Origin of the sequence: Stackebrandtia soli (assembly GCF_965137155.1) — a bacterium.
Classification (GTDB): domain Bacteria; phylum Actinomycetota; class Actinomycetes; order Mycobacteriales; family Micromonosporaceae; genus Stackebrandtia; species Stackebrandtia soli.
In genome coordinates, this window is record NZ_CBCRZX010000001.1 from 113574 (window position 1) to 171244 (window position 57671).

The following is a 57671-nucleotide window of genomic DNA, read 5'->3' on the forward strand; positions in this document are numbered from 1 at the left end:
TGGCTGCGACGCTCACGTCCTTCGTTCCGCCGTCGGGATCCTTGTCCCCGTGCATCCCACGGTGGAAAACCGTCTCTGCGACGATGGGGCTGTCGTCGTCATCGCCGACGATGGTTCGTACCGACTCGTACCCGCGCCACTGCGACCAGGTGCGGAGCTTCTTCTTGATGAGGCCGTTGCCGTCCTCGTAATGCCAGGCACCGCCGCCGGAATACTCGTAACGAGTGACGGTCCGAGGAGAATCCGAACCGCCGGTGTGGTCGTGCATCGTCACGGCGTCGACGACGTACTTGTGAAACCAGTCCATGTCGGGGTCCCCGTAGTCGGCGGGGGTCCACCAGACCGGGAAGCATCGCGCGGTGTTCGTCCCCGGCTCGTCGGGGACCGTGTCCGGGGTGCACTCGGCGTCGGCGTAATGAACACCGATCTCGCCGCCGGATTCGGTGCGGATCGAACCGATCCGGAACCAGTTCATCGGCGGTGCGTTGTCGATCCCGTCCACCCGGTTCGGCAGCTGGATTCCGGTGAACGTCACCTCCGGGAGCGTGATCGCCGGAGTCGCGGTGTGGCCCGTGCGGGTGATTCCCTCCAGGAAAAGACCCGCGCGGGTCCCGTCGCCGGGATTCCGGAACGAGTGCCGCAGGGTGATCGTGTCGACGGGCCGGTAGGTCGTCCCCGCGAGCGCCTGGGTGGCGATCGTGGACAGTCGACGGGTCGACCAGAACGTCGGAGAGTAGTTGTCGGTGCAGGGACCGTCGACGCATTCCTGGTCCCACGGGGTGTCGGGCCAGTTCGCCTCCTTCTTCTCGGCACAGTTCTCGATGCATCGATCCGCAGTGGTGAACAGAACTTGATACGCCGCCTTGCCATAGGCGGTGGTGCTCGTGGTTCCGTAGTCGATGCGCTTCAAGTACCCGTCGCGGTCATACGACACGGCGTCGGCCTGGTCCGCGTTGCGCGCATATCGGTTCGTGTCCTTGCCGTACCAATAGCTGGACGTGTTCCCCCAGGCGTCCTCGACGTAATCGAGCTGCCAACGCCATGCTTGACGGCAGTCTGACCCGGCAAAAGTCGACGCGTTGCACGGCTCCCCACTGTGATTCCCGAAGACCGGCGCGGTCAGAACGGAGTTCGTCACGGCGGCGCCGTCGGTCCAGCCGGGAAGCTGATTCCGGCCGAACCAGAGCTTGGTCCCATCCAATGTGGTGACGACCCAGTGCTCGCCATCGTCGTCGCCGTTGGGGCCCCCGGTCTTGAGCTCGATGTGGGATCCGTCTTCGGACTTCGGTCGCCATTCGCCCGTGTCGGCGTCCTTGATCAGTTCGGTCGACGTGCCGGCGACGGACATGAACGCGTTGTCGTCGAACCAGCAGAGATCACCGGTCTTCTGGACGTTGTTCGCCCCGTCTCCCATGTCCTCGGCGCACGGAATGTACTTTCGCTCGATGAATCCGGGTTGGTAGTCGAAACCTTCACCGATCCAGGACGGCTGGTTGTTCGATGCCGCAGTGCGACCGTCGACGGACTGGGACGAGTACGACAGCAGGACGGTCGGCTCCGGGCCTCCGATTCCCGGGGGGACCGGAACGGGATACGACCAACTGAAGTCGCCTGCCGCACCACCCGCAGACCATGCCTGGGACGCGGACAGCGACGACGCTCCATAATCGCCCGATGGGCCGGACGCCGCGGCGATGACGGCGAATCGGCCATCGCCGTTCACATCGGCAGTCACAGTGGACTCGGTGACGTCATTGGCGGACGCCACCGGCTCGAAGTCGCAGACTCCTTCACGGTCGCAGTCGTTCAGTTCGACGATGCGAAGCCGTGTCGACCAGTCGGCGCCGAAGGCCGTCGCGAACGACGAGTAGTCCACGGTCATCGACGCGACATCACCGTCGAGATCGACGACGACGCCGTCGATTCCGAAGTTGTCACTGAACTCTTGATCGTGGACGACGACGTCGACGGAATCCATCGCCGTGACCGCGATCGGCAGTCCGCCGACCTCGACGGTCGCTTCACTGGTCACTGTCCGTCGGGCCGTGATCGGCCACTCCGGTTCCGGGGGGGCCTCGCCCATAGTCGTGTCGGCGGTCGGGTCCTTCCCCGGTTCGGTCACCGTCGCTGAATGCGATTCGACCGCTTCGACCGGCGCCGGATCATCGTGGTTCCACGGCATCTCGGGAAGGCTCGGGATGTAAGACAGGAGACTCAGCACCATCGCAAGGCTGATTCCCATCATGGCCGTGTCTCGGAATCGGCGCATGGCCGATGCGTGGGGGTCCAGTTCCAGAACCGGGGCGGACATCGAGTTCTCCTGTGCCGAGGTTGTCGAGCTGAATGGACGAGATTTCGGCGAACTGATCACGATGACTCCCATGCCAGTTGTTCCGGCCCGAAATCACCGTTGTCGTTGCTGTAGAGCCAGATCGAGGTGGTGTCGCTGCGGTAGACGACTACGAGGTCGGCGTCGCCGTCCCCGTCGACGTCCATGAGATGCGCGTCCGCCCTTTCGGCGTCGACGGGAACCGTCGGGGTTACCGCCGAGACCGGATTTTCGGCACCAGTTGAGTAGGGAACCGTGATGAACACGTCGAAACGCCAGGACCCGGTCGAGTTGACTCGACGCATGACACCGCGATCGATGAATCCCGGTCCGACGACCCCCGTGTCGGGGTGCGCGCGGTCATCGTCGACAGAAGCGTTGACGTGGCCGGTCGTCACGTCGACGAGGCCAGAATTCCACTCATGGGATGTCGAACTCCAGGTCACGGAGGGAGCCGAGAGACCATCTGCACCGTCGGCGCGATACGTCGCGACGCGCGCTCCGATGCCGCTCGCCGCCGTCCCGTAGACGGTCAGATCCGCTGCACCGTCCCCGTTGACGTCGGAGAGGCTCGGTTCGGGATTCGTCGCCAGGCACCAATCGATCGAGTCGGTCACGTCGATGCCGACCGGACTCGCCAGCGAACCGTCGGTCGCGGTGAAGAGCCGGGGCGAACCCGTGCAGGAGCGGCCGTCCGGGGTCGCCACGAGATCGTCGTCGCCGTCGCCGTCGATGTCGCCCGCCGTGATGTAGGTGGCGGCGGGCATCCACGGGCCGGGCGGCGCGGGCGTACCGTCAGACGGCGCCATGGTGCTGTCGAGCTGGGCCGGAGGTTGCTCCCACAGGCCGTACTCGTCCCGTATGAGCACCTCAACGGTGACGTACCGCGCGGAGATGACGGAGTTCGTCGAGGTCGGAGACTTGTAGTACTCGTGGCGTTCATGAATCAACGCCACGTCGTCGAGGCCGTCCCCGTTGACGTCGAGCTGTGTCATCGTCGTGTAAAAGTCGAAGTAGTCCGAGGTGGACGACTGCCACACGATCTGGTCGGACCAGGAGCCGGCCTTCGCCGTCAACGCGGACAACGTCGCGTATCCGGCGTCGAAATCCAATGTATAGATGTCGGACGGTGTCCGGTCCACGTCGGGAATGTCGCCGCTAAGTCGATCGGCGCCGGCCATCACGTCGGTGACGGTCTCCGAGTCAGTCAATGTCGTCGTCTCACCAATGGTGCCGCCGAAGACATGAACGTCGTCGATTCCGCCGAGCCACTGCGATCGCGGCTCGCCGCCCGGATCGGCGCACCCCACGGTGATCCCTCGGGGCGCGTCCCATCCAGGACCGATGTCGGCGGTGCCGGTGAGACTGCCGTTGACGTACATCTGGACGGTTCCGTCGCTCGCGTCGTACGCCGCGACCAGATGCGTCCACTGTCGAATCAGTGCACCATGACCGAACGCTGCGGCTTCGGGCGAGCCGGACGAGTCGGACGCCGACGCGGTGAACGCCCAGTCATCAAGGTCTGCGTCATATCCGATGGTGAACGCGGACGCGACAGTTCCGGACTGGGCGACAGCGACGCGATCGGTTCGCTTGTCCTCCAAGAAGACCCAAGCCGACACCGAGAACGACGAGGCGGTCGGCACGATCACGTCCGACACAGCACAGCCACTGCCATCGAATGACGCCGAAGTACCATCGGCTCCCGAGCCGACACCGTTCGTCCATGTAAGACTATTGCCGTACACAGTGTCGTCGTCGGTGCTGGTGCCCGAAATGCCGTTCAGTTTCCATCGAGCAGCCTTCGCTGCTTGTTTCCCATAGACTCCCGCCTCCGAAGGAACGACGACCCGGTCCCAGATTCGAAGGTCGTCGAGACGTCCGAGCCAGCCTTGACGGTTGTCGTTGGCGTATGCGGCGGTTCCGACCCACAGCTCGCCGGGGACGTCGACGGTGTGAATCGCCGTCGTACGGCCTTGGAGTGCACCGTCGACGTACAGGAACAACTCACCCGTCGCCGCGTCGTATCCCGCGAGCAGATGCGTCCAGACTCCGATCCCGGGGGCCCCTGTGGACCATACGTCGGCCCAGGTGGGAGTCCCGTCGATGGTTGACGGGACCGTGAACAGCCAGCGATCGGACGAGGCGCGGTACTTGAGGTACATCGCGCTCACATCGTTGCCCTTGACGCTCATCACGGTCCGGTCGACCGAGCGCGACTCCAGACGAACCCATGCCGAAACCGAGAAACTCTGTGTCATGTCGACGACGGCGGCGTTCGTGTGGAGCGCCGTTCCACCGTCGAAGGCGGCGCTCTTGTCGACGCCCAGCCGGCCGGGCGCCGACTGGGGCACGGGAGCGCCGGTGAGGTCGTGACCGTTGCCGGAGTCGTCGACGGCGAGCCCGCCGTCGAGTGATTCGAGCGACCAGCGCGCCACCGGATCCGTGAAGTTCTTGTCGACGATGAATCGGTACACGGTCGGAGTGCTGAGGTTGCCGGCCATATCCGTCGACCAGACCCGCAGAACGTTCGCGTCGGCGCGAGTCGGGGTCACCGACATGGACGTCTGTTGGCCCGCCAGCGGAACACGGTCTCCTCGTGTCGGGTCCTCTTCGTTCAACGTGACGAGGTAGCCATCGATGTCCTCAGTAGAGGGTGGTCCGACGATCGTGAACGATCCGGTCTGGCCGATGCCTCCGGCGCCGTCCTTGCTCGTCGTCTCGTCGGGATAGTCGGTGGACTGCACCGTCGGGGCCGACGGCGCGACAGTGTCGACTGTGAATTCACAGTTGAGGTAGGGGCCGCTGGCCCCCTTCGCGTCGGTCGTCCGGAATCTCGCTGAGTACGTTCCGTCCGAGATCGGATCGGAGGGGGACGTCGACAGGTACGTGTTGGTCTTGAGGCGATCCTGCGTAACGCCGACAGCTGAGGTCCAGTCCTCCGACACGGGCTTCCACCACGCACCGGCTGTCAAGGTGTCCTCGTCGGTGTCGGTGACCCGGGCCTTGAAGGTGGGAGTCGAGTCGCTCGTGACCGGACGCTGGTCCCCTGAGACGCAGGCGTCGCCGTCGATCGTCGCGCTGGACGGAGTACCTGGAGGGGTGTTGTATGCGATGCGGAGTTCCGCATCCAATCGGTACTTCTTCCAGGCGTTGTGGTTCGACTCGTTCTCCGCTTTGAGTCCGAGATAGATGTATTTGTCGTTGCTCGCCACGGCGTCCCTGACGGCGCTCGTCGCGGTCCACTCGACGGGACGCGGGGCGCACGTGTCGCCGTTGCGCCGGACTTCGCTGTTGGTGTCGAGTCGATCGCTCCATCCGCTTCCGGATGAGTTCCAACTGGTCGACCACGTGGTGCCAGCGCTGAATGTCGGAATCGCGTACAGGCCGGTCGCCGCAGACTGGCCGCACCCCAATGCGGACCATCCCTGGGTCGTCGAGAACGTCGCGCTTTCGATGATCTTGCCGTTGACGTTCGACAGGGGCATCCGGAGCAGCGAGCGGGCTCGGAAGACCTTGTCGAAGTCGGTGAAACCGACCTTGAGCTTGCCTTCGTCGGCATTGACCGGGGGATGCGGCTGGTTGTACACCGACCCTTCGTTGTCGGTGAGCGTCGCGTACGCGCTCTCCTTCGAAGTCCACGTCGGATCGATATAAACCGGATACACGGTGGACGGATCGTCGAGCATGTCCGCAGAGGGCGTCAAAGTGATCGCCTCGTCGGTGACCGAGACCGTCATCGGTTCCACGCGCGGCGCCTGATTCGACGAGGTTCGCGTAACGTCATCACCTGCGGAGTCCCACATCATTGCCGATCCGCTCGTCAGAACGACCGAACCGGTTTCGGGGTCGGTGACCTCGACCGTCTCACCGTCGCCTTCGGTGACATCGAGTCCCGTGGTGGTCGTCTCGAACACGGCGTCGCGAATGACGGGACTCGTCGCCGCTTCGGGGGTCTTGACGATCAGAGTGTGCGAGAACCCGGAGACATCGGCCGTGAGCACGAGGTCGACGCCGGGAACGACATCGATGTATGTCGCGGTGTCCCCGGATATGACGGGTTCCGGAAGAACGGTCGCTGATCCGGTGTCGAGCGTCAGAGCGAGTTCATCGTCACCGAACCGCGTGACGACGGTCGGCTCCGTACCAGCGGATGGGAACCACAGGTCGATCGTCGATGCCGTCGGCCCCATGGAGCCGTCCGGACGGGTGATGAGCGTCGGATCGACGCTGACCCATTCACCGTCGGGACGGCGAACGAACACGCTCGGGCTCCATCGATTCGACGCGGATGAACGAACCGTCGGGCTGCGCGAAGACCTCGGCGGTCTCACTTCTCAACGATTCGACTTCGACTTCACCGCCGCAGGCGACGGCGTTCTCGGCGGCCTCGGCCTCGCTCCATGTGGACGGGAGGCATTCGAGATCGGCATGAGCTGCCGTTGCGGTCGCCGTGATCAACGTTGTCGTCAGCACCAATGCCAAGAGGCCGCCGGACGTTGAGTTCTTCACTGAAGTCATGTCGATCACACCATCGCCGTTCCGAAGGAGACGGCTCCCGCGCTTGGAACACCGTCATAACCTGGCCGAATCACGCGCACCGGATCGGTGCCGTTGAGGAGGAGGTTCGTCCACGAGACCAGGTACACGGCGCCGGTTCCGTCCGGATCGCCCACGTACAGGTGCGTGGACGACGCCGCGATGTGTTCGCCCATCCGAGCTGCCGACGTGGCAGTCCATTCGGGTCCGAGCACTGTCGCGTCGACCCATACGTCGTGATCACCAGGCGCGCCGATCAGCGAGAACAACTGCACCGCACCCGTGTCCGTAAGCGGCTCGCCTTCCTCCCCGGGAATTCCGACCGCGAGCATGAGGTCGCTCCACTCCGGAACCTCCTCGGGCGATCGGTTCACGATCTCGACCGTCCATCCGAACTCGTCTCCGGGTTCGGAGGCGCCGAAGACGCCATCGACCGCTTGATGAATGGACGCCTGTTCAAGTACGGCTCCAGTGGCCGTAACGACCACCGCAGACACGACGCGCCCCGCTTCCTGATGCTCGCCGATCGCCTCCCCTGGTGCGCCGACGGCGAGGATCGTTGAGCGACCGATACTGACGTCGTCGAAGGACTCCATCGACAACGACCAGCCGTATCGGTCGTCTTCCTCGATGGCGCCACTCTGATCGTCGTCACGCTGGTTGAGGACGGCGATCTCTAGAACGGCGGATGGATCAACGTCGTGTCCGAAGAGGTGGGCCATTCCCGCGTCGGCGAATCCGTCGATGTCCTCCCCGGGGACCCCGATCGCCACGTGTCGTTCGCCTGCGGCGACGGCGTGACCGAACCGGTCACCAGCCTCGGCTTCTCCCGCGATGCCGATGATGTCTTGATGCAGCCAGGTAGAGGCACCAGCGGCCAACAACAGGACACCGCCTGCGTTCGATAGTGGACCTATCGCTTCCCCAGGAGCACCGACGACGAGGTACGGGAGCCCATCGAACCGATGCGCTGCATCGATTGAGAAACCGAACTGGTCACCCTGCTCGGCGACCAGGCCGGAAAAGTCCTGCTGCGTGTATCGGGTCGTGGGTTGGGTTCCGAAGCCGGCCGGTGAACCCGGAAGGACGTACACGGCTCCCGCTTCATTCGCGCCATCGACCGACTCGTATGGCGCTCCGACGACGAGGTCGTCGCAACCATCGAGATTCACATCGAAGGTATCGAGCACCGTGCCGAATCGGCCGCCCCCGATGGGATCTCCGGGAACGAACGGATCCGCCAATGACAGCGTGACCGTGCCGACAGTCCCACCGAACAACACATGGACCCGGCCAGCGGCGACCATACCGTCAACATCGGCCTGATCATCTGCGACGGCGACGTCCTCGAACCCGTCACCGTTGAAGTCGACGACATCGTTGAACTGGCATCCCGCGAGCTCCTCCGCAACAGCCGACGGCGCGAACAGAACGGACGCCAACACGACGGCTGACATCAATGTGGGCACTCGTTCACGAGCGCACCGATAACTCACTCCGGACACAGGGCGACCACCATGATTAGGCGCACGCGAGCGCCGAGGGGCAGGGCAGGCGAGGACATTCTGGACGGGCAAGCCCTCGTGCGCGAACACTGTGCCGGAGTGATCGAACGTTGAGAACCTAAGCGATCACTGTAAATACGTCAATTCATTCCGAGGTAATGTGATTCGTGACACGTTTGCCGCGACCATCGAATGTCCATGTCGATCACCGTGAGATCTGACCCGTACGCTTGACATTCGTTGGAACATAAGGAATCTGGCTGTCCTCCGTCGATTTGACTGCACAATGGACCTCCAGGGCACACTGCGTCCATGCTGGATCGATATTGTCAAAGATCCTCATCCGACGGTTACCTGGGGATCGGTACTTCGATCATGTGGACCATCGCTCGACACCCTCGCACGAATGCTCATCGCCGAAAGGAATCTGCTCAGCCGAGCAGACGGTGACCCTGCCCCTCGGCATCGACGAGTCGTGTGGAGGTCGAACATGAGTGAAGGTGCCGGCCGAGTGGTCCATGCCCCGGGAATCCTGATAGATCGCTTGATAACGAGTTTTCCCATTGGCGCTTGATCGCTTGCGGATGTATCCCATGTGGCCGCTCCCTGTCGGTCAAATGTCGGTGAAACTCAGCACCAGCCGTTGACATGGGTCGATATTGACCATCATCGAATAGCGTGCTTGAGCTGGACATTAACCCGGTTCAGAGCACCTTCCAAGGTGCTTGTTGAATCAACAGGCCGGGCCTGACACGGAAGAGGTCACTGGTTCAATCCCAGTATCGTCCACCAGTATTACCGCAGGTGAAAGCCCCGATCTCGGAATGAGACCGGGGCTTTTGTTATGCCGGGTGGCCTAAAAGGTGGCCTATGGGTTGCCGAAGGCGTCGTCCATCGGCTCGACTCCCCCGGTGAGACCATCGTTTCTTGTTGATCTCCAGACCATCACTGATCAAGTGCGCTGGCGGGCAGCAGTCATGAAACGCTCGGCTTTGGGTTCGTTGACACGGCGGCAATCGCGCCTACGATGAGCAATCCGGCCATCGCCAGGAAGAGGGCTTCGTTGCCTCCGAGCCTTTCGGTGAGGAGCGCTCCAGCGAACGGCGTGACGGCCATGGCTACGGTCGCAGGAGCACTGTAGATCCCGTAAAGGGTTCCGAACGCGTTGGTCCCCCAGCGATCGGAGACTGCCGTGGCTTCCAGGAGTGTGAGGATGCCGCGCGTCGCTCCAAATGCGACTGCGGCGGCGATGACCGCGATCGGTTGACCGATGGTCGCCACCATGACGACGACGGCGAGCGCCGCTGTGGCGAGGACCGCTATGGTGCGGAATCTGGGCGTGGTGTGTGTGGACAGTCGGTGGTATCCGACGCGGCCCAACAGTTGTCCGGCTCCGCACAGCCCGAGTGCCCACGCCGCGAGGCTGGTGGACATCCCGTGTTCGGTGAGCAGGGGTACGAGATTGAGGGTGACGGCGAACATGGCGAATGTGGCGACCATGACGACGAGGGTGAGGGTGATGAACGGCGCCGACCGGATCACGGCCTTGGTGCTTGTGGCGACGGTGTCGTGGCTTGCGCCGGAGTGTTGGTGGGGTTCCCACGGGACTCGAAGGTAGATGGCGTGTGCGGGAATCGTGATGACCGCCAGGATGACGCCCAGGATCAGGTAGGTCGTGCGCCATGACGTGTGGTCGACGAGTGTGGCGGTCAATGGCGCGAAGATGGTGCTCGAGAGGCCGGCGACAAGGGTGAGCGCGGTGAGGGCCTTGACTCGGGTGGGGCCGTACCACCCGGTGATAGCGGCGAAAGCGGGTTTGTAGAAGACGCATGCCTGCGCGATTCCGGAGATCGTCCACGCCAATCCGAACCACCAGATGTCGGGGGCCATGGCGATACCGATGACGGCGGCGACGCCGAGGATTGACCCGAAGGTCATGACGGGTCTCGGGCCGTGTTTGTCGATCAGGCGGCCGACGGGGATCCCCGCGATCGCGGATGCCGCGAGTCCAAGGGAGAACCCTGCCATGACACCGACCGTCGACCATCCTTCGGTGACGGTGATGCTGCCGACGAGGACCGGGAACGCGTAGTAGAGGACGCCCCAGCTCGTGATCTCGGTGACGCATAGGGCGGCCAGGCCCTTTCGACGTGTCCGGTCAGGCGGGTTCGGTGTGGCCTGACCGGACACGTCGAGCGTGTGAGGCGCAGTCGTCACGATTCGCCGTTGGCGTCCGAGCTACCACAACAGCTTGTCCTCGGTCGTGCTTCGGAGAGCTCGAGAACCGTGGTCGGTTCACCCGAGTATCCGTGGAGCACACCGGTGGACAGACCCTTGGGCGCGGGCGCCGTTCCGCAGCCGCCCTCGTCGGTCCCGCATGAGCCCGTCGTGTCTGCGAAGGTGACGGAGCCGTCGGCGTTCTCGACCGTGGGGCTGGATGAACAGACACCGGTCTCGGGCAGTTCCAGCTGGACGCGGTCGGCGGCGACCCGGTCCCCGGCGAGCGCGGCGGCGACGGAACGCACTTGTTCGTAGCCTGTCGCCATGAGGAAGGTGGGTGCGCGTCCGTAGCTCTTCATGCCAACGAGATAGATGCCTTCGTCGGGGTGTGCGAGGTCCTTTTCGCCGTGAGGCGGAACGGTGCCGCAGGAATGGAAGTTCGGGTCGATCAGAGGCGCGAGCTTGCTGGGGGCTTCGACTCCGGGGTCGATGTCGAGCCGAGTCTCGCGCAGCATTTCCAGGTTGGGGCGGAAGCCGGTCGCCGCGACGATGTGGTCGACTTCCAGCTCCATCGGTTGGTCCGCTGAGCGTCCGTGCACCGTGATCGCGGATTCGGCTGGAGTGAATCGGTCGATGGTGAACTTGTTGACCAGGGTGAGTTTCCCGTCAGCGACGAGTTTCTTGAGGCGGGTACCGAGTTTCCCTCGCGCGGGGAGTGCGTCGGCGTCCCCGCCGCCGTACAGCCGGGCGGCCGAGCCTCCGCGGATCGCCCAGACGATGCTCGTGGAGTCTTCTTCCTCGGCGAGGTCCGCGAGCGCCAGGAGGGTGTTGGCGGCGGAGTGTCCCATGCCGACGACGAGGGTGCGCTTCCCTGCGAAGCGGGCGCGGTCTTTCCCGAGAACATCGGGGAGCGGGCCCGTGAGGAATGAGTCCGACGCGTTCTCACCGGGGGCGGCGAGGCCATGTGCGCCGAGCGGGTTGGAGTGGCCCCAGGTGCCGGACGCGTCGATGACGGCGTCGGCGATGGTGTCGGTGTAGGAACCGTCGGCCGAGCGCGAGCGCACGAGGTACGGGCGGTGTTCTCGTCCGATGGTCCGGGTGAGGTCGACGCCTTGGCGAGACACGGCGACGACGTGGGTGCGGTACTGGATGTGCGGCGCGAGTTCGGGTGTGGCGGCGAGGGGTGCAAGGTATTGATCCACCAACTCAGTACCCGTCGGCAGGTGGGCGGGGTCGGGCTCTTGCCAGCCGTGCGAGACGAGGATGCGTCGCGACGCCGTGTCGATGTTGAATTGCCATGGGGAGAACAGGCGAACGTGTCCCCACTGTCGGATCGCGGCACCCGCTTCGTCACCAGATTCCATCACGACGGGTGTGATGCCCCGTTCGACCAGGTGAGCGGCGGCTGCCAATCCGGTGGGCCCGGCGCCGATGACGACGACGGTCTCAGCGGGGTTCTTTCGTGTCTGCACCGTGAGCTCCTTGAATCCAGACTCTCTTCTACAACCTTCTAACAACTGCAACTATTACCAGTAATTCTTGGTGATAGCAAGTTGGGTGTTTAATGGAGTCATGGTCCAGACATCAGATGAGCTCACCGAGGCCACCATCTCCGAGAAAGCGCAGAAGCTGGCGCCGCAGCTGAAGGCATTGGGCGATGAGACCCGCTTGACCTTGGTGTTGCTTCTGGCCGAACGCCCACGAAGCGTCCGCGAACTCACCGAGGCCACCGGTCTGTCGCAGACTCTCGTGTCCCATCACCTGACGCCGTTGCGTGAGCAGAATCTCATCACCGCGACGCCTCGTGGTCGGGCCAACATCTATTCGATCTGCTGCGACGCGATCGCGGTACCCGTCCAGATGTTGGCGGGAATCGCCGAACCGCCTACTCGTTGCGACTCGTAACTCGTAACTCGAACCTCGCCCCTACTCATGCCCACGAGGCACGGACAGCGCGCGGCCGATTCCCCTATACGCCGGAACCCTCGACGTGTTGTGAACGCTAAGGGCGCGCCGAACTCATGTCGACGCGCCCTACGGGTCATTCGGACTCGCGAACGAGTTCCGAGAGAAGTTCCCTGACCCGTCGGTCTATGTCGTCGCGGATGCGCCTGACCTCCTCGACGGATTGTCCGGCCGGATCATCCAGTTCCCAGTTCAGGTAACGCTTGCCCGGGTAGAACGGGCATGCGTCGCCACACCCCATCGTGATGACGACGTCCGAGGCGCGAACGGCCTCATCGGTGAGCGGTTTCGGGAACTCCTTGCTGATGTCCAACCCGACCTCGGCTAGAGCTGTCACCACCGCAGGATTTATCGAGTCGGCGGGAGCAGAGCCCGCCGACCGAACGACAACGTGGCCCTGGGCGTGGTGATCCAGCAAAGCCGCGGCCATTTGGGAACGACCCGCGTTGTGCACGCACACGAACAACACTTCGGGTTTGTCGGTCATGGGACCTCCTTGAGATGTTTCGTTGTTGACAGGCGGAACCGGGGCACGCCGTGGCAGTCCCTGACCCGACTCGTGAATCGATGAGATGCCGTGGTCGTCATTGCCCCGTCCGCTCCGCCTGCTCGGCACGCGTCGGGAAACGATCGCGCAACCGCAGACTCAGGTAGACGAGCGCGACCAGGACCGGCACTTCGATGAGCGGGCCGACGACTCCGGCGAGAGCCTGGCCCGAGGTGACGCCGAAGGTGGCGATGGCGACGGCGATCGCCAGTTCGAAGTTGTTTCCGGCAGCTGTGAACGCCAACGCTGTCGTGCGTGGATACGACAGTCCGATCGTCTTGCCCAGCGCGAAGGATCCACCCCACATCACGGCGAAGTACATCAGGAGGGGCAGAGCGATACGGGCGACGTCTCCCGGTTGCTGCGTGATCCGATCACCTTGCAGCGCAAACAGAATCACGATGGTGAAGAGGAGCCCGTACAGCGCGAACGGACCGATTCGAGGCAGGAACCGCCCTTCGTACCAGGACCGGCCCTTCGCTTTTTCCCCGAGCCTGCGTGTCGCGTATCCGGCGACCAGCGGAATTCCGAGGAAGACGGCGACATTCGCGACGATCACCCAAACCGGCACGTCCAAGCCCGTCGACGACAATCCAAGCCACGTGGGCAGGACGTCAAGGTAGAACCAACCGAGAGCCCCGAACGCAACGACCTGAAACACCGAGTTCACGGCGACGAGCACTGCGGTCGCCTCTCGATCGCCGCACGCCAGGTCATTCCAGATGATCACCATCGCGATACATCTCGCCAGACCGACGATGATCAACCCCGTGCGGTACTCCGGCAGATCCGCCAAGAAGATCCAGGCCAGTGCGAACATGAGCGCCGGACCGACGATCCAGTTCAACGCCAACGACGCGATCATCAACGGCTTGTCCCTGGTCACCCTGTCCAGGCGGTCATACCGCACCTTCGCCAGCACGGGGTACATCATGAGCAGCAAGCCCAACGCGATAGGAACGGAAATACCGCCGATCGCGACAGCGTCCAGCACCTCGCCCAAGCCCGGAACCGTTCTACCGAGCGCCAAACCGGCCAACATGGCGACACCGATCCACACCGGCAAGAATCTATCCAGAGTAGACAGCTTGCGATCGGTGACGGCCCCGGAAGCGGTCGACTTCGTCGTGGCCATCAGCATTCCCTCAACTGGTTCGCGTTGGTTCGCGCCTGCTCGGCCAGTGCCGCCAAGGCAGCCGCCGATCTTTCCAGAGGATCCGGAAGCAATCGGTAGTAAGTGAAACGACCGCGAGGTTCGGCGACGACCAACCCCGCGTCTTTCAACGCCTTCAAATGGTGAGACACCGTCGGCTGCTTCGCCCCGGTGTCAGTCACGAGATGACACGTACAAGCGGGCCCATTGGCCAGCAACTCGACCAACTGCGCTCGCAGAGGATCGGCCAGTACGCGAATCACATCAACTTCAGCTGATATCAACACAGGTTGATTAAAGCTCACGAACAGAGGCTCGACCACAGCAGGCGACGGATGTTGCGAGCCTCACACGATGCGTCATGCACTCACCATGGCGGCTGCGGCACCGCGTTCACTTCCCGCTGGCATGCGACGGCGACGCCACTCGACCTTCAGTCGGCGGGCAGCACCGCGAGAGAAAGCCCTCAAGCTCCGACAGTCGGGCGCGGATGGTATCCGGATCGGCCTTGTAGTGAACCTGCTTGCCATCGCGGGAAGCAACCAATAGGCCGCCTCGCCTCAGGATGCCGAGCTGTTCAGACGCGGTGGACTGCCCGATTCCGCACCGCTCGGCCACCTCACCGACGGTGAACGTCGAACCCGAGACGAACGCGTACAGGATTTGTTGGCGAGTCTCGCTCGCCAACGCCTTCAAGAACATCCCCGTCTCCGGAGGGAACAGCGATTCTGCGTCCATGCCTTCAGTGTAGATCATTTCGTTAAATCGGGAAATGACGATATGATGGGCGGATGCGCACATCGAAGGCCCTGGTGATCGGGGCAGGCCAGGCGGGCCTCGCCACGGCACACCACCTGCTCCATACCGGTTTCACTCCCACATTGCTGGACGCGTCCGAGCGTCCAGGTGGAGCCTGGCCTCGTTACTACGACTCACTCACCCTCTTCTCCCCCGCACGGTTCTCGGCGCTGCCCGGCCGACCCTTTCCGGGAGACCCGGACGCGTATCCGACACGTGACGAGGTCGTGGCATACCTGACCGCTTACGCCAACGCCATCGACACTGATATCCGCTACGGCCACCGCGTTCAGTCACTGACTCAAACCAGGAGCGGATTCGCCGCCATTGGTGACGGCTTCTCCCTCGAGGCTCCCCTGGTCGTCGTGGCCAGCGGCAGCTTCGGACGCCCGATCCTGCCTGACGTTCCCGGCCTCGCCAGCTTCGCGGGGCGAACTCTTCACGCGGCCGAGTACACCTCCGCCAACGGGTTCGCGGGCCAACGTATCGCGATCGTCGGCGCCGGCAACTCCGCGATACAGATCGCGCACGAGCTGGCCGCCGCCTCTGACGTCACCGTGTTCACACGTCGCGCGATTCGATGGCAGCGGCAACGCCTCTTCGGTCGCGACCTCCATTGGTGGCTAGTCCACACTGGTCTTGATTCGGCGTCGAAACTGCGAACCCTTCTGCCGCAATCGCTTCCCGTGGTCGATGACGGTCGCTACCGCGATGCGTTCCGCAAAGGCCACATCCACCACGAGCCAATGTTCCGTGCGATGGAGGGCCACCAACTCGTCCTCGCCGATGGTAGTGAACAGGCATTCGACGCCGTCATCTTCGCGACCGGATACGGCCCCGATGTTCCGTTCCTCAAAGGAACATCCGCACTCGACGCGGCCGACACCCCCTTGCATCGAAACGGCGTATCGACCACCATGCGTGGCCTCGGCTACGTCGGGCTCGAACACCAACGAAGCCTCGCCTCGGCCACACTTCGCGGTGCTGGGAGCGACGCGCTGATGGTGATCGAGGCCCTCATGGCAGACCTGAGCAAAACGAACCGACACTCGGGCCGACAGTGAGGCCTCAAAAACCGACGGATACGACGGCCGGCAACCGCACGGAGCGAGAACTGACGTCGGCTCCCGCAATGGCTCCACGGATGTGCGGCCAAGGGAACGTCGGTCCGACACATCTATCACTGCGGCGCAACAGATTCCGGTGCGACCGTCAGGAGTATCGGACCATCGACACAGCAGGCGTGATCGTGCGGCACAATCTCACGCGACGTTAAGGTTCGGCTGTTTCGTTTTGTTCAGCCGAGGAGAGCTCGGAGATGCGGTCGGCCATGTCCGCAGCGAACTCCTCGGCTCCCACCAACTGATCACGCAACGACTCGCATCGAGCACGAGCGATCGATTGAAAAGACGTCAACGTCGATCGAAGAGTGGCCGCATCTTCAGCGGCGACCGCACCGGACTCGACACGGTCAAGCGTAGTCAAGAGGTCCCGGATCTGATCCAGCGAAAGCTCCAAAGGCTTGAGCCGACGAATCAACCACAACCGACGAACATTGGCCTCAGTGTAGAGGCGAAAGCCACCTCGGCTCCTCCCCGACGGAACGACCAGGCCGACCTCTTCGTAATAGCGGATCGTTCGAAGGCTCAGGCAAGTTCGCTCGGCAACCTCCCCGATCTGCATCAGTTCGCCGCTCATCACCGCTCCATCGCTCCCGCCGCTGCCGGTAACACCGTACCGCTGGCCGTGGCGACTCGCATGTCAGCCGACGATCGACAGTGGGAACTCAGCCAACGATGAGTCCTGCCTGACCCCAGATCTCGTTCGGAGCCCCCGATGACCGACGTCATCCGAACGCCTTTCCGGACCTCTGACCGTCGCGGTCGCGCCGACGGTGGCGGTGGCGGTGGCGGTGACGTGTACTCCCGCGCATCCAGGCAGGAGTCCGGCAACTCCACGGTCCTGACAACGACGGCCGGAAGTCCACGACGAAGCGCCGCAACTCACCGATGCGGAGCGAAGTCATCCATACATGCCACTGTATACATTTGTGAGCTTCGCCATGAAGCCGACACAACCTGACGTAACGTCAGTGTTGATTGGGTACGGTCAGACTCATTCCCGCATCACCCAACGCTGTCGTGGTGTGCCTTCGTCTCCCTGCCTGAACGGTTGTGCATGTACTCGTCTGCCTTCAGCACGCTGTCGCGTGCCCGATTCCGCCTGCCCCGTCCGACTCTGCCGTTCCTACGTACGGAACTGCTCGCCGGCCTATTGGTGGCGCTCGCGCTCATCCCTGAGGCCATCGCATTCTCGATCATCGCCGGAGTCGAGCCGCAAGTCGGTCTGTTCGCGTCGTTCACGATGGCGGTGTCGATCGCGTTTCTCGGTGGCAGACCCGCCATGATCTCCGCGGCGACCGGAGCGATGGCTCTCGTCGTCGCACCATTGGTCGCGTCACACGGAATCGGATACCTGTTGGCGGCCACGATCGCGGCAGGAGTCCTTCAGATCATCCTCGGCGTCTGTGGCGTCGCCAAACTGATGCGGTTCATACCACGGAGCGTCCTGACCGGATTCATCAACGCCTTGGCGATCCTGATCTTCCTGGCACAACTGCCACATCTCATCGGAGCGTCCTGGCAGATATGGGCACTCGTCGCCGGCGGGCTCGGAATCATCGTGCTGCTGCCCCGCCTCACCAAGGCCGTTCCGGCGCCCCTGGTAGCGATCGTCGTCCTGAGCGCCATCACGATCCTCGGAGGAATGGCCGTACCCACTGTCGGAGACATGGGCGCGCTGCCGGACAGCATCCCCTTCCTGTCACTACCTGACGTGCCGTTCACCATCGAGACGGCGACCGTCATCCTCCCCTACGCGATCGGTCTCGCGTCCGTTGGACTTCTCGAGTCCCTGCTCACTGCCCAAGTCGTCGACGATGCCACCGACACCCCCTCCGACAAGACCCGTGAAGCCCGCGGTCAAGGCATCGCCAACGTCATCACCGGTTTCTTCGGAGGGATGGCATCGTGCGCGATGATCGGACAGACGATGATCAACGTCAAGTCTGGAGCCCGCAGCCGATTGTCGACCTTCGCAGCTGGGATGTTCCTACTACTACTGGTGGTGACATTGGGCGATGCCGTCGCGATGATCCCGATGGGAGCTCTCGTCGCGGTGATGATCTTCGTATCAGCCGTCACCTTCGACTGGCGCAGCGTCACGCCTCGCACCCTACGACGCATGCCTGTAGGCGAGACGATCACCATGGTCATCACGGTGATCGTCGTCGTCGCGACTCACAATCTCGCGATCGGCGTCGCCGCCGGGGTCATCGTCGCCGCGGTTCTGTTCACACGGAGAGTCGCGCGCGTCGTCGACGTCACCAGCGTGATCGATCCTGCCGGAGGAACAGTCGTCTACGCGGTGACCGGAGAGTTGTTCTTCGCCTCCAGCAACGAACTGGTCACCAGCTTCGATTACGCGAATGACCCCGCCACGGTCATCATCGATCTCACCGACTCCCACGTGTGGGACGCGTCGGCCGTATCGGCGCTCGACATCGTCACTGAGAAGTACGCGACGCGTGGAAAAACGGTCGAAATAGTGGGACTCAACCCACCGAGCGCCGACCTTCACACGACACTGACGGGAGGCCTCACGAACGCCCACTGACGCGTCGGACGAAGGCGGTCGACTCGCCCAGGAACGGCCGCCCCAACCGGATCCCTGAATCACAAGATCGCCTTTGAACGTCGACTGTTCTGCGAGCCCATGATCCTGGACCGGGCTAGCCGAACTTGGGAATCACGTCGTCGGACCATTTGTCCCACAAGTGCTCGCACCACGGAATCGACGTGGCCGCCGGGAACATCCGGGACCACGCGCGGGTCACCGGCGAACGGCGATCCTGCGGATGAGTTGGAATCCGGCATCGGCGGTGCTGATCTGTTGTTCCTGATCGTAGGAACGACCGTGGTGTCAATTCTTCTGCACTCGTCGACGGACGTCGTGGTCGCCGAGGGGTTCGACGACGCGGCGGAGACGCTCGCCTGGCATCGGTACCTCCGGCAGTTGACCGGCAACGAGCGCGTCGGCCCTGACCGAACAGATGAGCCGATCTCGAAATGTTAGCCACTAACATTTATTCGTGGACAAGGCTCAGAGGACGCGCATGCGATTGCAGGAGTGCGCCCTGGAGGCATTCGAACGGGCTGGCTTCGAGCGGACGACCACTGCTCAGATAGCCGCAGCCGCCGGTGTGTCTCAAGTGACCTTCTTCCGGTACTTCCCGAGCAAGGAGGCCGCGGCGTTGTGGGATCCGTTCGACCCGATGATCGCCGAGTCGATACGCCGAGAAACAGATGCCGCGACGGCGCTTCAGGCTGCCTGCCGGGGAATCTGGCGGACCTGGAGCACAGCAGATCTGACGGCGGTCGAACCGGTGGCTCGGCGGCGAGTACGCCTGGTGGCCGGCAGTGCCACCCTTCGGTCCGCAATGTGGGCGGGACACGCTGACACGGAGGCGGCCTTGATCGGCGCCCTCCGCGAGCGCTTCGACGCCTTCGAATCGAGTGCGGCCGCAGGTGCCTGCCTCGGTGCTTTGACCACTGTGCTTCTGACCTGGGCCGAAACCGAACCGTACCCATCGTTGACCAGCGCCATCGCAACGGCCCTGCGCACCTTGGACCCTGAGGGAATCACATGAGCGCCGACTTCACCCATCTCGTAACACTGGACGGTCTGGGCATGGGATATCGCGGCACCTCGGTGGTGCATGACGTCAATCTCACAGTAGAAAAGGGACGGATTCACGCGCTTGTTGGAGTCAACGGGGCTGGTAAGACGACGCTCATGCGCGGCATTCTCGGAATGTTGCGCCCCAGCGCTGGAAGCATCAGTGTCCTCGGACGCCGTCCCAACACCGCGCACCCGAGCATGTGGGCTCGGGTCGGGTACATACTCGACACCGCATTCACCTACCGAGAGCTGACTGGACGAGAGAACATCTATGCGTCCGCGCGAATGCACGGTACTTCCAAGACGGAAGCCAGCGCCGCCACGGAAGCGATCATCGCCGCGTTCGGCTTGGACCGGGAGGCGGGCAAACGGGTGAGAACGCTTTCCCTCGGAAACCGTCAACGAGTGGCACTGGCTGCGGCAATGGCCCACGAACCGGAGCTGTTGATCTTGGATGAACCAACAACGAGCCTCGACCCCCTGGCGGTCGTCAGTCTTCGCCGAGCGCTGAACTCCGCAACGAGCCGGGGCGCCGGAATCCTGGTTTCCAGTCACCATCTCGACGAGGTCGCACGGATCGCCGACACCGTCACCGTTCTGCATCGAGGAAAGGTCATAGCGGACTTGGACCCGGGTGGCGTCGACTTGGAGAAGCGGTTCTTCGATCTGGTGTACGCGGCAGAACTGGGAGCGTCCTCATGAAGGGAATCGTCGCCGCTGTCGCATTCGAATGGCTCAAACTCCGTCGGTCGACGGTGATGTGGGCCGCGACTGCCGTTCTCGCCGTGGCGGTGCCTCTCCTGTCCGCTGGACTGATGGCGGCGGCACGATCCGACTCCGACGGTCAGCTCGCTGTGAAAGCCCGCACCATGGTGATCGGCTCCGGCTGGTCCGCGCATTTCGCGGTGGCCGGGCAGGTCCTCAGCGTCGCCACACTCGTCGTGATCGGAATCGTCTGTTGTTGGATCTTTGGACGCGAGTTCACCGATGACACCATCGGAGCATTGTCCTCGCTCGCGGTGTCCCGAGGGCAGATCGCTACAGCCAAGTTCATCGTCCTCGCGGTCTGGGCGATCGTCGTCTCCGCCGTGGTGGTCTTGGCGACCATCCTGCTCGGGCTGTTCGCGTACGACGGGTGGCCCGCGTCGGACGAGTGGATGGTGCTGACCAAACTGGCCGTTGGAACGCTTCTCACCGCCGCGCTCACCACTCCATTGGCGTTGGTCTCCAGCATCGGACGTGGTTACCTGACCGGAATCGCCGTCCTGTTCGCCATCATCGTCACTACCCAGATCGTCACGATCGCGGGCCTGGGCAGTTGGTTCCCGTACGCCGCGCCAAGCCTGTGGCTCGGGCTCGGGGGTCCTCAAGCAGCCGACCAGATCACTCTCATCCAACTCCTGTCTCCTCTGTTGTTGTCCGCGGTGGCGATGACAGCGACGATCAGCTGGTGGAGATGGTCATCCGCATACCGACGATGAGCGGATGTTCTTGTAAACGTTCGACAATGGATATTCGATGGAAGGAGAGCGCGGTCCGTCACGTGCGACATAGCGCCGCAGCGTGAACCCATGCACCAGAACGGGTTCCGTCACCAGACTCGACATGACGGCCCATGGTTTGCATGCCGAGAGAAGGTCATGGTGAGAACCATGACCTGGGTCATGTCTCAGTTTGATGAGTCGGTGACTTCTTCGTCAGGTGTGACGGGTGGTCGGATCTGCAATTGGATGATGGCGTGCCGGTCGGTCTGGGTGACCTCGAACTGGTGGCCGTGCACTTCGATCCTGTCCCCGACTGCGGCTATGTGGCCCAGGTGATCGAGGAGGAGGCCGGCCACCGTGGTGTAGTCGCTGTGTTCGGGAAGATCGATATCGACGTCGATGTCCGTCAGGTCATGCAGTGGGAAGGATCCGGGAAGGATGAGTGTCCCGTCTGGGTTGCGAATGACGGTCAGGACGTCACGATCGGTCTCGTCATAGATTTCGCCGACGATCTCTTCGACGAGGTCCTCGAGTGTGAGAATCCCGTCGATGGACCCGTACTCGTCAACGATCCCGGCGAAGTGTTCACGGCTGTCGCGCATCTGGCGCAGCGCGTCGGTCACCTTGAGACTGTCCGGAAGAATCAGACAAGGGCGTGCCCGGTCAGTGAGCGAACCGCCCACTCCGATCAAGTCGCGAATGTGGACGATACCGATGATGTCGTCGAGGCCCGCCTTCCCGACGACCGGTGCGCGGGAATGACCGGAGGAGATGAGTGTGTCCAGTGCGTCTTGCGGTGTGAGGGTTGACGACAGGCTCACGACGTCGCGGCGGGGTACCAGGATCTCGCGTGTGAGGCGCTGCGCTATCTCGAACGCTCCGTCGATGATCGTCCGTTGTTCAGCGGTGAACTGTTGTTGACCGGCAACGAGGTCGCGGATCTCTTCGGCGGATACCTCTTCTTTCGCCGCGTTCGGGTCGACGCCGAAGATTCGAACGATGAGGTCGCTCGTCTTACCCAACAACCACACCACGGGCCGGGAGAGTGTGGCCAGCAGGTCGAGAGGACGTGCGGCGATGATCGCCCATCCCTCGGCGCGTTGCATCGCGATTCGTTTCGGAGCCAACTCCCCAACGACGAGTGTGACGAAGGTCAGGATGATCGTGACCAGGACGATCGCTACGGGTCCGGCCGCGCTTCCGAGGAAGGACAGGGGTCCGACCAGTGGTTCGGACAGTGAAACCGCGGCGGTCGCCGAGGCGAGGAAGCCGGCGAGTGTGATTCCGATTTGGATCGTGGCAAGGAAGCGGTTGGGGTCTCGCGCAAGTTTCGCCAGAACGGCTCCCCCGCGGGAGGTTTGCTCGAGACGCTGAATCTGTGCGTCTCGTAGGGTCACGAGCGCCATCTCACTGCCCGCGAAGAGCGCGTTGAGAATCATCAATACCACGACGAGCAGGATCTGCCCGGTATATCCACTCACCTTGCGGTCAACCTCATCTATATGGGGACGATCGCGTAACCGTACCGGTCGCCGGAGTGAGACGACCTGCGGTGTGGTCGATCGCCGATCGGTCAACGAACATCGTGTCGTAGAAACAATTCCGGCCAGCGACGAGAATCTGTCCACAGTCATACCGTCGTCGCAGTTCTATCTCGACTCCGCCGCCCACGACCGTGTCCTAGCCTTGATCCACGCCAAGCACAACACCACGAAAGCCCGGCCTCCCGAGCCCAAAGCGACTCACATGGCAATGGCGCCCGCAGCCTAACGACGAGGAGCACAATGACCACCAACGTCACCTGCAGCCGCTGTCAAACCGTCTATCCGCACGACATCGACGTCACCGATCCGGAGTGGGGTGCCGCACTCCCGGAAACGGGGTGGCTGCACCTGACGGACGAGACACTGTGCGACGTATGCGCCGACGCGGACCCGGATTGGGGATCCTGCACAATCCACGGCCACTCATGGCGCCTCGACGGAGACCGCCTCGCGTGTGGGTGGTGCGGAGGAGCCGCACACCACCGACCGCTCTGAGCCACACTGAGAAAACTCTCCCCCTCCACGCCTCCCACACGTCGCCACACGTGCGCCATGAACGTTTTCAACCTCGGTCGACGTCGAGGTCGTCGAAGCCGCACACGAGAAGCGCCTGGCCAAGACCATCCACACATACGGGCGCTACGACCTGCTCTGCCTGGACGAGTTCGGCTACCTCAACCTGGACAAAGCCGGCGCGAAGTTGCTGTTCCAGATCTTCACCGAACGCGAGAAACGCCGCTCGATCGCGGTCGCCTCCAACGCACCGTTCCGCGAGTGGTCCAAGACCTTCACCGATAAGCGCCTCTGCGTCGTCATCGTCAACCGGCTCACTTTCAAAGACCACGTCGTCGAGACCGGCCACAAGTTTTACCGGATAATGACCACCCTCGCCGAACGAGAGCCGCCGAGGTGTCATGTTCAGGAGCGTTGTTCCGCAGGGAACCTACCCGACCGATTTGACGAATCTGTTGCTGCCCAATCGATTCAGCAGGGGGCGAGTCGCCTCGCAAACGCTCTAGCCAACCCGACGTAGGTCCCGCACCTCGGGTTGCGGCTGGAATCCGGCGGAGCGATAGGTGGCGACAGCTCCTGCGTTGGAGCCTTCGGCGCACACGGTCGCACTGGACGAACCCATGTCACGCAGGGCCGCCGCGGCGGCGCCCGCAATCGCCCTACCGTAACCGTGCCCCTGATGATCGCTGTGCACGCCGAGGGGTTCAAGCAGGCCGGGTTTCCCTGGACCCGCTGACCAGACTGTCGTGGCCGCGACCGCGTCGCCCTGGTCGTTGTAGCCGACAAGACATCGGGCATCGGCGTACGGTGTCCCGGCGGCCATGGCCCGCCATCGCTCCACGCTGAACTTCGACCCTGCGAACGCTCCGCGGTGAACCGCGACTCGATCGTCGACCCGTTCGGGGCCGACCACCTCGACCCGCAGTCCGCTCCCCGCCACGGGTCCGCTCAGATCACGAACCATGGGGATCCACGGTTCATCCAGTTCCCAGCCGTCCTCTTGCAACAACTCCCGGAATCGGCCGCCCCAGAGCGCTTCGACATGGGCCTTACCCGCCGACAGTACGCCGCGTTCGGGTCGCGTCACGTCGTCGGCCATCTGCCGGGCGAGTTCTTCGTCCTTGCTCGCTTCCGGCGCGATGGCCAACCGCACCAGCTCCGGACCGTCGACCAGGCCGACTCCGAGAATCCGGCCCTCACGACTCCACGTTCGCAACGCCGCAGCGGTCACCTCCGGACCGAACTGCCAGTAGAACCCGACGTCCCCCGAATGCAGTTGCATCGAGGCTCCCTCTTGCCGCCACTCCACCAGCGCACGCACGACCTCGTCCAGGTCACCGGCGCCCGGCGTGCCCAACAATATCGACATCTCGCGATCAAACACGGCCATGCGCAACGTGTCCAATGATTTGCGAAACACTCCAACACCTTCGCCAGTTGAAGCCTCCAGTGCGATGAAGCTGTTGCCGCACACCTCAATTCAACCGGAAGCCTCACCAGACCACGTACACTCCCCAGCCCGCGGAACGGGCCCCGTCGCACGCGGGCAGGCTACTGGGACCGGCAGGTCCAAGAAACCGACCGCACACGACTCCCGCGACCGAAAGCGTCCCGAACTTTCCACCCGGGCACCGCGACCCGTCGTGCGGCTATACGTCCCGGCAGCGGGCACAGGCGGTCGGACAACGGTTCAAGGGCTCAGGACGGGTTCCCCTGCCTGGCCGTTGCGGGATGTCGGCAGGCACCGCAGGCACTTCTCGCCCGGACCGAACGCGGCAGAACATGGCGATGAACGACATCAGCAGCCACGAACACGTCTGGATCTTCCACGGCCAAGGCACACAGTTCGCCTCTGCAGTCTTCGCCTCCACGGACGACGGCCTTGCCTGGGCCGCCCGCCACCGAGTGACCGGCATCCTGTCGAGGTACCCGGTCGGAGACGGGTGCTACGACATCGCCGTCCGAGAGGGCCAATTCCGCCCGAGCAAGGACCATCACGGCACACCCGAACACATCGCCCGCTTCGGACCAGGACCCCACCACGTTCACATAACGGACGGCGCAACAGACTGACACAACCGCTGCGCAAGATCCGTTACACCCTAAAGGATCCAGACCAGCATGAAAAAGGAGCGGTCACTGACCGATTCTTTCGGTGCAAAGCAGCTCTCTATTGTCAGAAATCCAGAAGATCCGTGAGGTGTCTGATGTGAAGAGCGGCCGATAAGGGTATCCCATTTCCAGCGCACATCCCGCCATCGCGTTGTGCGCCTTTGAGCCGCCTTCATTTGGGCTGCCTGACCATTTGTAATATGCTTGATCATCGTAAGAGATGCGTGCGGCGATCAAATACTCAGCAGCTCCATCATCACAGGAGACCAGGTAAATGTGGTTGTCGACCAGCCGAAGGCAGTCTCCCACAGCCGCGTCATCGATGGTTGCTGCCTCGTCATTGGAGCTCGGGGAACTCGAGGAAACAGCGTCTTTCAATTCGTCACAACTAGTGATCCCGAAAAAAGCGAGGATCCCGATCACCGAGGCTACGATCCCCAGGATCTTTCCCACGTCTTGTGAGTCGGATTTGTCGGACACTGACCACCCCGCTTTGCGTTGTAGAGCAACGAGTCTAGCAACTTTGGGCCCGTCTCGACCCGCTCAGTGCCACCTGGTGCAACTGAGCGGAGCGCCCCCGGCACCTGGTCGCGGTTGTAGGTATTCTTCGGTTCTGGTTCGTCCCGATCTGCCCATGGTGTGGCCACGACGTGGTCGTTTCGAACCCGATGGAGCCCTTTTCGGCCAGAGCGGCGATGCCAATGGCGCAAAGGTGCTCTCCCTATTCCCACCGACCGCCACAATCCGCACCAGACCACACCACGACGACCCCGGATACAGCGAGGATCCTGGTCTGGTCAACTCATTCCCGTGCACCAGACCGCTCCAATGTGGCCAGCATGAAACGGGCGGTGCCATCCCCATCAAGGTGACGGCACCGCCCGTTTCCGTATCCGAGTTACACCCGACTGTCGGTGGAGACCTTCGCGAGAACCGACTTGTCCGAGCGGAGCGTGATGGTGGCGAGTACGGCTCCCAGTAGAGCGACGACTGCTGCGGCGATGAACGCGACGGAGAACCCGTCGGTCAGGGCCGACACGTTGCCCAACTGGCTCGCTCCGTACGCGGCCGCGATCGCGGTGACGACTGCCAGCCCGAACGCCGAACCGATCTGGTAGCCGGTGTTGACGATGCCCGAGGCCAGGCCGCCCTGCTCGGGCTTGGCCGAGGAGATCGCCATCTGCAGTGACGGGATGAACGCCAGGGACATGCCCAGCGCCGCCAGCAAGGAGGCCGGGAGTACGTCGACCCAGAATGAACCGTCAGGACGGATGAAGGACAGCCAGTAGAGGCCGCCGGCGAGGAGCCCCAGCCCGCTCACGATCATCGCCTTGGCGCCGAGGCGGGTGATCAGGCGTGGTGCGATCACGATCATCCCGATCATGATGAGAGCCGTCATCGGCAACAACGCCGCGCCGGAGGGGAACGCCGAGAAGCCCAGAACCTGTTGCAAGTAGAGGTTCAGGAAGAACCACATGGGGATCCATGACGCGCCGAGCAGAAGCTGCGCCAGATTGGCCGCGCCGAGGCCAGGGGCCCGGAAGATCGCCAGCGGCATCAGCGGCTCGCGCTTCTTTGCCTGCAAGACAAGGAAACCGACTAGCAGCACGGCGGCAGCCGCCGAAACTCCCCAGGTGCCAATGTTGCTCCAGCCGACCTCCGGTGCCCGAACGATCGCGAACACCGCCGCGCCAAGGCCGAGGGTGGCCAGCAACGCACCGAACAGGTCGATCGAGCCACGTGAAGCCAAGGCGCCGCCAGGGAGCAGCGCCGGTGCCGCCACCAGGGCGATCACGGCGATCGGGATGTTGATGTAGAACACCCACGGCCAGGAGGCGTATTCGGTGATCAGTCCACCAAGGAACACACCGGCCGTACCTCCGGCGGGGGCCGCCGCGCCATAGAAGGCGAACGCCGTGGTCAGCTCCTTGGGGTTGGCGCCGAACAGCATCATCAACAGCGTCAGAGCCGATGGTGCGATCAGCGCCGCACCTACTCCCTGGACACCACGGCCAACCAGCTCGGTTGCCGCGTTCCCCGCGATACCCGCGACGAACGAACCTACCGCCAGCATGACCCAGCCGAGGCTGAACATGCGTCTGGCGCCAAATAGGTCCGATAGTCTGCCGCCCAAGAGCAGCAGGCCACCGAATACCACGACATAGGCGTTGAAGACCCAGGAGAGATTCTCCTGCGAGAACCCGAGGGCTTCCTGCATCTTCGGCAATGCGACACCGATGATCGAGGTGTCCATGATGACTATGAACTGGGCCAACGCTATCAACGCCAGGGCGAGCCATCGACGTGAAGCCGACGGCGTTGAGATCCGAGACATGATTCCAACTCCTATACCCCTAGGGGGTATCTAGACGAGACATTACGCCGATGGATTTCGAATCCCGGGGACCGGAACGCTCAAAGCCGCATCAGCTGGGCTATTTATACCCTAGGGGGGTACCGTATGTGCCCAAGTGGGACGGTGAGCTGCGCCATACCCCATCGGGGTATGCGTTCAGTGTCGTCCCCACCCCGTCGAACCGGTCACGCTCGTGTGGACACGGACAGACACGCACCCCGATCAGAGGACTGAGTACCGAGAACTCGTTGACCTTCGCAACGGTGATGATCAGCTGAGCCGATATGAATGGCCCCAACGCATCCCGCGCCATTTAGAGGTCGAGGACGACGGACGCGAGCGCCGCAGGTGTGCCGCGACCCCCAAGGGATCGAGCGCTCGGGTAGTCCCATCTCGAGGGAAGGATGAAGTCCCTACGATGACTGGATGTCGATCGAACGGGCGAGAAACGCGTACGCGCTTCGGGCACAGGAATACATTGACAGATTCGGGCTCATCGACGCCGCCGCGGACGCGGACCGAGAGTTCGTCTTGGCCTGGGCCAATGGCGTTCAGGGGCGGATCATCGACGTGGGATGCGGGCCCGGCCACTGGACGAACTACCTGCACGGGGCGAATGTCGACATCGAGGGCATCGATCCGGTGCCGGAGTTCATCGATCACGCGCGGCGGCAGTATCCCGAGCTCCGGTTTCGAACCGGCAGCGCTGGCGATCTCGAGGTCGACGACGGAACCTTGGGCGGGATTCTCTCCTGGTACTCGCTCATCCACACAGAGCCCGACCAGATCAACGGGATGCTGACCGAGTTCGCGAGGTGCCTCCACCCGACCGGGAGCATCCTGATCGGATTCTTCGAGGGGCCGAAGCTCGAACCCTTCGATCACGCCGTGACGACCGCGTACCGCTGGCCGATCGACGAGTTCTCCAATGCCGTGACGAAGGCCGGGTTCACGATCACCGATACGCGGACTCGCACCGATCCAGGGGTCCGCCCCCAGGCCACGATCGTCGCCCACCGTTCACAGTAGAACCTGCATCGCCTGTTACCGAGGCCGTCAGTCGAAGATCTCGGCGACATGGACTGTGATGCGTTGCTCGTTGCCGTCGACCACGAGATACCAGCGGTCGTCATAGGGCACCTGAAGGACGACCGGACTCATGTCGTAGTAGCCGCCGTAGTAGAGGTGCTCGTCACCGTCGAGGTACGCCTGATAGTGGTCCACGTCCAGGAGGTAGACGTTGGCGGATGAGCCGCGCAGTTCGACCTCGAAGCAAGCACCACCCTCGCAGTCCCCCAGATCCCAGTAGAGATGGTCCACAACGCATTTGTAACACATCGGGTAATCGAGTCGCCACATCCTGATCGAGCCCTGATCCGAAGGGACGCATGGCGACCAGACCCGATGGACTATGAGGACAGTCGAAGAACTCGACCGTGGGCATCACCGCGCCATTGCGTCCGACGCCTTGACATGACCAGCTCGAAGAACCGGAGAACCGCCCTACCGGCCCGCGACTTTTAAAAGCAGAAGACTTCTTCGCGAATAATTCTTCTGCTTTGCTAGGCTCCGGGTCATGACCGACCGCGTCAAGCTAGATGCCGCCGCCCTCCGCGTCCTCGCGCACCCGATGCGGCTGAACCTCCTGGAGCACCTACGGCGGCACGGCCCGGCCACCGCTCGTCAACTCGCCGCGCAGTTCGAACTCGATTCCGGCGCGGCCAGCTATCACCTGCGCCGCTTGGCAGTCGGCGGCCTCATCCATGAGGACACCGGGCGCGGTAACCGCCGTGATCGGTGGTGGCGCGCGACGCACGAGCAATCCGTCCACGATCCGACGTCCCTGCCGGACGAACAGGCGGCCAGCCGTGAATACACCCAAGCCGTGGTGACGTCCTATGCCGAGCGCCTGCGCCAGGTTGCCGGACAGGTCCCCGTGCTGTCCGAGGAGTGGTTCAACGCGTCGGTGTTCAGCGACCACGCGCTCCGGCTGACTGCCGCCGGGTTGGAGGAACTCAAACACGAGTTGCACGAGGTCATCGCCCGTCACGCCGCCGAAACGCAGTCCACCGAAGACGCCGCGACGGTCATCGTGGGGCTGCAGGCCTACCCGTTGTGGACGGACTGATGCCGCAGCAGACCATCCCGAAGTTCCCGACCCGCCCCGTTGGTCGAGATCCCAACGTACTGCGATGGCTGGGCGCCTATACGACCTCCGTGACCGGCGACGTCGTCTTCTACATGTCGCTATCGTGGGCGGTTGTCCACAGTGCCGGACCGGCCGCGTTGGGGGCGATCCTTGCCGTCGGGGCAGTACCGCGTGCGGTGCTGATGCTCGCCGGAGGCGTTCTGGCCGATCGGGTCGGGCCCCGTCGGCTCGTCCTCTTCAGCGACGCGGCGCGGTGTCTGGCGATCCTCGTGGGAGCCGGTTGGTTCCTGATCACCGAAACGCTGTGGCCGTTGCTGGCGATGTCATTGGTGTTCGGATTGGCCGACGCGGTGTTCATGCCCGCCGTCGGCGCCCTGCCACCGCGCATGACCGACACGGAACAACTCACCCGCGTGCAGGCACTGCGATCGTTGTCCGTGCGGATCAGCAACGCCGTCGGCCCCCTTCTCGGCGCGGTCGTCTTGGCCGTGCTCGGCCCGCCGGGGGCATTCGGCCTCGTCGGGCTGCTGTTCATCGTGTCGATTCCGCTGATCGCCTCGCTCCGGCTCCGACCGCTCGTCTCAAGCACCGTGCGGTCCGGAACGCCGGTATGGCGCGACTTCATCGACGGGTTGACGTACCTGCGCGGCGCTCGTCCACTGTTTCGGTTGGTGCTGGTCATCGGTCTCGGCGAGTTGGTTTTCAGCGGCCCTCTCGCCACGGGGTTGGTCCTGTTGACCGACGAGCGGGATTGGGGACCAGCCGTGCTCGGCATGGCCATGGCCGCTTTCAGTGCTGGAGGCATCGCGTCTGGGCTTGTCCTCACCACCATCAAGAGAACCGGACGCCCCGGTCTGACGCTGACCGTGTCATTGGCCGCCAGTGCGGTGTTGGTGATGGCCTTGACTGTCGTCACGACTCCCGCGATGGCCATTGCGGTGCTCGCCGTGCTCGGGGGGACCACCGCGATGTCGATGGTCATCGGCACCGCCGAGCTTCAGGCCCGCACCGAGCCCCGATATCTCGGACGCATCACGTCCGTGACCACTTTGTTCACCATCGGCCTCAGTCCGCTGCTCCTGCCCGCCGCCGGACTGATCACCGCCGCTTGGGGAACCGGCGTGTTCTTCACCGCCTGCGCCGTCGTCTGCCTGACCGCCGCGGTTATCGCCCGCCGAGTCACGTCCGACACCGTACTCACCACAAAGGAATCTTCCTGAGGTCGTTCGCCGACCGGCCGCCGCTCACAACGTCGCCTTTGAGACGAGGCAGCAACCGGTGGGTCGACAAGAGGGTCGGCCCCGCAGTGCGGGTGCCCTTCCGTGGCCACTGGGAGCAGGTCTGCGCCGGTCAGCAAGCTGTAAGGGTCTCCCATACCGGCCACGGCACGCCCTCGCCCTCCGCTGGCAGAGCCACATGACACCCGTCATGACCACGCGGACCGGGGGAAACGTTGACATGTCGTCACTGAATAATGTGAGGCGAGGCTGCGAGCGCATGCCTTTTTCACTCGGGGAACCCGGAGCACTCCGCCATGAAGTACACCGTCTCGATCGAGATCGCCCTGCCGCGGGAGAGGGTGGTGCAGCTGCTCGCCGACCCTGCGCACATGTCGAAGTGGCTGCGGGGTCTGGTACTGCACGAGCCGTTGAGTGGGGTGCACGGGCAGGTCGGTACCAAATCGCGGGTCGTGATGGAGATGGGGAAGCAGAAGATCGAGTGCACCGAGACCATCACGCGCCGGGAACCGACAGACCTGCGCGGGATCCCGGAAGGACACGTCGTTCACTTCGACCGCAAGATCGTCGGTGAGGGCATGTGGAGCGCCGTGCGCGACCGGCTGACCGAAGCCGGCCCGGAGACGACACTCTGGGCGAGCGAGAACGAATACCGGTTCAGTGGTTTGCTGATGCGGCTGGTGGGACTCCTGATGCCCGGCGCCTTCCGCAAGCAGTCGCTACAGCACATGGAGGACTTCAAGGCCTTCGCGGAGCAGGGAAAGGACGTCCGCGAAGCGAAGGACTGATGCTCGTCTCCCGAAGCTTGGGGAGCCGCCGAGCAACGGCAGGCCGACCGCTGCCTCCGGCTTCTCGTGCTCGTCAAGTGACTCACCGGATGCCGCAGCATCGAACATGACCACCGGTTCTAGAACCTCGGTTGGGGGTCCTTCATGCCAACCGAGAGTGCTTTGAATCGCGTCGATCGCAGCCGAAACAGGTTCACTTTCGGAAGGCGAACAATGCCGTTCCAATCCCATCTGGACCGAACGCCATCCACCGCACACACCAGCAATGCCCGCCGAGCGCAATACTCATCAGCTTCATACACCACCATCCCCTTAAGCCAACCAGATCACCTGGGCAGGAACATGGGGCGTCGACGGTTGTGTTCGGCGGAGTGTGGGCACCGCCGGGGCGAGCGAACGCGCTTCTCGTGCGCTTGAACGGCGGGGTGTGTCAGCTTCCGATGAAGGCGCGCCAGGTCTGTGGGCCGACTATGCCGTCGGCGGTGAGGCCCATGTGCCACTGCCAGAATCGAACGGTCGAGGCGGTCATGCCGCCGAAGATCCCGTCGACGGCGAGGCTCGCTCCGAGATTGTTCAGCTGGACCTGAAGCGCTTTCACCGCACTGCCTCGGGCTCCCTCGGAGATGGTGACCGCGAGCGCCGACCAGGTCTGCGCTCCGATGATCCCGTCGGCGGTGAGGCCCTTTCGAGACTGGAACGCTTTGACGGCCGCAGCGGTGCCCGAACCGTAAGCGCCGTCGGCGGTCGTCGTGTGGCCCCACGCCGTCAGCAGATGCTGTGCCGTGCGCACATCGGCTCCCGTGCTGCCGATCCTCAGTACCGGCCATGCCGGAATCGCGGTGATCCCGGACGAGGACGTGCGTGGCGGGTCGATTGAACCGGCCATCGCGGCCGGGGCGGAACCGATGGCGACGATGGTCGCGAGCGTGACGACGATGGCGCGCGCACCGCGTCGGCCGACGTGAAGTGACATCGTGATTTCTCCGATCGTTGATCATGCGGCGGGGCGGATCGACGACCTGCCGTGAGCTGAGCGAGCGGGACCGCTCGAGAGAGGGTTGTCAAGCTTGTGCGACATCGGGCGTGGCCAAAGTGCGGGCCATGACCGGCGCCTTCGTTGAACTGGGAGCCGAGGGGCGATCGGCACGGAGGACAGGATGCCTCATGACATCTACCGCTGTCAATGCTTGGATCTTTAACTGACTCACCCAATCCGGAGCGCCGACTTGCATTGGCAGGCGATCGCTTTCACTCCGGACCCCGAACTAAGGCATCCGGCTTCAGCAGAACCAGCCGTTCTGGACCCAACCACGGCGGTTGATGTGGCCGTACGCGAACCCGTAGACCCAGTTGCCGCCGGCCTCCTCGACCAGGAAGGTCTGACCTTTATAAAGCGTTCCCATCCACGCGCCGTGCGGGGCGGTGACGCGGACGAAAAGGCTCTCGGCGCAGACGGTCTCCCGCACGCCGACCGAGCCGTTGGCCGCCGACGCGGGTGTGGTCGTCAACGTCAGGCTGAGCGCCGTGACCAGGGTGGTCAGCACGAGCACCGCGCGGGCCCGACGCGAAATGATGCTTCTCATGGGTTTCCTCCGAACTCGCGCCGACGGCTCGCCGCGTTTGAGTGCGTACGCGTTACCAGGAACCGAAGCCACCGAGGCATTCGATACGGACGAAGCCCCAGTCGTTGGGGCCGAAGTCGAACGTCGCCGCCCAACCGTTGTAGACCGGGTGAGCGCCACGGGTGTGACCCACCTTGTTGCCGTAGCCGAGCGTCCTTTTCAGACCGACGGGCCCAGAGGCACTGTCGTAGTTGTCGTAGAAGCTGGCGCTTTCGCAGACGATGACGGCGTGCGTGGGAACGGTCGGGTCGGCGTGAGCGACGGACGGAACCGCGATCGTGGCCGCCAGTACGGAACCGACGACGATCGCCGCCCTCAAACGCTTCTTCATGAGTCTCCTCCACGACCGACACGAGAGACGTCGGCCCAAGTCACCTGCCGGGCGTGGTGCGCGAGCACCGCCTCCAGAGTCCCGTACATATCGACAGCAATCAATCCTAGGCGCCACAATGGGACCACAACGTCCCCGCCGAAGCCGCCGACGACGCGGCAGCCTGCCCGCGACCTCGATCGGGCCGCAGATTCACAGCGCCGAGCGGACCGCCCCAACTCAGGCCGCACGCCAATCATCGGGAAGCACGCATCGGCCCCAGCCCGCCAACCACACAACGGACGAAGGCCGCACGTTACGAGATGACCGTTCCGGAACCGACCAGGCGCGCCGCTTTCGGAAGTCCTCGAGCACCGCCACTCGCCGTCTCCCCCACGGCGCAGTATCACTCAAAAGTGGAACCTTGAGAGTCGAGGCCCTTGACCTATCGACTTCCGGTTTCTGCTATGGAGCGACCACATCCTGCTAACGTACCGACCATGCCTAAGAGTCACCTTTTCATCACTCGACTCGCGGTGGTGGGAGTGTCCCTCGGGCTGATCTCCGCACCGACACCCGCGTTCGCAGCGTCCTGGGCCACCGCCCCGCTCGTCGCCGAGACCTTCCGGGACGCGACCGCCGATCCGCGATTCCAGGGCTACGGGTCCGCGTGTTTGACCGGAGCCGCAGCGGGCACCTCCGGGTCGTTGGATTCGTGTGAGACGCATCAGGGCGGGCCGGTGCCACCCATCGACGGAGCGCCGTACGGGTTCCTCCAGCTCACCGACGCGAGCAACGACCAGTCGGGCGCCGTCCTGTTCGATCAACCGATCCCGTCCAACGAGGGTGTTCAGGTGACGTTCGACCAGTACCAGTACGGATCGACCACCCCGATCGCGGACGCGGACGGAATCTCGTTCTTTCTCGTGGACGGCGCCGGCGGGCTGACGGAGCCCGGGGCGTTCGGCGGGAGTCTCGGCTACGCGCAGAAACTCCCCAATGACGACCCCTCCCAGCCATTCCTGCCCGGTGTGGACAACGGATACCTTGGCGTCGGCTTGGACGTGCTCGGCAACTACTTCGGAGACTGGGAACAGCGCGGAAACGGTTGTGCGGAACGGTCCCCCGCCGGAACGGGCTTCCACGTCCCCGGGCCCGGACAGAACATGGTGACGGTCCGCGGCCCCGGCGATGGCGTCGACGGATACTGCTTCCTGACCGCCACGACCAGCAACTTCACCACGACAGGACCATGGCCCTCGACCTTGCCCGGAGACCTGCAGGGACCGTTGACGACCATGCCGCCCGGCGTCACGCCGCAGGAGGCCGACACGTTGCTACGCGACTCGGCCCGCACCGTCACCGTGGCGGTGTCGCCCGCTCCATCACCGCAGGTCACCGTCGACATCGACTTCCACGACGGCAATGGAACCCAACGCGTCCTCGACTTCGCCGCGCCCGAACCCGTCCCGGACAGCTACAAGTTCGGATTCGCCGCGTCCACGGGCCTGTTCACCGACGTCCATCTCATAGGGAACCTCAGCGTCCGCACCGAGCGCCCGTTGCCCGTGCTCGGCCTGGAGAAGAGCGCCGACACCTCACGGACATACCGCGTCGGCGACGTCATCGACTACACGTACAACGTGACGAACGAATCCGGCGTCACCATCGAGGACATCGAAATCGACGACGACCGTGTTCGCGACATCGAATGCGACTCGACCTCTCTCGCTCCCATCGGCGAACCGGGTGACAGCACCACCTGCCACGGCGAGTACACCGTGACCGCGTCCGACGGCAAGGACGGCGAGGTCGTCAACCACGCCATCGCGTCCGGGCAGGACGGCGCGGTCCTGTCTCCGGAAGCAACGGTCACCGTCAAGACGGCGGCGGATCCCAAGCCGCACCCGAAACCGCAGCCGAAGCCCAAGCCCGTGCTCCCGGTGACCGGCAGGGACGTCACACCGTTCGCCCTCCTGGGCGTGGTCCTGACCGCTCTCGGCGCGATCGGACTGTTCGTTAGCCGCCGCCTGCGCTCCTGACCGGACGGCCACGGGGCGCCGTTGCGGACCTCGTGGTGATGCTGGATCACCGCACGTCCGAGCGCGGTGTCGCTCGCCCGAACGGGGCCCGGGTCCGAACACGTTCACCGAGGCCCATTCACCGCGCTCGACCGCTTTGACCGTCCTTTGCGCGTGCGTGCCACGTGACGTGATCGGGGGTGCGAAAGGGGTACCGGGGTGGGAGTTCGTCGGTTCTCGGGTTCGCGAACGGCCGCGCGGTCGCGACATCCGGGCCCCGCTCGAAGCCTTGACCGGTCGAGGTGGACGGACCCACAACCCCGTGATCTCGTCCTGACGCGTCGATTGCCTCCAGCCTGACATTTCGTCGCCACATGCTCCCATTCGGCCAGAGTTCGAGGGAAGTCATGGTCAGATAGCCACATTGTGCAGAGCAGCGATACTCGACGATTGTGTGGTGCGGGCAGTGCGTGATCGGCCGACGAACGATGAATCCCCAGCCGAGTTCTCGCAGTCGCGCGCCCGGACTCGGTGGGAGCGCGCGCATCGACAGATCGCCAGTGACCGGGTCACCGGAGCCTTGATCGGCCCGGGGCCGGATCTCGAGTACCTGACGAGGTATCAGCCGCCACCGGCGGTGGCGCGGCATGTGCTGCTGGTAGTGCCGTCCGATCAGGAACCCACTCTGTTCGTTCCGGTGTCGCTGGTGACGACCGTCGAATCCCTCGTGGCGGACGGTGTCGATGTTCGGGGAACGACGGCGAACCGCGATCTTCATTCGCACATCGCCGAGGTCCTGCCGTACGGGAAACGAGTCGGCTTCTCCGAAGACATGCCGGCCGGGCACCTCTCCCGCCTCCAAGCTCTTCGCCCGGACGTCGAGTTCGTACCGCTGACGGCGACGTCTCTGGCATTTCGCATAGTCAAGGACGCCGAGGAGATCTCGCTGTTGAAGGACGCCGCGGCGGCCGCTGACGCCTGCTTCGACACCTTCACCTCCACCGGAATCCGTGACCTCAGCGACCGCGAGTTGGCCGAACGAATGATCGCCGCCATGCACTCGCATGGTTACGACCACATCGACTTCGTCATGGTGGACTCGGGAACGGGCACGGCACGACCCCACCACGAGACCTTGCACGGCGCGTATCCACGATCCTCAGAACGCCGTATCGCCGAGGGCGATCCGGTCCTCATCGATTTCGGCGGCATCCGAAACGGTTACGGGTCCGACCTGGCCCGCACCGTCGTCGCCGATCGAACGCCCGACGCGACGCTCCGCTCCGTCCACGAAGTCGTCCGTGAGGCGCTCGAAGCGGCGATGAGCGTCATCCGACCCGGCGCGTCCTGTAAGGACATCGACGCCGCGGCGCGTTCCGTCATCGACGAGGCGGGCTACGGGGACTTCTATCCGCACATGACGGGGCATGGGGTCGGCATGACGACGTTCGAGCCGCCGTACATCGACCCCGGGGAACTGGGACGGGTCGCGTCCGGCATGTGCTTCTCGCTCGAACCGGCCGTCTACCTGCCGGGGCGCTTCGGCGTGCGACTGGAGGACGTCGTCGTCGTGACCGAGTCCGGGGTGGAGCGACTGACCCGGTCCGACCACACCGTGCGGGTCGTGTGATCGAGCCCCTGACGCGGTGACGCGAGCGTCAAGGCTCCCGTCCCAGTCGCGACGGCCCCTGATCCCTCGCGCGCACCACGTCCGACTACCATCACCAACACTCCGGTCTCCGCGATATCCATTTCGGATCCACGCCTGGCCCCTCGCCGGAATCCAACGACAGAGGGGTATTGCCAGATGAAGTATCGAGGACTCGTCGCCATCGCGTTGATCAGTGGCGCGATCTCGCCGGGCCCGGCCTTCGCGGAGCCCGAAGACTGCGCTCCCGCGCGGGCCAAGCTCGAGAACGGCGGCTTCGAGGAGCCGTTCCTCGGAGGGTCCATCAAGAAGGTCAGCGCGGACGACATTCCCCCTTGGCGTACGACCGCGGCCGACAACCTGATCGAGGTGTGGGGCCCCGGGAACGAGTGGGCCAACCGAGGCACCGAAGTGGAGGCCGCTTCGGGACGCCAGTTCGTGGAACTGAACGCCAACGTCGCTTCGGCCCTCTATCAGGACATCTCGACCACACCGAACACAACGGTCTATTGGGGACTCGAGCATCGTGCGAGGGATCAGACCGCCGGGGACGACATCGACACCATGAACGTCGTCGCGGGTCCTCCCGGGGGTCCCTACGTCGAACTGGGCGAGTTCGCCGATGGGGAACACTCATGGACGCAGCACCTCGGAAGCTATGAGGCCCCGGCTGGACAGACCGTGACGCGTTTCGGTTTCAACGCCGTCGACACCGGGGCCGGGGACCCGACAATCGGCAACTTCCTCGACGGGATCGAGTTCGGCGACCCCGCCTGCCTGTCGATTTCCAAGGACGCCGACCCACGGCCGGGAAGCAGTGTCCAACCCGGTGATCACATCGATTACACGATCACCGTCGCCAACGTCGGTGGGAACTCATCGAACGACACCGCCATCACGGACACGATCCCCGAGGGAGCGACCTACCTACCCGGCAGCGCCACAATCGACGGATCGACGCAGACGGATTCCACCGACGGGGATCGCGCGGAGTACGACCCGTCGACGCGGGCGCTGACATTCCGTGTCGGAGACGGCGCGGGCCCGACCGATGAGGGCACCGTCGCTGTCGGAGACACGGTGTCGGTCGGATTCACGGTGGAAGTCGACGACATCGGCACCGTCATCTCCAACCGCGCCACCGTGACGTATCTACTGCCCTTGCTCGCCCAGCAGGTGAGCACAAAGTCGGCCGAAGTCCGACACGACGTCGTCGTACCTCCGCACCTGGCGGTCACCGGTAATGGTCTCGAGTCATGGATCGCGGTCGGCGCCGCCCTCGTGGCGACCGGGGCCATCGGCGTCTTCGTGACACGACGGCGCTCCGGCCACTCCGTGATGACGTGAGCGACGTCGTTCTCCGCGCCCGGACGAACACCGCCTTGGACGCCGAACGCCTGAGATCTGACACGACTGCGACCCGATCGGAAGGAGGTCGACTGTTCGCGGAACGGCGCCGCGACGCGCGAACACGGCGAGCTCGGCCCGACCGACATTCCAGACCAGGCCTGTTCGCACCCATGTGCGACGGCAGCGCCTGAACCCTTCACTCGCCAGGCCGACGACGGTGCCCTACACACCATCGTCGACGACGTCGCGCTGTCCTTGTTCACGACACTGGCGCGAGAACCCGCGCACTCCGATCGCGACAACCGACCGAGCGCCCCGATCGCGGTCCATCTCGCCATCCGACCACGAACACGACATCACTGCGCTTAATCGCGTTGGCCGGTGCCGTCGGGCACGGTCAGGCAGGATGTCCCGTATGGGCGATGACTACCGATTCGACGACCTACGGGCCATGTACGTCAACTGCACGCTCAAGCCGTCGCCGGAGAAGAGCAACACCGAGGGGCTCATCGACCGAAGTCGCGCGGTCATGGAAAAGCGAGGCGTGACCACCGAACTCATTCGCGCCGTCGACGAGGACATCGCCCCCGGCGTGCAGCCGGACATGACCGAGCACGGGGCGGCCACCGACGCGTGGCCGGGCCTGTATCGCCGAATCCTGGAAGCCGACATCCTCGTGTTGGCGGGACCGATCTGGCTGGGTGACAACTCCTCGGTCATGAAACGCGTCATCGAACGGCTCTACTCGTGCTCGGGTGAACTCAACGACGCCGGGCAGTACGTCTACTACGGAAAGGTCGGGGGCTGTCTGATCACGGGCAACGAGGACGGCATCAAGCACTGTGCCATGGACGTCCTTTACAGCCTCCAGCACATCGGATACACGATTCCACCGCAGTCCGACGCGGGCTGGATCGGCGAGGCGGGCCCGGGGCCGTCGTATCTGGACGAGGGATCCGGTGGCCCGGACAACGACTTCACCAACCGCAACACGACCTTCGCCGCCTGGAACCTGATGCACATGGCCGCGATGTTGAAGCGCTCCGGTGGCATACCGGCCTACGGCAACAAGCCGTCCGACTGGGCGTCTGGCGAGCGATACGGCTTCGAGAACCCGGAGTAGCGATGACGGACAGGACACCCGGACGCCTCGGCGTCCCCCCGTTCGGCGGGGCCCGGGCCGCGCTCGACCCGACTCCGACCTTGAGCCCTACCCGTCGCTCTGCGCGTGAATCGCCGCCGAGCTGTGTTGCTCGGGAATGGTCGGCGCTGGACCGTCGCTGAATCGGGACGCGCGATATCGCCGCGCCAGGTCGATCGTGAGCCGTTGCAGAAGATCCGCTGCGTCGACGCACTGATCCGTGCTGTACCAGGAGGACCAGCGGGCCAAAGCGTCGATCTCGGACGCCCTGACGGCTATCAACCGGGTGTCGTCCGCCCCGTTGAGGTCGGCCAGAACGTGCGAGTGCAGGTGGGTCTCGTACAACGATCGCGCCCGATCCTCGGGCGACACGGCGTCCACACGCTCGGGGTGGTAGCCGCTGAGCGAGGTCAGGAGTCGATCCAGCCCGGTGCCACGGGAGTCGTAGGCAGGTTCCTCCTCGCTCCCGACATCCTCCGGGAACGCCAGCGCGGCGGTCACGAACGAACTGACCCGTTGCGGCGCCGGCACCAGTCCAGCGCCCATGTAACTGTCGCGGTCCTCGATCTCACGGTCGGCAGTCTCCACGTAAAGCTGCCAGCCGAAGAGGGACGACCAGTACAGGGCGACGTCCACGCAGCGCGGCCCGCCCAGCGACCGCACGTAGTTCTCGGGGATCGCGAGATGTGCCAGGACTTCCGGAAGCCCCTGGTCTCCGAGGCCCCAGTCATCGTCCATGATGTCCAGGCCCCGAACGGGAACGCCGTCTTCCAGCAGTGATGTCACGGTCGCGATCAGATAACCGCCAGCCGCAGCGGAGATCGCTTTGATGCGCTCGGGTTCATCCATACCGGGAGAGTACATCCCACACAGGACCGGCCCCGGAAACTGAGACTTCGGGCCTTTCGGCGACTCACGTGCGGCGGGGTCGGAGCGCGAGAACTGGTACACCTGGGTCGGTCACGTCGCCGTTTCGTCCGATTGTGTCCAGAGCTCCCGAGCCGGGCGCGCGTGGAAAGGCCGAGAAGTGCTGGTTCTGCGGTGAACCGTCGCGGTTCGGGGATCACTTGCGAGCCAATACGTATCGGGACATGCGGGAGACCTTCCCCGCGGTGGCCGTCCATCGAGAGTGGAATAAGACGTGGGTGGACGTGGGCCGGTTCCGACGGCTGCCGGCATGGACTCGGAGTCGATCGGGTGGCCTCGCGGATCCTGGTCGGATCGGCGGTCGTCACCGGGCTCGCCATGCTGGGGGCGCGCTCGGCTGGGCGAAGTGATGGGGGTTGCCGTCGTCTGTTGTGGCCGACGCGCTGGCCGCTGCCGTGGTCCGGCATCCGCCGAGGGCGGTTCGGCCGGCGCCGGTTGGCGCCCGGGCTCGAGCGGTACGGGCGCGAGCATACCGCCGTCCCACGACTGACCGAGAAGCGTTGGAACCACGCCGCAGGTCACGACACCTGACCCGCGTGCCACGAGCGGCACTTCAACACCGACTGTCAGTGTGACGCCGAAGCCCAATCGAGGGCATCTCTTTATTGTGGACGGTTTGTGCGTTTTGCGATCGTCAGGGACACGAGCCGGCGACGACGATCCGGATAGGACGTGACTTGTGTCGATCGGATCGGAATGTTCAGGCGGAACTCGCATCCCGGGATTCCGACGCGGTTCGGCCGTCACGATATCAGAGCCAATCCGTGTGCGAATGTGGAACTTTCGCGACGTCACCGCGGAAGATCGAGTACGAAGAGCCATTCAGGGCCGAAGACAAATCGGGGAGGGCGCTCCCCACCCCATTGACTTGAGAACGGTTGTCGGGCTTAATCGTCTGGACCTCTGTTCCTACAGGGGCTCCGGCAAAGAAACGAGAAGAAGCTGAAGCGAGCGACAAGACTGTGGCGCACGACCCGCGCCGTAGCGGTCACGCTGGCGGCGGCGTCCGGCATCCTGGTCGCCGGGTCCACTCAGGCATCAGCGGCCGACTACTACTATGAACTCCCCTACCCGGCCGGCGAGTCCTACATGGTCACGCAAGGCCCCGAAGGAACGTACTCGCACGTCGGGCCGTACAACGAGTACGCCTGGGACTTCGGCCTCCCCGCCAACTACGAGGTCTCGGCCGCCCAAGGTGGAGAGATCCTCGTATCGGACTGGTCACCGTACTGGCAGAACGGCATCGAGGTCATCATTCGACACTCGAACGGCACCTGCACCCATTACGCGCACTTGAACAGGGCGATCTACAACACCGGCGACTGGGTCCCCCAAGGCCGAGTCGTCGGCTGGTCCGGCAGCACCGGAGCATCGACCGCGCCGCACCTTCACTTCCAGGTGATCAACTGCTACACCCGCGTCGGCATTCCCGCCACCCTCCAAGGCTGGACCCCTTACACGGGAACCTGGCCGCAAAGCGTGAATTACTACGCCTGATCGCGAACCCGGCGCACGGACCGTATTCGCGGTCCGTGCACCGCACGTTCCATCGATCGACCACACAGAACATCGAATGATCCCCGACTGAAGCCGGGAACACGCGCGTCGCGATTATGAGAATGATTCACGACCGAATTCAACATCCAATACTGCTTACCGTTAATGGCCTGACATCCGAATCGCTTGACTGGCCACGGCGAACCCACGCCGATATCACGCGCTCGGACGACACGCCATGAGTCGCTTCCGATGCCGCATAAAAAGGCCGCCACCTCCATGAAGACAGAGGCGGCGGCCGTTCCGATGGGGACTATCCGACGCGGTAGGCGTGGATGATGGTGTGCTCGAAGGTGCTGCCGTTGTCGTCGGTTCCCTTGGCGCGCAAAGAGACGTAACCCTTATCGGGGTTGTCGACGCTGAAGGAGCCGTCGTCGAGGGTGACCTCGGTCCAGGTCTCGCCGTCGTCGAGGGACACCTCGATCACGAGATCATCGGCGCCGATCGCCTCGGTGCCAGCTTCCGTGAGGTAGTCGACGACCGTGGATTCACCGGCCGGCGCCGTGTTGGCGTCGTCCAGCCCGTCCGGCATGAAGCGAACCGTCGGCAGGAGAACGAACGAGCCCTCCTCGTTGAACTGCGATTCGAAGGTCCATGTAGAACTGATCCGAGTGGACAGGTCCGTCCTGGACTGCTCCGATTCGGCTTCCATTCGGAAGGTGCCCGACTCCTCGGAGTCGAAGTAGCCGACGCCCGAATCCTCCGACTCACCGACGAGTTCGTCACCGAAGTAGAGCTTCGTGCTGGCGGAGTCGGTCGCGATGTCACCAATGTTCCCCGGTGTGCCCTCACAGTGCATGAAGGACACCACCGTCATCTCGCTCGCGGAGCGATCACTGAACGCGGCGCATGGACCGATGACGGCCGTTCCCCAGGTCTCGTCGTAGGTCTCGCCCGCCTCGTAGTCGCGCACAGCGCCGTCCTGACCGCGCAGGAAGGCGTAGGTCTCGGCGTCGACCTGCTCGAACGAGCCGGACCACTGGACCTCGGGCGTCACGTTGATGTACTCGTGCTGCGTCGTCTCGGAGCCGACGGCCTGGCCGGTGCCGATGCCCATGCCGTTCTCGAGTGTCGCGTCCCAGGACCGGAAGGACACGGAGGTGTCGTCTGCCGGGTAGCGATAGTCGACGATGATCTTCGCCAGATCCGACTTGGCCACGTCCCGGGTGTATCCGGTCGGGAAACCGTCCTCCGCGAAGGTGATGGTGTAACCCTGGGGGATCTTTCCCGTGCCGTTGGCGCCGGCCTGCTGCTGAGTTGACCAACGGCCGTGGAAGACGGTCGTGGTCTCGCCCCGGGTGTCCTCACCGACCTGCGTGATGTTCAACTGCGACAGGTCATCGACGAGCGCCATCGTGGACAGTGACCAGTCCTCACCGATGACGCGGTCGGCCACGAGCGCGGCCAAACCGGGTGTGGCCTTATTGTTCGGGACGGTGATGTCGACCGGTCCCGCGTCGCGCGCGTCGAAGGTGACCGCCGTGCCCTCGGCGACGACGAGCACCGGGTAGTAGAGCAACGTGAGTTCGCCGCTGTCCGCGTCCTCCATCCAGACGTTCACGTGGTACTCCCCTGCGGGAAGGCGCACCTCATCACCCTTTTCGGACACTCGGACGTCGTACCAGGTGTCGTTGTCCAGGGAGATCATCGAGACGTTCGCGGCCGCGGCGGCACCATCGGCGCCGAGCGCGTCGAATGAGACGGTGTGGCTCTCGGGCTCGGCGTAGACGCCGACGGGAACGACGACCGACGTGGTTCCATCGGTCGCGGTGACGTGCGCGGTGTAGTAGCCCGGGTCGGCGGTGAGGGCCAGGTCGGTCGTGATGTCGACCGTGGCGGTTCCGCCTGCGGGAATCTCGATGCTCTGGACGTTCGTCGTGAACATGCCCTCGGGAGCGGCTCCGCCGGGGCCGTTCGACGCCAGCGCGAGGTCGAGATTCAGTGCGGTGTCACCGGGGTTGTGAAGAGTCACGGTCTCGGTGACGGGCTCGTCGTCCTGCTGCGGCCAGGCGGCGATGCCCAGCGACACTGCGGACGGTTCGGCGTAGGCGTCCTGGGCGATGGCCCGGGTGACGTCGACGCGGCCCGCGCCCTGTTCGAAGGCAGTGAGGTCACCGTTCGGCTTCGCGGACGCCATAATGGCGGCCTTCAGACGCGCCGCGGACCAGTCGCGGTGCTGTTGCGCGAGAAGCGCGGCGGTGCCCGCGACGTGCGGAGTCGCCATCGAGGTCCCGGAGGCGGAGACGTAGCCGTCGCCGACCGGGGGGCCCATCTCGGTACCCGCCGCCTGTGCGGCGACGATGTCGACACCCGGCGCGGTGATCTCCGGTTTCAGGCCGTAGTCACCGACGCGCGGTCCGCGGCTGGAGAACTCGGCGAGTTGGTCTTCATCGTCAACGGCGCCAACGGATAGCGCCGATGGCGCGCTGCTGGGCGATCCGACCGTCTCATCAGAGCCGTCGTTTCCGGCGGCGATGACGAACAGCGTGTCGAACTCGGCGGTGAGGTCTTCGACGGCCTGCTCCAGCGGGTCCATCTCGGGGGTGTCCCAGCCGCCGAGGCTGAGGTTGACGATGTTCGCGCCCTGTTCGGCGGCCCATTCCATTCCGGCGAGGATGTCCGACTCCTCGCAGCCGTCCATGACGCAGACCTTGCCGATGAGCAGGTTCGCGTCCGGGGCGACTCCCCTGTAGAGGCCGCCGGAATCGGCTCCCGATCCCGCGATGGTCGAGGCGACATGGGTTCCGTGACCGACGTTGTCGGTCGTGTCGTCGCCGCCGGTGAAGTCCTCGAGGCCGACGATCGAGTCGGTCAGGTCACGGTGGTCGGCGTCGATGCCGGTGTCGAGGACGGCGATGTTGACGCCCTGACCGGTGTAGCCGGCGTCCCACGCGTCCGGGGCGCCGATCTGGCCGACGCTGTGGTCGAGCAGCAGTTCGCGCTTCCCGTCGAGCCAGACACGGTCCACGCCACCGGTGAGCGTCGTGACGTCACCGGCCGTCGTCATGGCGGCCCACAGTTCACCGGTGGCGCTCTTCGGTTGCTCCGTCGCGACGAAGCCGAGCGTCGGCATGGACGCGGTGATCTTCGCTCCCGCGTTGTCGGCGACCTGTGCGGAGCCGTCACCGGTCTCCGTCAGCAGCGGGATCGAGTCCCTCTTCGTGTCGCCGTATCCGTCCTTGATGAGGGTGGTGACATCGAACAGTCGCTTGTCGAGTTTGCCGGTGTCGACGAGGGTTCTGGCGTCGCTCGGCAGGACGAAGGTCTTGCCGTTGAACGACTCTACGGCGAAGTTGACGCCTTCACGGCCCTCTCCGGGCGTGATGCGCGGCGCGATCTTCGCGTTGCCGGTATCGATGGTGACCCGGTCCCCGGTGATCAGGGTGATGGTCTGGACGTTCTGCGGGTCGGACGCCCATTCCGGGGTCGCGCCCGCCGGGTCGGACCATGCCCACGGCCCGGCCGCGAGCGTGACGCCGAGCGCGGTGGCCGTGACCGCCGCCCCCACGACGATGGCGCGGCGTCGGGGTCGTCCACCGAACAGTCTTCTCTTTTGACTCACACGTGCCTCCTGGTGCGGTCGGCTTGAGGGGCGACCGCATCGATTGGGTGCAGGGGCCGGGCCGGTGTCCAGCGACTCGGCGACGACTCGCGTCACCGTGTCCAGGACCGGACCGTCGGGACGGTTCGGCGCTGACGCTCGACGCGTGCCTCGCACATTGCTGGGATCAACGGACGACCTCTACGCGCATGCCCTACGACATACGCAATCAGATGACGAGATTAGACGCTGGAAAGGTTGCCTGGCGCAGCAGATGGATTTCGACGCGCGTCGAATGCGCCGTCGAGGACCTTGAGGACTTTAGGACGAGGGTCACGTTGTGACCCAACGGGAGCACTCCACGCTTCCATATCGGACCTCTCGATGAACGAGCACGAGCACGAGGTCGACCTTGATCAGCCACTGTGTACGGATTCCGTCCGGCGCCGCGCCGCCCGACTCGGAGTGGGCACCCCGCGACGACACCGGTGCATCGCGCGCCCCGCACCGTCGACGGAGCGCGAGCGATCGCGTCGACCCGGCGTACGATCGACAGCCGTGACCACTCCTCCGGTATTCCGGTTCAGCCCGAACGCCTATGAACTCGGGCTCTTCGAGGAGCGCTCGGGGCGCTGCGACGCGTGCGACTCGGACCGCGAACTGCGTTACACGGCCTCGTTCTACGCCGTCGACAAGCCGGACTACCTATGCCCGTGGTGCGTCGCCGACGGGACCGCCGCCCGACGATTCAAGGGCTCCTTCAACGACTGGCTCGGCATCGACGGCGTCCCGGTCGATCCGGACGAAGCGGTGACGGTCGATCGGGAGTGCGCTTCGGAGGTCGCAAACAGAACCCCCGGTTACCCCTCCTGGCAACAGGAGCGGTGGCGCTCGCACTGTGGATTCCCGTGCGCGTTCCTCGGATACGTCGATTCGACCGACATCACCGAGTACCTGGTGGAGCCCGACTTCGCGGCCGACGTCGACGGCGGGATCGGTTTCCCCGGCGAGGTCCTTCGGGATTACCTCAGCCGGGACGGGGATTTGACCGGCTACCTGTTCCGCTGCGTCGTCTGCGGCGCGCACCGTCTGCACGCCGACGCCTCATAAGACCATCGCGGGTACGGAACGCCCACGTGCGTTCGTCAGCGTTTGGCCCCCGCGAGGAGGGCGTCGACGAGGACCTCGACGTCTCCCGTGGTCACGATGGATCGGCTGAGCGCGCGCAGGAGCACGACCCCGACGAGTGCCTCGCTGATCTCCTGGAGGGGCGCGTCGGAGCGGAGCTGCCCCGCGTCGACGGCGGAGGAGAGTCGTCCGGCGATGGAGCCCGGTGAGCCGAGCGCGTCGCGCAGTCGGCGTCCGACGTCGGCGTTCTCGGTGGCGGCGGCGATGAGCGACCGCAGAATCCCCTCGCCGCCGGGTTCGCGCAGTATCCCGAAAAGTTCCGTGGTCCAGGCGATAAGGTCGGCGCGGATGGCTCCGGTGTCGGGCATGGCGAAGCGCTCGGGCAGTAGCAGGCCTTCGAGCAGGCATTCCGCGACGAGGGCGCCCTTGGAGGGCCACCAGCGGTAGATCGTCTGCTTGGCGACTCCGGCTTCGGCGGCGATGCTCTCCATCGCGAGATTCTCGTAACCGGACACGGCGAAAAGGCGCGCGGTCGCATTCAAGATGGCCAGACGCGCGGTCTCGCTGCGTACCGCCCCGCGGCGACGCTCAGACATGGGTGACATCATACGGATGATTAACGAGACACAACGTTGCGTATTATTGATCAGGCTTTTTCACGGAAGGGGAACGACGATGGCGGAACTGCTTTACCGCTTGGGCAAGTTCGCGGCACGAAGAGCGTGGACGGTGATCGCGGTGTGGATCGCCGTGCTGGGGATTGCGGGGGCGGGCTTCGTCGCCGGCTTCGGAGGGCTTACGACGAGCTTCGACATCCCCAACACCGCCTCCTCCGCCGTCATCGCCGATCTGGAGAAGAAGCTCCCGGACTTCAGCGGAGCGTCGGGGACGGTCGTCTTCTCCACGAAAGACGGCTCCGCGTTGACGGAGGACCAGCGCGCTCGGATCAGCGCGCTCGTCGCCGACGGTGACGACCTGCCGGACGTCGCGAACGTCATAGACCCGTTCGAGACCGAACAGGAACGGGCCGACCGTCAGCAGGAGCTGGAGGACGGACGGCAGCAGATCGAGGACGCCCGGGAGCAGATCGACGGAGGTCAGGTCCAACTCGACGAGGGATTCGAACAGCTTGACGAGGCACAAGGCCAGCTCGACGCCGCCCGGGACCAGGCGGAGGCGGCCGGAGCGCCCCCGGAGCAGCTCGCCGCCCTCGACGAACAGCAGACCCAGCTCGACGACAGCCTGGCGACGCTCACCGAGGAACAGGAGACGCTCGACGCGTCCCGCACCGAACTCGACGAGCAGAGCGAACAACTGGACCTCGGCACGGAACTGCTCACGCTGGCCGACGAGATCCGCGTCGTCTCCGAGGACGGCTCGGCGGCCCTCGTCAACGTCGCCTTCACCGAACCCCGCCTCGACCTGCAGGATTCGACCAAGGAATCCGTCATCGAGCACTTCGAATCCGAACCGATCGACGGTGTCGACGTCTCCTTCTCCACGGACATCGCTCAGGGTGTCCCCGAGATCCTCGGCGTGGGCGAGGTCGTCGGCGTCGGCATCGCCGCCGTCGTACTCCTGATCATGTTCGGCACACTCATCGCGACGGCACTCCCGATCGTCACCGCGATGGTCGGCGTCGGCATCGGTGTGCTCGCCGCGCTCGCGTTCTCCGACGTCGTCCAGATGGCGTCGGTGACACCGGTCCTCGGCATCATGCTGGGCCTGGCGGTGGGCATCGACTACTCGTTGTTCATCATGAACCGGCACCGCAAACAGTTGCAGCAGAAAGCCGACGTCAACGAGTCGATCGGCATCGCCAACGGCACGGCCGGGAACGCCGTCGTCTTCGCCGGCTCCACCGTCGTCGTGGCCCTGCTGGCGCTCAACATCACCGGCATCCCCTTCCTCGGTCTCATGGGGACGGTCGGGGCGGCGTGCGTCGCGATCGCCGTGCTCGTGTCGGTCAGCCTCACCCCGGCGCTGCTCGGCCTGATCGGCGAACGCGTCCTGTCCCGCCGGACCCGTGCGCGCATCGCCGAGGAGACGCCCACGCCGAAGGAGGCTCGGCCGATGTCGACGCTCCGCGCGGTGTTCAGCGTCCTGGCGATCGCGGCGGCGCTCCTCACGATCGCCATTCCGGCACTGTCGATGCGACTCGGCCTGCCCGACGGTTCGTCCGAGCCGACCGATTCGGCCTCCTACCGCGCGTTCACCATCACCGAGGAGGCATTCGGCGCGGGAGCGAACGGGGCGCTGCTGGTGACGGCGGACCTTCCGGACGGCATCGCCGACGAGGATCTGCTCGCCACCCAAACCCTGATCGCTCGAACGATCGCGGACACCGACGACGTCGCCGCCGTCGCACCGATCGCCGTGTCGGACGACAGCAGCCTCGCCGCGTTCCAGGTCGTCCCCGTCGACGGCCCCAACAGCGAGTCGACGGCACGGCTCGTCCACGAACTCCGGTCGATGCCCCCCATCGACGGCGAGATCACCCTCGGCATCGCCGGACAGGCCGCGATCAACATCGACATCTCCGATTCCCTTCAGGACATTCTGCCGACGTACCTGGCGGTGGTGGTCGGGTTGTCGCTGCTGATCATGGTCATCGTCTTCCGGTCGCTGCTCGTGCCGCTCATCGCGACCGGCGGATTCATCCTGTCGCTGTTCGCGACGTACGGCACCGTCGTCGCCGTATTCCAATGGGGATGGCTCGCGGACGCCCTCGGCATCGACAGCACCGGACCGATCCTCAGTTTCCTACCCGTCATCCTCGTGGGAATCCTGTTCGGACTCGCGATGGACTACCAGCTGTTCCTGGCCTCGGGAATGCGTGAGGCGTTCGTGCACGGCTCCTCGGCGCGAATAGCGGTGGTGCAAGGGTTCCGGGCCGGACGGTCCGTCGTCATCGCAGCCGGTTTGATCATGGTCGCGGTGTTCGGCGGCTTCGTGTTCTCCGAATCGGTCATCATCCGGCCGCTCGGCTTCGGCCTCGCCTTCGGCATCCTCGTCGACGCCTTCGTCGTACGGCTCCTGCTCATGCCGGCGCTCATGCACCTCCTCGGGCGGTCGGCATGGTGGCTGCCGCGTTGGCTCGACCGTGTCCTGCCGAACGTCGACGTCGAGGGCGCCGCGCTCGAACGACGTCACCACCTGCACTGACGACGCCGGGTGCGGGGCGAATTCGCCCCGCACCCGTTCGCCTCGTGAACGCCTCGGCGGGTTCAGAAGTCGAGAAAGCCGGGCACGACGTCCCGCGCGCCCGCGTCGTCCACACGCCCGTAGAAGTAGAGCGAGCCGTACCCGAACAGGTAGTCGCCGTCGAGGAACTCGCCGACCGGGCCGTCGACGGGGAAGCCCTCGTCGTTGAGCTGGAACAGAAACCGCAGGCCGTCGTCCAGCGCGGGCTTGGCGTACGAAGGCTCGTTCTGAATCAGTAGCGGCTCATCGCCGATGCGAACGAACGACAGGGCCTCCTCGCCGACGTACGGCACGAGCGCGGCGCTTCCGATCGACGCGAGGACGCCACGGCCGTTCGTGGCGCGCGGAGACGGAGGGTGGATGACGACGCGGGCACCGATGTCGGGGTAGACCAGGTCGTCGTCGGCGATGGAGAAGCCTCGCCTGAGGAACACCGACAACTCCCGTCCACGAAGCCAGTCGGCCGTGTCAACGCCCAAGGTCAACAAATAGTCGTGAGTGGACAATAGGGTGTCGTCGATGGCGAGTGGCGGCGAACCACCGACGCGACTCCCCTCGTCGGAGTCGGTCGCACCGATCGTCAAGAGCGTCGGACTCGTCTGCTCACGGTAACGCTCCCCTTCCCACCTGTTCGGCGGTGCCTCGGACAGACTGGAGCTCCTGCATCGAGGAGGCCGAATGCCCGAACTGCGCTGTGAAGCGGTTCGTTGGATCGCCGACGAACCGTTTCCCGGTCTCATCGAAGTCCAGTTCATCGACGCCGACGGCCGCACGTGGAGCCTGGTCGACAAAGCCGCGATCTTCGGTGCGGCCGAAGATCTGGAACCGGACTCGAACTACCCGGCCGCCGTCACGGTCGCGTGCGTGCTCCGTGGAGCGGACGAACAGGTCGGGAACGACGGCGGCGTGACGATCTCCACCTCCCCCGACGGCGTCACGAGCCCGGACGGGCGCGACACGTTCACCGTGACGCGCGACCGGATCATTCCGTGAATCTGGGGTAGGACGCGCAGGGGCTATGACGCGGTCGCGGGGGCGCGTGGCGAGCCGTGGTTCGAACGGGGATCGGGCCAGATCCGTTCTCGCCCAGGCGGAGACGGTCGGGGTCGTCCGAGTTGTTCAAGTCGGGCGTCAAGGAGAGCGGGCGTCATTCGATCTCACCGGTGTAGCGACGATCGGTGAAGGTGCGGCGATCATCGTCCCGGCCCAACTTGCTCACCCCGTGACCCGCTCGCCTCCCACCGGCTCGGTCACGGCCGTCAACCTGCGGCCCCCACTGCCCGAAATCACCCTCGCCGAGGGAAGGACGTCGATCGTCCATGCCCCGAGACCACTGGTTCGGATGGCCAACCGTGAGAGCCGAACGATGGCGACGATCCAGGTTCCCATGTGGATGATGCAGGAAACCGTTCCGTCCCAGGTGATACGTGGGCGGCCTATACGCCCGACGTCGCCGGGATCGTACCGGTGCCGTCGGCCTCCAGCGCCGCCCGGATGTCCTGCCAGGACGACACATAGGCGTCGACTGCGGTCAGGACCTCGCGGATCTCGCCGGTCGCCCAGTCCCGCCACAGCAGTCGCGCCCGTGCGGGGCCGGTACGCACGAGGTACGCGATCTCGCCGTCGAAAATCTCGGCGCCCGTGGGAATGGCGCGGAAGTCGTTGCCTGACAGGCCTCCCCGAACGTCTTCGGCGAGGAAGGCGGGCCGACGACCGTGCCCGTTCCACATGCGCAACGCGACGAACAAGCGCGCGGCATCGAGATCCTCGGGCACTTCCAGCACGGGTTGACGTTCGATCGCCGACACGAGATCGTCGACGGCCTTCTGCACGAGACCGACGACCGACCACGCCTCGGGGTCGCCCACGACCCCGAGCTCGGTCCGGATCAGCACGCGACACAAACGGGTCGCGCCGTCGTCTGACGTTTCGGCGATCCAGCGGAGTCGGAATGCGGACGAGTTCATCTGCCCCAGAATGCCCTACGGGTGCGACCATCCCCGGAAACGACCCAGTCGCGTCGCGAACGGAGGCGCGTCGGCTTCCCGCTCGCGGGCGTTGCGCGCCGCCCCGGCACATGCTGACATCGAAATACCTGTGCGCTCCGCCAGCCGCGGACTTCGAGGCTGTGCGCCGCAATGAGCGGGCGAGACTCGTTGAACCCCGACCCCACCGAGCCTCGGCCGGACGAATTCCCGACACGGAACGCCGCTGCCGAACGAGTTCCGGCTCCGCCCCACCTGAACTCCGCTTGGTTGGGCAAAAGTCTCGCTTGGTTGGGCAAATTGCGAAATCAGGCGTGTTTCCGACATTTGGCCAACCAAGCGGGGGAATGTTCAACGTCGGTTCGGCGAGGCGTCGCGGTGGTCGGCGATCACGGCTTCGATAACGCCGGGCGAACGCCCGAGGCCCGGGGAGTTCGTCCCGGCGATGCCCGCCGTCACGATGAGGGCCTTCCAGATCGCCCAACCGCGAGCGCGAGCCCACATCGGGGAGTCGGCGCCGCCCAACCGGTCCGCGAAGGCCGCGTGCGCCGGTGCGTCTAGGAACGTCCACGCGATGACGAGATCGCAGGCCGGGTCACCGACGGCGCTCGTCCCGAAGTCGATGACGGCGGAGAGGCGGCCGTCCCGCGTCAACAGGTTTCCGTTGCCGAAGTCGCCGTGGAGCCAGACGGGAACGCCGGTCCACTTCGCCGCGAGTGCGCTCTCCCAGACGTCGAGCGCGCTCGCGCCATCCACAGTGTCACCGAGGCGATCGACGGCGGCGCGGGTTTGCGCGTCGTAGACGTCGAGCGAGCCGCCCCGGTGGAAGTTGTGCGCGCCGGGGGCCGGGCCGTCGGTCGCGTCGACAGTCCACAGTGCGGTTAGGAAGTCGGCTAGGTCCGTTCCGAAGGCGGTGAGGTCATCGACGGTGTCGTGCCGGGTCGGGTCGCCGTCGATCCAACCGTAGATCGACCAGGGCCGGGAAAAACTGTCGGACGGAACACCGCGCCCGATGGGCGTCGGAATCGGCAATGGCAGACGCGGCGCGAGTACGGGCAGCCACCGCTGTTCCTTCTCGACCGCGGCGGAGTAGCCGTCGGCGCTCGGCAACCGCACCGACATCCGCTCCCCCAGGCGAAACGTCCGGTTGTCCCACCCGTCGTTGTCGACCGGCCGCACCGGAAGTTCCCGCCACTGCGGAAACTGCTCCCCCACCAACCGCCGCACCAAGCCGACATCGATCTCCACCACGACCACTCCTCACCTCAGCAATTCCCAGCCGATGCTCCCATGCGCCGATTCCCCCGTCACTCGCTTTATCCCCGATCTGGTTCGGTCCATACGTCGTGGGATGAGCCGTCCCGGTTCGCTCGGCGACAGGGTTGATCGATGGTTCGGGGTGCATGGGGTGAGTAACCTCGGGCGGTCTGTGTGAATGAGGAGGTTGGTGTGGCGAGTCACTTTGGGGCGATCGGGATGCCGTTCACGGATGAGGAATCCTATATGGATGGAATTCGGCGGATCGCGGACGCGGCAGAGGAACAGGTCGAACTCGGCGACAGTCTGATTCTGACCTGGAAGGACTCCAGCGGGGCGGCGCTCGACATCGTTCTGTCGCAACAGGAGGACGGCGTAAGCCTCGAATGCGTCGCCCCTCGGTTCGACGGCGGGAACACGGCGGCGCTCGCCGTCACCGGTGTCGTCGACGACGAGTGCGCGGGCTGCGTGACGGTCGGCGTCGAGGTTCATGAGGGTGGTGAGATGGCGTACCCGATGATCGTCGCTCCCGCCCGTATCGCGGCGGAACGGGACAAGCTCACCGCGACGATCGGGACCGGCGCCGCGACGGCGCGACTCGGCCTGCTCGCCGAGGACGTCACCGTGTTCGCCGACCAGGAGGCGATGAGCGCGGACGAGACGCTCGGCAAGTTCTCCAGCGAGTCGTTCATTCCGACGGGCATGTTCGGCGACAGTGCTCCGCGCGTCCTTTGCAACGGCACGGTAGTAGCGGCGGAGCGCCGCCTCAACACGCTGTTCGACACTCCATTCTGGGTGTTGCGGGTCCACAGTTACGGCGGCGACTACGATCTCGTGTGCTCTACGGACGACCTCCCGGACGGGGTGCGGGTCGGCCAGATCGTCTCGGCGACCGCGTGGGTGACGGCCGACTTCGGCTGAGCTTCGCAAGGAGGCGGGCCCCGCGCCGCGACCACCGTCAACACGGCGCTGAGGGCTCATACGGAGATCGGCGAGAAGGAAACACGGCCGCCGCCGACGACAGATACGACATGCGCTTGGTTGGGCAAACGCTCCGCTTGGTTGGGTAGATATCCTAAACACGCCTGATTTCGCAATTTGCCCAACCAAGCGAGACTTTTGCCCAACCAAGCGGAGTGTGTCGTTCAGGCGCACTGGGAACGTTGGGACACCGGGAGCGCGAGAACCTGTGCTGGCGCCTGGACCCATGGGCACCCAGCGGGAACCATGCCCGGGGCGTGTCCGGAACCGGCGCAGCCGAGAGGCAGGCGCTGAGACCAACTCCCGCGCATTAGGGCGCCACGACGCTCACGCCGAGAGCGAACCCAGGTCGGCCCAATCACCCTCGGCGGCGCGCAGTAGGCGCGTCAGCATCGGTTTGACCTCCGAGTCCAGGATGTCGCGATAGCACGGGCAGACCGACAGCGGGAGGTCGTCGGCGATGCACGACGCGATGCCCGCCAACTGCATGGCTCTCGCCGTGGCGACCACGATTTCGCTGGGACCCAGGGGTATTCGAGTGATCAGCTGAGCCACGAAGGCGATGTCCTCGGGAGGCAGGGGCGCCGCCATCAGGTTGGCGATGGCGTTCTTCGCCGCGGCATTCGTCCGCAACAGGATGCGCGCGATGTGCGCCAGTTCGACACAGGCGGCGACATCCCTATCTGTCATCCGCCGCCAAACGGGCGGGTCGACGTAGCGTTCCGCGCCGCGACGAACGGATTCGATGGATATCGGCCCCTCGGCGACGCGCGGACGAGGGACCTTACGCGGCGCTGTTGGTGGTTTCGGTTGCGCCGTAGCGGTACGCGGTGACGTCGCAGCCCGGCGAGGCTTCGGTGGCTTGGCGTTGTAATTCTCGATCCGTACAGGCGCGCGTGCGCCGTCCGGGATACGCGGAAGCCCGGGATGCAGATGACAGGCGTCCCCGTGCACGGTCACTCGACGCTCGCAGGGATGACCATCCTTTTTGCGCGGTCGACGGCAGTTGATCCGCCGGCGACGATCCCGCCCTTTTCCGACCATGACTCGCAGTAAGTCACCGCCTCGTCATAGTCCATATTCGAATAAGTCACATTGCCGACAGCCCGAACCGGATTGTCGTGCTATGTCCGTTCCTCCATGAGGGAGTGGATGCCGTCGAGGATGCGGTGGAGGCCGAAGTCCAGAGAGACGTTGTCGGCGGCGGCTTCGGTGGCGCCGGTGAACAGGCCTTCTTCGAGGAGCGCGTGCAGCGCGGGGAGCCGGTCGGCGTCGACGACGGTGCGGAGGCGGGACTCGTAGACGATCTCCTCGTCCGGTTCGGGCTCGCCGTCCTCCCAGATGTCGACGACCATCTCGGCCTCGTTGCGCACCAGCCCGAGAATGAGCATCAAAGTGGACAGTTTTTCGAACGGCGCAAGCCGCTGCCCCGCAAGAATGCCCATCGCCCAGTCCGTCCACTCCAGATTCCGTGGCATCAGCGGCGGCCCGCTGATAGGTACGTCCAACATCCAGGGGTGCGCGAGGTACTGCGCGAGGGCCTGCCGTGCCCAGACGGTCAGACCGTCGCGCCAATCGAGGCCGTCCGACAGGTCGCGCGGCGGCGAACCGAGCGCGTGGTCCTGCATGTGCGCGAGTAGTTCCTCCTTAGACCCGACGTGGCGGTACAGCGCCATGGTGCTGAATCCGAGCTGCTTGGCGACGCGGGCCATCGAGGCGGCGGAGAGCCCGTCGCCGTCGGCGAGCACGATCGCGGCGGTGATGATCCGCTCGAGGCTCAGCTCGGGACGCACCCCCCGACGCGAGCCCGACGTCAACCCCCAGGCGGCACGGACTTCGGGGGGTAGACCTGCGACGTCGTCCATGTGCGTCCTTCCACGGCATTGCGATCGGGCGCTTGCAGCCTACATTTTTGCGTATGACGTACGCTTTGTTTATGTCATACGCACTAAATACCTACGGGTTCGGAAGGATTCGGCCATGAAGACCACCCCCATCGTCGAAGTGGCGGGGCTGCGCAAGCGCTACGGCACGACGAACGTCCTCGACGGCATCGACTTCGCGATCCCCCGGGGCAGCGTGTTCTCCCTGCTCGGCCCCAACGGGGCGGGAAAGACCACGGCCGTCAACATCTTGAGCACACTGACCAGACCGAGCGGCGGTACGGCGCGCGTCGACGGGAACGACGTCGTCGCGAACGCCGCCGCCGTACGAAGGGCGATCAGCCTGACCGGGCAGTTCGCCACCGTCGACGACCTGCTGACGGGACGAGAGAACCTCGTGATGATGGCGCGGCTACTTCGGTTGTCCCGCCGAGACTCCAAGGCCCGCGCCGCCACGTTGCTGGACCGTTTCGACCTCGCCGACGCGGCCGATCGCCGGGCGTCCACCTACTCGGGGGGAATGAAACGGCGGCTCGACATCGCCATCAGCATGCTCGCCCGACCCACCGTCCTGTTCTTGGACGAGCCCACCACCGGACTCGACCCGCGCAGTCGTCAGGGCGTGTGGGAGTTCGTCCGGGAACTCGTCGACGACGGCGTGACGGTCCTGCTCACGACGCAATATCTGGACGAGGCCGACCAGCTCGCCGATCGGATCGCCGTCCTCGATCACGGCCGGATCATCGCCGAAGGCACACCGACCGAACTCAAGCGCGCGGTCGGCACCGACCTCATCGACATCCGTTACGCCGACGGAACGAACGCGACGATCCCCACCGACGGCTCCGTGGCGCACCTGCGCACGGCACTCGCCGACGCCGAGGCGACCGGCGTCGTCGCGTCCGTCGGTCTGCGGAGCCCGAGCCTCGACGACGTGTTCCTGACGCTCACCGGCCACCCCGCCGACACGACACCGAACGCCGAGGAGGCGAGCGACCGATGACGAACCTCTCCATCGAACGACCACGCCCCGTCGCGGACTCCCTGATCATGATCGGTCGCAGCATGCGTCACACCGTACGCAATGTGGACAGTCTGCTGATCGGGATCATGTTGCCCGTCATGCTGATGCTGCT

52 protein-coding genes (2 of these 52 cut by a window edge) are annotated in these 57671 nt (G+C 64.7%); 25 read left to right on the forward strand and 27 right to left on the reverse strand.

Translation table 11 applies throughout. The annotated features are described in order from the left end of the window. The 6 genes from ACM9NP_RS00570 to ACM9NP_RS00595 all read right to left on the reverse strand — a co-directional run. Window positions 1–2311: the 5' portion of an RHS repeat-associated core domain-containing protein gene (locus ACM9NP_RS00570; RefSeq protein ID WP_415644533.1), read on the reverse strand. 4514 nt of this gene lie to the left of the window's left edge; the window shows 2311 of its 6825 coding nt (coding positions 1–2311); the start codon lies at window positions 2309–2311; its stop codon lies off the left edge, out of view. Between the two features lie 56 nt (window positions 2312–2367). Next, the gene (locus ACM9NP_RS00575) at window positions 2368–6594 is read right to left on the reverse strand and encodes a LamG domain-containing protein (RefSeq protein ID WP_415644534.1); all 4227 of its coding nucleotides are present in this window, start codon (window positions 6592–6594) and stop codon (window positions 2368–2370) included. After that, a complete protein-coding gene (locus ACM9NP_RS00580; RefSeq protein WP_415644535.1) occupies window positions 6569–6850 on the reverse strand; it encodes a hypothetical protein in 282 nt (93 codons plus the stop codon). The genes ACM9NP_RS00575 and ACM9NP_RS00580 overlap by 26 nt, the downstream gene beginning before the upstream one ends. A 5-nt stretch (window positions 6851–6855) precedes the next feature. Further along, on the reverse strand, window positions 6856–8325 hold the full coding sequence (locus tag ACM9NP_RS00585; RefSeq protein WP_415644536.1) for a VCBS repeat-containing protein: 1470 nt from the start codon (window positions 8323–8325) through the stop codon (window positions 6856–6858). A 1023-nt stretch (window positions 8326–9348) separates the two neighbouring features. After that, window positions 9349–10590, reverse strand: a complete 1242-nt coding sequence (locus tag ACM9NP_RS00590; protein WP_415644537.1) for an MFS transporter — start codon at window positions 10588–10590, stop codon at window positions 9349–9351. After that, the gene (locus ACM9NP_RS00595) at window positions 10587–12065 is read right to left on the reverse strand and encodes an NAD(P)-binding domain-containing protein (protein ID WP_415644538.1); all 1479 of its coding nucleotides are present in this window, start codon (window positions 12063–12065) and stop codon (window positions 10587–10589) included. The genes ACM9NP_RS00590 and ACM9NP_RS00595 overlap by 4 nt, the downstream gene beginning before the upstream one ends. A gap of 100 nt (window positions 12066–12165) precedes the next feature. On the opposite strand from ACM9NP_RS00595, the gene ACM9NP_RS00600 reads away from it, so the two are divergent. Beyond that, window positions 12166–12498 carry an ArsR/SmtB family transcription factor gene (locus ACM9NP_RS00600; RefSeq protein ID WP_415644539.1) on the forward strand — a complete coding sequence of 111 codons (333 nt, stop codon included), beginning with the start codon at window positions 12166–12168 and terminating at the stop codon, window positions 12496–12498. Window positions 12499–12634: 136 nt separating this feature from the next. Here ACM9NP_RS00600 and ACM9NP_RS00605 read toward each other — a convergent pair whose 3' ends face one another. From ACM9NP_RS00605 to ACM9NP_RS00620, 4 genes are all read right to left on the reverse strand, one after another. Next, window positions 12635–13045: an arsenate reductase ArsC gene (locus ACM9NP_RS00605; RefSeq protein WP_415644540.1), complete on the reverse strand. Its 411-nt coding sequence runs from the start codon at window positions 13043–13045 to the stop codon at window positions 12635–12637. A 97-nt stretch (window positions 13046–13142) separates the two neighbouring features. Further along, window positions 13143–14240 carry an ACR3 family arsenite efflux transporter gene (gene arsB / locus ACM9NP_RS00610; protein ID WP_415644541.1) on the reverse strand — a complete coding sequence of 366 codons (1098 nt, stop codon included), beginning with the start codon at window positions 14238–14240 and terminating at the stop codon, window positions 13143–13145. Beyond that, window positions 14240–14563, reverse strand: a complete 324-nt coding sequence (locus ACM9NP_RS00615) for an ArsR/SmtB family transcription factor (protein ID WP_415644542.1) — start codon at window positions 14561–14563, stop codon at window positions 14240–14242. Before ACM9NP_RS00615 ends, arsB begins: the two co-directional genes overlap by 1 nt. A gap of 88 nt (window positions 14564–14651) precedes the next feature. Continuing rightward, a complete protein-coding gene (locus tag ACM9NP_RS00620; protein ID WP_415644543.1) occupies window positions 14652–14996 on the reverse strand; it encodes an ArsR/SmtB family transcription factor in 345 nt (114 codons plus the stop codon). Between the two features lie 53 nt (window positions 14997–15049). On the opposite strand from ACM9NP_RS00620, the gene ACM9NP_RS00625 reads away from it, so the two are divergent. Beyond that, window positions 15050–16120, forward strand: a complete 1071-nt coding sequence (locus ACM9NP_RS00625; protein WP_415644544.1) for a flavin-containing monooxygenase — start codon at window positions 15050–15052, stop codon at window positions 16118–16120. Between the two features lie 208 nt (window positions 16121–16328). Here ACM9NP_RS00625 and ACM9NP_RS00630 read toward each other — a convergent pair whose 3' ends face one another. Next, on the reverse strand, window positions 16329–16754 hold the full coding sequence (locus tag ACM9NP_RS00630; protein ID WP_415644545.1) for a MerR family transcriptional regulator: 426 nt from the start codon (window positions 16752–16754) through the stop codon (window positions 16329–16331). 480 nt (window positions 16755–17234) lie between these two features. Between ACM9NP_RS00630 and ACM9NP_RS00635 the strand changes: the two genes are divergently transcribed. The 5 genes from ACM9NP_RS00635 (at window position 17235) to ACM9NP_RS00655 (ending at window position 21277) form a co-directional block, all read left to right on the forward strand. Next, window positions 17235–18731 carry a SulP family inorganic anion transporter gene (locus ACM9NP_RS00635; protein WP_415644546.1) on the forward strand — a complete coding sequence of 499 codons (1497 nt, stop codon included), beginning with the start codon at window positions 17235–17237 and terminating at the stop codon, window positions 18729–18731. A 300-nt stretch (window positions 18732–19031) separates the two neighbouring features. Continuing rightward, window positions 19032–19190 (forward strand): hypothetical protein, encoded by a 159-nt coding sequence (locus ACM9NP_RS00640; protein WP_415644547.1) that lies wholly within the window; start codon window positions 19032–19034, stop codon window positions 19188–19190. A 16-nt stretch (window positions 19191–19206) separates the two neighbouring features. Then, a complete protein-coding gene (locus tag ACM9NP_RS00645; RefSeq protein WP_415644548.1) occupies window positions 19207–19764 on the forward strand; it encodes a TetR family transcriptional regulator in 558 nt (185 codons plus the stop codon). Continuing rightward, complete coding sequence (locus ACM9NP_RS00650; RefSeq protein ID WP_415644549.1) at window positions 19761–20498, forward strand: ABC transporter ATP-binding protein; 738 nt, start codon at window positions 19761–19763, stop codon at window positions 20496–20498. The genes ACM9NP_RS00645 and ACM9NP_RS00650 overlap by 4 nt, the downstream gene beginning before the upstream one ends. Continuing rightward, complete coding sequence (locus ACM9NP_RS00655) at window positions 20495–21277, forward strand: ABC transporter permease (protein ID WP_415644550.1); 783 nt, start codon at window positions 20495–20497, stop codon at window positions 21275–21277. Before ACM9NP_RS00650 ends, ACM9NP_RS00655 begins: the two co-directional genes overlap by 4 nt. Before the next feature lie 188 nt (window positions 21278–21465). On the opposite strand, the gene ACM9NP_RS00660 is transcribed toward ACM9NP_RS00655, so the two are convergent. Next, on the reverse strand, window positions 21466–22761 hold the full coding sequence (locus ACM9NP_RS00660) for a hemolysin family protein (RefSeq protein WP_415644551.1): 1296 nt from the start codon (window positions 22759–22761) through the stop codon (window positions 21466–21468). A 303-nt stretch (window positions 22762–23064) separates the two neighbouring features. Here ACM9NP_RS00660 and ACM9NP_RS00665 point away from each other — a divergent pair, with 303 nt between their 5' ends. Together ACM9NP_RS00665 and ACM9NP_RS00670 are read left to right on the forward strand one after the other, a co-directional pair. After that, complete coding sequence (locus tag ACM9NP_RS00665) at window positions 23065–23319, forward strand: hypothetical protein (RefSeq protein ID WP_415644552.1); 255 nt, start codon at window positions 23065–23067, stop codon at window positions 23317–23319. A gap of 151 nt (window positions 23320–23470) precedes the next feature. Further along, window positions 23471–23857, forward strand: coding sequence for an ATP-binding protein (locus ACM9NP_RS00670; protein ID WP_415644660.1), 387 nt, complete (start codon window positions 23471–23473; stop codon window positions 23855–23857). Here the strand turns inward: ACM9NP_RS00670 and ACM9NP_RS00675 are convergent. After that, the gene (locus ACM9NP_RS00675) at window positions 23840–24706 is read right to left on the reverse strand and encodes a GNAT family N-acetyltransferase (RefSeq protein WP_415644553.1); all 867 of its coding nucleotides are present in this window, start codon (window positions 24704–24706) and stop codon (window positions 23840–23842) included. The genes ACM9NP_RS00670 and ACM9NP_RS00675 overlap by 18 nt on opposite strands. A gap of 419 nt (window positions 24707–25125) precedes the next feature. On the opposite strand from ACM9NP_RS00675, the gene ACM9NP_RS00680 reads away from it, so the two are divergent. Beyond that, window positions 25126–25410: a DUF7710 domain-containing protein gene (locus tag ACM9NP_RS00680; protein ID WP_415644554.1), complete on the forward strand. Its 285-nt coding sequence runs from the start codon at window positions 25126–25128 to the stop codon at window positions 25408–25410. 63 nt (window positions 25411–25473) lie between these two features. On the opposite strand, the gene ACM9NP_RS00685 is transcribed toward ACM9NP_RS00680, so the two are convergent. Further along, a complete protein-coding gene (locus ACM9NP_RS00685) occupies window positions 25474–25929 on the reverse strand; it encodes a hypothetical protein (RefSeq protein WP_415644555.1) in 456 nt (151 codons plus the stop codon). A gap of 418 nt (window positions 25930–26347) precedes the next feature. Continuing rightward, the gene (locus tag ACM9NP_RS00690) at window positions 26348–27784 is read right to left on the reverse strand and encodes an MFS transporter (protein WP_415644556.1); all 1437 of its coding nucleotides are present in this window, start codon (window positions 27782–27784) and stop codon (window positions 26348–26350) included. Window positions 27785–28231: 447 nt separating this feature from the next. Between ACM9NP_RS00690 and ACM9NP_RS00695 the strand changes: the two genes are divergently transcribed. Further along, a complete protein-coding gene (locus ACM9NP_RS00695) occupies window positions 28232–28834 on the forward strand; it encodes a class I SAM-dependent methyltransferase (protein ID WP_415644557.1) in 603 nt (200 codons plus the stop codon). A gap of 27 nt (window positions 28835–28861) precedes the next feature. On the opposite strand, the gene ACM9NP_RS00700 is transcribed toward ACM9NP_RS00695, so the two are convergent. Further along, on the reverse strand, window positions 28862–29125 hold the full coding sequence (locus ACM9NP_RS00700; RefSeq protein ID WP_415644558.1) for a DUF1883 domain-containing protein: 264 nt from the start codon (window positions 29123–29125) through the stop codon (window positions 28862–28864). 256 nt (window positions 29126–29381) lie between these two features. Here ACM9NP_RS00700 and ACM9NP_RS00705 point away from each other — a divergent pair, with 256 nt between their 5' ends. From ACM9NP_RS00705 to ACM9NP_RS00715, 3 genes are all read left to right on the forward strand, one after another. Then, window positions 29382–29933 (forward strand): helix-turn-helix domain-containing protein, encoded by a 552-nt coding sequence (locus ACM9NP_RS00705; RefSeq protein ID WP_415644559.1) that lies wholly within the window; start codon window positions 29382–29384, stop codon window positions 29931–29933. After that, on the forward strand, window positions 29933–31174 hold the full coding sequence (locus ACM9NP_RS00710; RefSeq protein ID WP_415644560.1) for an MFS transporter: 1242 nt from the start codon (window positions 29933–29935) through the stop codon (window positions 31172–31174). Before ACM9NP_RS00705 ends, ACM9NP_RS00710 begins: the two co-directional genes overlap by 1 nt. A 314-nt stretch (window positions 31175–31488) precedes the next feature. Continuing rightward, window positions 31489–31980, forward strand: coding sequence for an SRPBCC family protein (locus ACM9NP_RS00715; protein ID WP_415644561.1), 492 nt, complete (start codon window positions 31489–31491; stop codon window positions 31978–31980). A 430-nt stretch (window positions 31981–32410) separates the two neighbouring features. Here the strand turns inward: ACM9NP_RS00715 and ACM9NP_RS00720 are convergent, their stop codons facing one another. The 3 genes from ACM9NP_RS00720 to ACM9NP_RS00730 all read right to left on the reverse strand — a co-directional run bounded on the left by ACM9NP_RS00720 (window position 32411) and on the right by ACM9NP_RS00730 (window position 33933). Beyond that, a complete protein-coding gene (locus ACM9NP_RS00720) occupies window positions 32411–32953 on the reverse strand; it encodes a peptidoglycan-binding domain-containing protein (protein ID WP_415644562.1) in 543 nt (180 codons plus the stop codon). Between the two features lie 307 nt (window positions 32954–33260). Then, a complete protein-coding gene (locus ACM9NP_RS00725; protein WP_415644563.1) occupies window positions 33261–33563 on the reverse strand; it encodes a hypothetical protein in 303 nt (100 codons plus the stop codon). Between the two features lie 52 nt (window positions 33564–33615). Continuing rightward, the gene (locus ACM9NP_RS00730; RefSeq protein WP_415644564.1) at window positions 33616–33933 is read right to left on the reverse strand and encodes a hypothetical protein; all 318 of its coding nucleotides are present in this window, start codon (window positions 33931–33933) and stop codon (window positions 33616–33618) included. Window positions 33934–34412: 479 nt separating this feature from the next. Here ACM9NP_RS00730 and ACM9NP_RS00735 point away from each other — a divergent pair, with 479 nt between their 5' ends. The 4 genes from ACM9NP_RS00735 (at window position 34413) to ACM9NP_RS00750 (ending at window position 40054) form a co-directional block, all read left to right on the forward strand. Then, window positions 34413–35954, forward strand: a complete 1542-nt coding sequence (locus ACM9NP_RS00735) for a DUF7507 domain-containing protein (protein WP_415644565.1) — start codon at window positions 34413–34415, stop codon at window positions 35952–35954. Between the two features lie 445 nt (window positions 35955–36399). Continuing rightward, window positions 36400–37563, forward strand: a complete 1164-nt coding sequence (locus ACM9NP_RS00740; protein ID WP_415644566.1) for a M24 family metallopeptidase — start codon at window positions 36400–36402, stop codon at window positions 37561–37563. A gap of 177 nt (window positions 37564–37740) precedes the next feature. Further along, window positions 37741–38928 (forward strand): isopeptide-forming domain-containing fimbrial protein, encoded by a 1188-nt coding sequence (locus tag ACM9NP_RS00745; protein WP_415644567.1) that lies wholly within the window; start codon window positions 37741–37743, stop codon window positions 38926–38928. Between the two features lie 418 nt (window positions 38929–39346). Further along, window positions 39347–40054, forward strand: coding sequence for a flavodoxin family protein (locus ACM9NP_RS00750; RefSeq protein ID WP_415644568.1), 708 nt, complete (start codon window positions 39347–39349; stop codon window positions 40052–40054). An 87-nt stretch (window positions 40055–40141) separates the two neighbouring features. Here ACM9NP_RS00750 and ACM9NP_RS00755 read toward each other — a convergent pair whose 3' ends face one another. Continuing rightward, the gene (locus ACM9NP_RS00755) at window positions 40142–40921 is read right to left on the reverse strand and encodes a DUF6292 family protein (RefSeq protein ID WP_415644569.1); all 780 of its coding nucleotides are present in this window, start codon (window positions 40919–40921) and stop codon (window positions 40142–40144) included. Between the two features lie 1071 nt (window positions 40922–41992). On the opposite strand from ACM9NP_RS00755, the gene ACM9NP_RS00760 reads away from it, so the two are divergent. Beyond that, the gene (locus tag ACM9NP_RS00760; RefSeq protein ID WP_415644661.1) at window positions 41993–42496 is read left to right on the forward strand and encodes a M23 family metallopeptidase; all 504 of its coding nucleotides are present in this window, start codon (window positions 41993–41995) and stop codon (window positions 42494–42496) included. Window positions 42497–42809: 313 nt separating this feature from the next. Here the strand turns inward: ACM9NP_RS00760 and ACM9NP_RS00765 are convergent, their stop codons facing one another. Continuing rightward, complete coding sequence (locus tag ACM9NP_RS00765) at window positions 42810–46118, reverse strand: S8 family serine peptidase (RefSeq protein ID WP_415644570.1); 3309 nt, start codon at window positions 46116–46118, stop codon at window positions 42810–42812. 537 nt (window positions 46119–46655) lie between these two features. Here ACM9NP_RS00765 and ACM9NP_RS00770 point away from each other — a divergent pair. Next, window positions 46656–47207 (forward strand): CbrC family protein, encoded by a 552-nt coding sequence (locus ACM9NP_RS00770; RefSeq protein WP_415644571.1) that lies wholly within the window; start codon window positions 46656–46658, stop codon window positions 47205–47207. A 35-nt stretch (window positions 47208–47242) separates the two neighbouring features. Here ACM9NP_RS00770 and ACM9NP_RS00775 read toward each other — a convergent pair whose 3' ends face one another. After that, complete coding sequence (locus ACM9NP_RS00775) at window positions 47243–47821, reverse strand: TetR/AcrR family transcriptional regulator (RefSeq protein WP_415644572.1); 579 nt, start codon at window positions 47819–47821, stop codon at window positions 47243–47245. Between the two features lie 79 nt (window positions 47822–47900). Here ACM9NP_RS00775 and ACM9NP_RS00780 point away from each other — a divergent pair, with 79 nt between their 5' ends. Further along, window positions 47901–50390, forward strand: a complete 2490-nt coding sequence (locus ACM9NP_RS00780) for an MMPL family transporter (protein ID WP_415644573.1) — start codon at window positions 47901–47903, stop codon at window positions 50388–50390. 62 nt (window positions 50391–50452) lie between these two features. Here ACM9NP_RS00780 and ACM9NP_RS00785 read toward each other — a convergent pair whose 3' ends face one another. Next, window positions 50453–51013: a hypothetical protein gene (locus ACM9NP_RS00785; RefSeq protein ID WP_415644574.1), complete on the reverse strand. Its 561-nt coding sequence runs from the start codon at window positions 51011–51013 to the stop codon at window positions 50453–50455. Window positions 51014–51107: 94 nt separating this feature from the next. Here ACM9NP_RS00785 and ACM9NP_RS00790 point away from each other — a divergent pair, with 94 nt between their 5' ends. Next, entirely contained in the window at window positions 51108–51422 is a 315-nt protein-coding gene (locus tag ACM9NP_RS00790) for a hypothetical protein (protein WP_415644575.1), read from the forward strand. A 443-nt stretch (window positions 51423–51865) separates the two neighbouring features. On the opposite strand, the gene ACM9NP_RS00795 is transcribed toward ACM9NP_RS00790, so the two are convergent. Further along, window positions 51866–52396, reverse strand: coding sequence for a hypothetical protein (locus ACM9NP_RS00795; protein WP_415644576.1), 531 nt, complete (start codon window positions 52394–52396; stop codon window positions 51866–51868). 369 nt (window positions 52397–52765) lie between these two features. Continuing rightward, a complete protein-coding gene (locus ACM9NP_RS00800) occupies window positions 52766–53665 on the reverse strand; it encodes an aminoglycoside phosphotransferase family protein (protein WP_415644577.1) in 900 nt (299 codons plus the stop codon). A 198-nt stretch (window positions 53666–53863) separates the two neighbouring features. Between ACM9NP_RS00800 and ACM9NP_RS00805 the strand changes: the two genes are divergently transcribed. Next, a complete protein-coding gene (locus ACM9NP_RS00805) occupies window positions 53864–54592 on the forward strand; it encodes a hypothetical protein (protein ID WP_415644578.1) in 729 nt (242 codons plus the stop codon). Window positions 54593–54979: 387 nt separating this feature from the next. Here ACM9NP_RS00805 and ACM9NP_RS00810 read toward each other — a convergent pair whose 3' ends face one another. After that, on the reverse strand, window positions 54980–55342 hold the full coding sequence (locus ACM9NP_RS00810) for a hypothetical protein (protein ID WP_415644579.1): 363 nt from the start codon (window positions 55340–55342) through the stop codon (window positions 54980–54982). 434 nt (window positions 55343–55776) lie between these two features. Next, window positions 55777–56517 (reverse strand): TetR/AcrR family transcriptional regulator, encoded by a 741-nt coding sequence (locus ACM9NP_RS00815; protein WP_415644580.1) that lies wholly within the window; start codon window positions 56515–56517, stop codon window positions 55777–55779. Between the two features lie 115 nt (window positions 56518–56632). Here ACM9NP_RS00815 and ACM9NP_RS00820 point away from each other — a divergent pair, with 115 nt between their 5' ends. Beyond that, window positions 56633–57538, forward strand: a complete 906-nt coding sequence (locus tag ACM9NP_RS00820) for an ATP-binding cassette domain-containing protein (protein WP_415644581.1) — start codon at window positions 56633–56635, stop codon at window positions 57536–57538. Beyond that, window positions 57535–57671 carry the 5' portion of an ABC transporter permease gene (locus ACM9NP_RS00825; RefSeq protein WP_415644582.1) on the forward strand. The gene runs 643 nt beyond the window's last position, so the window shows 137 of its 780 coding nt (coding positions 1–137); it begins with the start codon at window positions 57535–57537; its stop codon lies off the right edge, out of view. Before ACM9NP_RS00820 ends, ACM9NP_RS00825 begins: the two co-directional genes overlap by 4 nt.

Coding starts and splice junctions, on each gene's coding strand:
- ACM9NP_RS00580 (WP_415644535.1), bottom strand. CDS start 6,850: ATGACTTCAGTGAAGAACTCAACGTCCGGCGGCCTCTTGGCATTGGTG.
- ACM9NP_RS00585 (WP_415644536.1), bottom strand. CDS start 8,325: ATGTCAGCCGTCGTGTTGGCGTCCGTTCTGTTCGCGCCGTCGGCTGTT.
- ACM9NP_RS00600 (WP_415644539.1), top strand. CDS start 12,166: ATGGTCCAGACATCAGATGAGCTCACCGAGGCCACCATCTCCGAGAAA.
- ACM9NP_RS00605 (WP_415644540.1), bottom strand. CDS start 13,045: ATGACCGACAAACCCGAAGTGTTGTTCGTGTGCGTGCACAACGCGGGT.
- arsB (WP_415644541.1), bottom strand. CDS start 14,240: ATGGCCACGACGAAGTCGACCGCTTCCGGGGCCGTCACCGATCGCAAG.
- ACM9NP_RS00620 (WP_415644543.1), bottom strand. CDS start 14,996: ATGGACGCAGAATCGCTGTTCCCTCCGGAGACGGGGATGTTCTTGAAG.
- ACM9NP_RS00625 (WP_415644544.1), top strand. CDS start 15,050: ATGCGCACATCGAAGGCCCTGGTGATCGGGGCAGGCCAGGCGGGCCTC.
- ACM9NP_RS00630 (WP_415644545.1), bottom strand. CDS start 16,754: ATGAGCGGCGAACTGATGCAGATCGGGGAGGTTGCCGAGCGAACTTGC.
- ACM9NP_RS00635 (WP_415644546.1), top strand. CDS start 17,235: ATGTACTCGTCTGCCTTCAGCACGCTGTCGCGTGCCCGATTCCGCCTG.
- ACM9NP_RS00650 (WP_415644549.1), top strand. CDS start 19,761: ATGAGCGCCGACTTCACCCATCTCGTAACACTGGACGGTCTGGGCATG.
- ACM9NP_RS00655 (WP_415644550.1), top strand. CDS start 20,495: ATGAAGGGAATCGTCGCCGCTGTCGCATTCGAATGGCTCAAACTCCGT.
- ACM9NP_RS00665 (WP_415644552.1), top strand. CDS start 23,065: ATGACCACCAACGTCACCTGCAGCCGCTGTCAAACCGTCTATCCGCAC.
- ACM9NP_RS00675 (WP_415644553.1), bottom strand. CDS start 24,706: ATGTCGATATTGTTGGGCACGCCGGGCGCCGGTGACCTGGACGAGGTC.
- ACM9NP_RS00680 (WP_415644554.1), top strand. CDS start 25,126: ATGAACGACATCAGCAGCCACGAACACGTCTGGATCTTCCACGGCCAA.
- ACM9NP_RS00690 (WP_415644556.1), bottom strand. CDS start 27,784: ATGTCTCGGATCTCAACGCCGTCGGCTTCACGTCGATGGCTCGCCCTG.
- ACM9NP_RS00695 (WP_415644557.1), top strand. CDS start 28,232: ATGTCGATCGAACGGGCGAGAAACGCGTACGCGCTTCGGGCACAGGAA.
- ACM9NP_RS00705 (WP_415644559.1), top strand. CDS start 29,382: ATGACCGACCGCGTCAAGCTAGATGCCGCCGCCCTCCGCGTCCTCGCG.
- ACM9NP_RS00710 (WP_415644560.1), top strand. CDS start 29,933: ATGCCGCAGCAGACCATCCCGAAGTTCCCGACCCGCCCCGTTGGTCGA.
- ACM9NP_RS00715 (WP_415644561.1), top strand. CDS start 31,489: ATGAAGTACACCGTCTCGATCGAGATCGCCCTGCCGCGGGAGAGGGTG.
- ACM9NP_RS00720 (WP_415644562.1), bottom strand. CDS start 32,953: ATGTCACTTCACGTCGGCCGACGCGGTGCGCGCGCCATCGTCGTCACG.
- ACM9NP_RS00725 (WP_415644563.1), bottom strand. CDS start 33,563: ATGAGAAGCATCATTTCGCGTCGGGCCCGCGCGGTGCTCGTGCTGACC.
- ACM9NP_RS00730 (WP_415644564.1), bottom strand. CDS start 33,933: ATGAAGAAGCGTTTGAGGGCGGCGATCGTCGTCGGTTCCGTACTGGCG.
- ACM9NP_RS00735 (WP_415644565.1), top strand. CDS start 34,413: ATGCCTAAGAGTCACCTTTTCATCACTCGACTCGCGGTGGTGGGAGTG.
- ACM9NP_RS00745 (WP_415644567.1), top strand. CDS start 37,741: ATGAAGTATCGAGGACTCGTCGCCATCGCGTTGATCAGTGGCGCGATC.
- ACM9NP_RS00750 (WP_415644568.1), top strand. CDS start 39,347: ATGGGCGATGACTACCGATTCGACGACCTACGGGCCATGTACGTCAAC.
- ACM9NP_RS00755 (WP_415644569.1), bottom strand. CDS start 40,921: ATGGATGAACCCGAGCGCATCAAAGCGATCTCCGCTGCGGCTGGCGGT.
- ACM9NP_RS00775 (WP_415644572.1), bottom strand. CDS start 47,821: ATGTCTGAGCGTCGCCGCGGGGCGGTACGCAGCGAGACCGCGCGTCTG.
- ACM9NP_RS00780 (WP_415644573.1), top strand. CDS start 47,901: ATGGCGGAACTGCTTTACCGCTTGGGCAAGTTCGCGGCACGAAGAGCG.
- ACM9NP_RS00790 (WP_415644575.1), top strand. CDS start 51,108: ATGCCCGAACTGCGCTGTGAAGCGGTTCGTTGGATCGCCGACGAACCG.
- ACM9NP_RS00795 (WP_415644576.1), bottom strand. CDS start 52,396: ATGAACTCGTCCGCATTCCGACTCCGCTGGATCGCCGAAACGTCAGAC.
- ACM9NP_RS00810 (WP_415644579.1), bottom strand. CDS start 55,342: ATGACAGATAGGGATGTCGCCGCCTGTGTCGAACTGGCGCACATCGCG.
- ACM9NP_RS00815 (WP_415644580.1), bottom strand. CDS start 56,517: ATGGACGACGTCGCAGGTCTACCCCCCGAAGTCCGTGCCGCCTGGGGG.
- ACM9NP_RS00820 (WP_415644581.1), top strand. CDS start 56,633: ATGAAGACCACCCCCATCGTCGAAGTGGCGGGGCTGCGCAAGCGCTAC.